This window comes from Chloroflexia bacterium SDU3-3 (assembly GCA_009268125.1).
Lineage (GTDB): Bacteria > Chloroflexota > Chloroflexia > Chloroflexales > Roseiflexaceae > SDU3-3.
Genome location: WBOU01000025.1, coordinates 1 through 42,848 on the forward strand (window position 1 = coordinate 1; position 42,848 = coordinate 42,848).

Below are 42,848 nucleotides of genomic sequence, written 5' to 3' on the forward strand. Positions count from 1 at the left end.
GACCTTCGCCGGGCTGGACTACGGGCTGCACTGGGGGCTGATCGTGGACGGGGCGCTGGAGAAGCCCTATGTGCTGGCGGGGCTGGCGGCCTTCGGGCTGCTGGTGCCGCTGGCGGCCACCTCGACCCGCTGGGCCATGCGCCGCCTGGGCAAGCGCTGGAAGCCGCTGCATCGGCTGGTGTACGCGGCGGCGGCGCTGGCGGTGCTGCACTTCCTTTGGCTCTCGAAGGATCCGCGCCAGGCCCTGCTGTTCGGCGCGGCCCTCGCCCTGCTGCTGCTGCTGCGCCTGCCCCTGGTGCGCCGCACCGTGGTGGCCTGGCGCACTAGGGCGGGCGGCGCTACTTGACCTGACGCACCACTACCACCGGCGTCTCGCCCGAGAGGATGTTGAGCAGCGTGGTGATGACCGAGATGATCAGGCCGCCCAGCAGAGCCGACCAGAAGCCGTCGATGGTGAACTGCAGGCCAAACGATCCGGCGATCTGGGCGGTGATGATCAGGAAGACGGCGTTGAGCACCAGCCCGAACAGCCCGAAGGTGAGCAGGATGAGTGGGCATGTCAGCAGGGTCAGCAGCGGGCGGATGAGCATGTTTACCCCGCCGAACACCGCCGCGATGATGCCCAGCTGCCAGCCGGGGCCGGTGAAGTGCATTCCGGGCACCAGCAGCACCGCCGCGAAGATCGCCAGCGTGGTGATCAGCCAGCGGATGAGCGTGTGGAAGAGCTGCTTGTGCCAGGGTTTCTGCTGCGGCTCGTTGGGAAGTATTGGTTCTTGCATAGGTTATTCGTGTTGCTCGCCAACGCCGAGGCCCTGCAGCATGAACTGGGTGACCTGCTCGGCGATCGACTCGGCATCCCAGCCGGTGATCTGGCGCAGGTGGTGGAAGGTGCGCGGGGTCATCAGCTCGGCGCAGAGCGCGGCGCGGATGGTCAGGTCGCCGGGGGCGAACATGCCCTGCTGCTGGCCTTCGGCGATGGTGATGGTGAGCATATGGTGCAGGTCGGCGTAGAGCGCGCTGGCCGAGCACGGGGCCGACTCGGATGCGGCTGGGTCGAGCAGCGCCGACTGGCATTCTATTTTGACATAAAATGTGTAGACCAGCGCGTGGAGCTTGGTGATGCTGTCGGGGGCGGTGGCGGTGGCCTGCTGCAGCTTGCTGCGGGTGTCGTGACAGACCGCATCGCTGACGGCGGCGAAGAGGTGCTCTTTGCTCGGGAAGCGGCGGTAGACCGTGCCGACGCCCACCCCGGCGCGCCGCGCGACCTCTTCCATGGTGACGCCGCTGCCGCGCTCGGCGAAGAGTTCGTTTGCGGCCTCAAGCACCCGCTCAAGGTTGCGCAGCATGTCCTTGCGCTCGCGTCGCCCGCTTTCCAGTTTCTCCATGGCGATTGTGTGCTCCACATCTGCATTCGTTCGCCGTGTAGTATAGCACGGGCGTCAAGAAAACGGAAGATGTGTTCCACATCAAACGGGCCATCGCCAGCATCGCTAGCGATGGCCCGTTTGATGATTGCGGCGCGCTTCCCTACTTGAGCCGCAGGCCAAACTGGCCCAGCAGCACCGGCAGCGCTGCGTCGATCCCCGCGAGGTGCTGGTCGTCGATGGCGACTAGATGGAGCTTGTGGCGGGCGTAGATCGCCTGCTTGCTGGCCTTGCGGTCGAGCAGGGCGGCCTCGCGCTCGCAGCCCCAGTACTCGATGTAGATGCGGCCGGTGGGCAGGTAGAAGTCGCAGTAGGCCTCCTCCTCGGTGGGCAGCGGGCGCTCATAGGCGTGCACCAGCCCGGCGTTGTAGAGCCAGTTGTCGATGCGCAGCTCGGCCTGGGTGCGCACTAGGTGGCCGTCGGTGGTGCGCAGCCGCGCGGGGGCGCGCTCGCGCAGCGCCCGCTCGCTGTTCGGCTTGGCCTCGCCCGCCGACTGGATGTGGCGGATGGCGCGCGGCAGCGCCGGGTTGTCGAGTGTCGCCAGCGGCCAGTGGACAAAAGGCACATTGGTCTGCGGGTGGCGCTGCTGGGTGGCCCCCAGCGCCTGCCCCGCCGGTGTGAGCAGCCAGCCACGGTCGGCCCGCTCGATCCAGCCCAGCTCGGCGCAGATCGCCAGCAGCGCGTGGGTCTGCACGCCCAGCTTCTCGGCCAGGGCGCTGGCCGACAGGTAGCTGGGCGGCTGCTCTGGCTCGGCGGGCGGCGGGGCGGCGGGGCTGATGGCCGGGCGGTAGATCGCCATCCAGTGGGCCAGGCAGTAGGGCGAGCTGGCCCGCCGCCCGCTGGCGCAGCCGGGGAAGGCGCACGACTGCTCGCTGTGCTGCTGGGCGGGTGGCTGCGGCTCGGTGGCGGCGGGCAGCATCTTGACGCCATGTCGGGCGGACACGTGGCCGGGGTTGATCTGCAGTACGCGGTTGAGGCAGAATAGCCGCTCGCTGTCGGTGGCGACCAAGCCCGAGAGCCAGAGCCAGGCGTGTTCGTTTCTGGCATCCCGCGCGATCGCTTTGGCCAGCAGATCAAGCGCCGTGGGGATGCTGCCCTGGCGGCACGCCTGGATGGCCTGCTCGACGATGTCGGGCACGGGGTGAAGGGTTGTGGTGGGTGTGGTCATAGCCGGTTCGCGTACCATCTGGATAAGCTGGGTTTGTTACTTGATAGGCACCAATAGTACTACATCTTCATGCGATTGGCGTTGCAATCGAGGCAGTATTTGGTAGCATTTGTATAATAGCCTGCCTGATCATCATTCACAAGGGCTATTCTAGCCTAGTGTTGATCGTATTTGGGGCTGTGCGCTGCGATGCTGCTGCTCTTGTGTGGCGATCTCCTCCTTCCCTTTTTGAAAAGATGGCCATGTTGGTCTGAAAAATACGGTATCGTGTGCTGATTACGCTCCCAACGAGCAGGAAAGTGCAGTCACTTCCTGCGTTCTGGCTGCCGCTCTGCCCATGGCCATACGCCGCTTTTTCTCATTGACAGCCCTGAGGGCTGATGCTAGAATAGCACTATCCTGAAACGGTTTAGTGCTGGAGAGATGGCGCTTGCGGCCCGGGCACCCCGCCCAGCGACGCGGCCTACTTGATAGCAGATGTTCATTGGTGAACGAAGGCCAAGGAGAGGTCACTATGTTGCCTAGCTTTCGCTGGTGGAATCCGGCGCTGCGGCGGCTTTCTGCTGCTGTGCTCGCGATGACCCTGGTTGCCCCCACGCCATTCTCCGCCCCACCCGCCCGTGCCGCCGACCCGACTGTCACGCTGGCTGGCTCGCTCCAGAGCGAGGCGGGCTGCTCTGCCGACTGGCAGGCCGACTGCGTCGACACCCACCTTGTGCTTGGCGCAGATGGTATCTATCGGCTGAGCCTGGCCCTGCCCGCTGGCAGCTATGAGTACAAGGTGGCCCTGAACGACAGCTGGACCGAGAACTACGGTGCGGGCGGCGTGGCGGGCGGCGACAATATCGCGCTCAACCTCAGCGCTCTCACCACCGTTATCTTCTACTACGACCCGACTAGCCACTGGATCACCAGCAATAAGAACGCCGTAATCGCCACGGCCGTCGGCGATTTCCAGAGCGAGGCGGGCTGCGCAGGCGACTGGCAGCCGGGCTGCCTGACGACTTGGCTGGAGGATCTGGATGGCGACGGCACCTACACCTGGGTCACCACCGCGCTGCCCGCTGGCACCTACCAGGGCAAGGTGGCGATCAACGAGGGCTGGGATGAGAACTACGGCGCGGGCGGCGCGCCGGGCGGTGACAACATCACCTTCACCGTCCCGATCAGCGGCACCCGCGTGCGCTTCAGCTACAACAGCGCCACCCACCTGCTCTCGATCAGCGCTGGGCACGCCCAGGATGGCAATGTGGAGTACGACGGCCTGGCGCACAACTCGCAGAGCGACGTGTACCGCGTGCCGTTCGGTGCGGTGAACCCGGGCACGGCGGTGACGCTGCGCTTCCGCACCTACCATAACGATGCGACCGGCGTGCGCCTGCGGCTCTACAGTACCGCCACCAGCAGCGAGACCTTCACCCCCATGGAGAAGGTGGCCGACGGCGTGAGCTGCTACGATGCCGCGCTAGCCAGCGAGTCGTGCGACTTCTGGGCCACCACGGTGACGCCCAGTCAGCTTGCTACGCTCTACTACCGCTTTGTGGTGAGCGACGGCAGCGCCACGGCCTACTACGCCGACGACTCCTACAAGGATGGCGGCGCTGGCGTGGCGACCGCATCCATGGAAGACAACAGCTATGTGATCACGGTCTTCGACCCGGCGTTCCAGCCCATCCCCTGGATGCAGAACGCGGTGATCTACCAGATCTTCCCCGACCGCTTCCGCAACGGCGATACGTCTAATGACCCCACACCTAGCGATGTGCGCTACGACTCGGCGACCAACCCGCTGGCGGCCATCCTGAAGAAGGGCTGGGGCGACCTGCCCGAAGGCGCGTGCAGCAAATATGTGAACCCCTCAAGCGCGTGCGACGAGTCGCCGCGCGGGCGCGACTACTTCGGCGGCGACCTGAAGGGCATCACCGCCAAGCTCGACTATCTGCAGGCGCTGGGCGTCAACGCCATCTACATGAACCCAATCTTTGAGTCGGGGTCGAACCATGGCTACGACACCCAGGACTACAAGCAGATCGATAGCTTTTTCGGCAGCCAGCAGGACTGGGATGACCTGGCGGCGGCGGCTGACGCGCGCGGCATGCGCCTGATCCTCGACGGCGTGTTCAACCACGTGGCCTCGGATAGCGCCTACTTCGACCGCTACCACAACTACGACACGCTGGGCGCGTGCGAGAGCGTCAGCTCGCCCTACCGCTCGTGGTTCACCTTCACCGAGCAGGCGGGCGGCCCCTGCGCTGGCCCGAATGGCCCGAACACCATGAACTACACCGGCTGGTACGGTTTTGACTCGCTGCCGGTGCTGACCAAGGAGAACGCGGCGGTTCGCAACTTGGTGTACGGCGGCCCCGACAATGTGGCGGCCTACTGGCTGAACCAGGGCGCTGCTGCCTGGCGGCTGGATGTGATGGGCGACGGCTCGTTCCCGGCCTCGTTCTGGAAGGAGTTCCGCAGCACGGTCAAGACCACCGACGCGGATGCCCCGATCATCGGCGAGCTGTGGAAGAAGGACGAGGCCCTGCCCAAGATCCAGGGCGACCAGGCCGATACGGTGATGAACTACCGCTTCCGCAACGCCATCCTGGGCTACTTCGGCAAGGTCGATAACAAGGGCTTCGCCGATGATGGCCAGTCGAACCTGCCGCCGTCGCTGTTCGCCCGCAAGATCATGTCGACCCGCGAGGACTACCCCGATGCGGTGTTCTTCACATCCATGAACCTGATGGACTCGCACGATACCCAGCGTATCCTGTGGAGCCTGACCCCCGGCGAGGAGAACCCTGAGCAGAAGGAGCAGAACGCGGCGAATCTGGCCCAGGGCAAGCAGAATCTGCTGCTGGCCGCGCTGGTGCAGATGACTATGCCGGGCGCTCCGACTATCTACTACGGCGACGAGGTCGCGCTTAACGGTGCGGATGACCCCGACGACCGCCGCACCTTCCCGTGGACTGACCTGACTGAGACGCCCACGGTCACGCCGACCACACCCACGGTCACGCCGACCACGCCCACGGCCACGCCGACCACGCCCACGGCCACGCCGACCACGCCCACGGTCACGCCGACCACGCCCACGGTCACGCCGACGCCTGGCTCGGGCGGCGAGACAAACGTGATCTATCTGCCGCTGGTGCAGACCGGCGCGACGCTGCGGCAGAGCGCCGCACGCGCGACCGACCCAGCCTATGGTGCGGGCGGCGACCCGAGTGTGCTGGCGGGCTACCGCAGCTTCACAGCGCTGCGCAACGCCAACCCAGTGCTGCGCGACGGTGATCTGCACTTCCTGCTGACCGACGATACCAGCCGCACTATGGCCTATGTGCGGCGCAATGCCGACACCGTGGCGATCGTGGCGGTGAACCCCGGCGACACCGCGCAGACGCTCAGCATCCCCACGGCGGGCTACGTGCGCGACGGCCTGACCCTGAACGACGCGCTCTCCAGCGGCGCGGCGCTGACCACAGCGGATGGCAAGCTGACCGTGAGCCTGGGCGCGCGCAGCGCGGCGGTCTATATCAGCGCGGCGGGCCAGGATCTGGTGGCCCCGGCGGCACCCGTGTCGCTGAGCGCCACCTCCGATGTGGGCAAGGTCGACCTGAGCTGGTCCAGCGTGGCTGGTGCATCCAGCTATGTGATCTTCCGCTCGTCGTTGAGCCAGGGCGGCTATGCGCAGGTGGCCGAGGTGGCTGGCACCAGCTACGCGGACACCGGCGTCACCAATGGCAAGCGCTACTACTATGTGGTGAAGGCTGCCGACGCGGCTGGCAACCTGTCTGCCTCCTCGAATGAGGATGAGGCGGTTCCGGCCCTCCCCGTGGGCTACGCCAATCTGGACACCACCACGCTGACCTTCGAGCGCACGGCCACGCCGCATACGGTCGATGGCCAAGTGTATGTGGCCGGCCTCACCGATGTCGACGCTAGCCCCGCGCTCATCCTGGCCGAGGTGGGCTATGGCGCCCAGGGCAGCGACCCAGCGGCCTGGACCACATGGCAGCCGATGGCCTACGCCGCCAAGGTGGGCAACAACTACCGCTACACCGGCAGCATCCGCCCCGAGCAGATCGGCAGCTTCGACCTGCTGGTGCGCTTCTCGACCAACCTTGGCGACACATGGGCCTACGGCGATGCAGATGGTGAGATCTCCCCTGCGCCAGCTCCAGCGCCGCTGAACCCAGGATCGCTCACCGTTCAGCAGCCGTTGGACGCCACCGCGCCCGCCGCCCCCGCGAACGTGCGCGTGGCCGACTGGAGCGCGGGCTTCATCACTGTGGCCTGGGATGCGGTGGCCGACGCCTCGCTCTACCGCGTGTACCGCGCCACCGCCAGCGGCGGCCCCTTCAGCGCAGTTGGCGAGGTGGACAGCAGCGCCACCAGCTACACCGACAGCACCGTGGGCAACGGCACCACCTACTGGTACAAGCTGGTGGCGCTCGATGCGGCCCTGAACGCCTCGGCGGACTCGGCGGTGGTCTCGCAGACCGCCGCGCCCAAGCTGGTGGCCGTCACCTTCCGCGTGCGCGTGCCCGACGAGACCCCGGCGGGTGATACAGTCAGCCTGGTGGGCGACCACAGCACGCTGGGCGCGTGGAGCGCCACAGGCCTAGCCATGACCAACCTGGGCGGCGGCATCTGGGAGGCCACGGTCTCCATCGCCGATGGCACGCTGGTGCAGTACAAGTACAACCGTGGCGCGTGGGAGCGCGTCGAGTGGTGGGGCGGCATCACCAGCACCGCCAACCGCTCGATGACGGTGGCCTACGGCAGCAACGGCACGCAGCTGGTGGACAACACCGCCACCGACTGGGGCACTGGCAGCGACAGCACCAAGGCTGTGCAGTACTGGCGCGACCCGCTGGTGGCATCCACCTCGCCCGCCGACGGCGCGAGCGTGCCAGCCCCCGCCAGCATCACGGTGACGTGGCGGCGCGAGGTGCAGGCCCCGACTAGCGGCGATCTGTCGGGCATCATCGTGGTGAAGCGGGGTGGCGTGGCGGTAGCGGGCACGGTGGCAAGCACCGGGGCCGACCAGTACACCTTCACACCTGCTGCGCCGCTGGCGGCGGGCAGCTACACCGTGGTGGTCGATCAGGCGCGCTCGGCGCTGGGCGGCGACTCGGTGGCGATGCAGCGGCCCTATACTTGGGGCTTCACCGTGACCGAGTAGCGGCTGTAGGCGTTTGGTAATTGAAAGGAAGATGCTTGTCTTATGTAATAAGACAAGCATCTTTTGATTTGATATATCCAGTTTATTCTAAATATGCAAGTTTAATTAGTAAGATATTAAATAACCCACCCCCTACGATATTATTTGATCAGTAGTAAATTTGGAATATGAAGTGAGCTTAATGTTTGCAATTTTGATCATATAATGAATAAAATGAGTAATGAGATTTTAGATTATTACAAATATTATAGAAAGAGATTCATTAGAAGGAGTATATTGATATGCTGATAAAAATCTTGCAGTCTGTGTTACGCTTCCTAGCTCATATGTTTCAAGAATGGGGAAACTTGATTCGTAGCCAGAAGGGTTTTGTTGGAACCACATTGGCAGTATTGATGGGCTTGATACCATTATGTTGTATTTGTTCTTTTGGCCTTGCTGTGGTACGGAACACAGGTGAAGCTGTTGGTGTAATACCAACGCGCACAGCTACACCCATCCCGACAGCTACACCCATCCCGACAGCTACACCCACCCCGACAGCTACACCCATCCCGACAGACACACCCATCCCGACAAAAACGCTTTTACCAGAAGAAGCTACAGCTCAAGCAGAAGCTGAAATAAAAGCTACTTCAGTTGCTTTAGAACAGGATTATCCTAAAATTGACATTCGTGAGCTTGTGAAAGCTCCTGAACGTTATCGCAAGAAAAATCTTCAACTAGAAGGAACTGTCTTTAATATTCGCGAAGAAACAGGCTTTATTGAAGGAATGCTTAATGAGGGGCCAACTACATATATGCAGATATGGGTGAATCTACCAGGGGGTAACGATTTTGATCGGGAAGCTATTTCTATTCGATTTCAAGGTACACTTGAGGAGGTTTTTAACGACAGTTATGTAAGAGTTTATGGCGTTGGTGATGGTGTACTAGAAGGTGAGAATCGGATGGGAGGATCGATACGCCAGCCTCTTATCCGTGGTGAGTGGATAAAGTGGTCTTCTCAGTGATTAAATATACAGCTTAAGCGATCTCATGTACCTCATGATATGGTAAGTGGTGTGATGCGTGTACCTTTTAACCTTCCAACGTATTATGCTAGAGATGTGTTAGAACTGCCCTGCGGGCCTGCCGGTTCTATTGACAAACCGGAATGCGCGTTCCATAATACCCCCAACGGAATTTTCATTCCGCTTTATCAGGTCGATCGGCAGCGGGCAGACTGCCACAGCTTCACCGATGTGGGCCTAGAAAGAGGAGTTCATGAGCGACGCGACATTCTCTCACGCAGACTCACCCGCAGATTCACGCCAAGCGCTGCCGCTGATCGTCAGCGATAGCGTCGTGCTCTTCCCATATACCGTCATGCGCCTACCGCTCGACGACCATAGCGCCAAGGCCGTAGACGCCGCGATCGCCAACAACCGCCTGGTGGTGGTGATGAACCGCCGCAGCGATGCCGACGAGGATGCGCCGCTGGCCATGCAGCTGCATCGTGTGGGCGTGGTGGCGCGGGTCGAGCAGTCGGGCATGCTGCCAAATGGCATCACCGGCGTGGTGCTGCGCGGGATCGTCCGCGCCGAGCTGGGCGAGATCACCGAGGGCCACGACTTCGCTAGGGCCACATTCAATGAGCGCCCCGATGTGGTGGAGCGCAGCCCCGAGCTGGAGCACCTGATGGCCGAGGTGCGCGCTGCCATCGACGCGGTGCTGGAGGCCCAGGGCGATGTGCCGCAGGAGATCCGCAGCTTCGTGCGCGGCCTGACCGAGCCGGGCCAGCTGGCCGACAACACCGGCTACTCGGGCGACTACTCGTACGAGGAGCGGCAGGATCTGATCGAGACCTTCGATGTGTTCCGCCGCCTGGAGAAGGTGCGCGACTTCTACCAGAAGCAGCTTACCATCAAGGAGCTGCAGGCCAAGCTGCGCCAAGAGGTGCAGGATGGCGCGGCCAAGCAGCAGCGCGAGTTCTACCTGCGCCAGCAGATGAAGGCCATCCAGAAGGAGTTGGGCGAGGACGACGCCGAGTCGGATGAGCTGGATGAGCTGCGCACCAAGCTGGCCGCTGCCGAGATGCCCGCCGAGGCCCGCAAGGAGTCCGACCGCGAGCTGAATCGGCTGGGCCGCATGAACAGCGCCTCGCCTGAGTACCAGATGGTGCGCACCTACCTAGAGTGGATGGCCGAGCTGCCCTGGAATAAGGTCACCGGCAATGCCATCGACGTGAGCTACGCCCGCGAGGTGCTGGACGCCGACCACTACGGCCTGGAGAAGATCAAGGAGCGCATCCTGGAGTACCTGGCGGTGCGCCAGCGCCGCGCCCTGATCGCCGCCGATGGCGAGCGTGGCCGCGAGCCGATCCTGCTGTTCGTCGGCCCTCCCGGCGTGGGCAAGACCAGCCTGGGCCAGAGCATCGCCCGCTCGCTGGGCCGCTCGTTCGTGCGCATGTCGTTGGGTGGTGTGCGCGACGAGGCCGAGCTGCGTGGCTTCCGCCGCACCTACATCGGCTCGCAGCCTGGGCGGATCATCCAGGAGCTGCGGCGCGCTGGGTCTTCCGACCCGGTGATCCTGCTGGATGAGGTGGACAAGATCGGCCAGGACTACCGGGGCGATCCCTCGTCGGCGCTGCTGGAGGTGCTGGACCCCGAGCAGAACAACACGTTCACCGACCACTACCTGAATGTGCCGTACGACCTGTCGAAGGTGCTGTTCATCGCCACCGCCAACGACCTGAGCACCATCCCTGGCCCGCTGCGCGACCGCATGGAGGTGATCGAGCTTTCGGGCTACATCGAGGATGAGAAGGTGCATATCGCCCGCCAGCACCTCATCCCCAAGCAGGTGAAGTCGAGCGGCCTGCGCCCCGAGGAGGTGGAGGTCGAGGAGACCGCGCTGCGCGAGATCATCGGCGGCTACACCCGCGAGGCCGGTGTGCGCAGCCTGGAGCGCCAGATCGGCACGGTGCTGCGCAAGGTCACACGCAGGCTGGCCGAGCAGCCCGCCGACCAGCCCGCCGAGCCGGTGGCGGTGACGCCCGAGCTGGTGCGCACCGCGCTGGGCCGCCCGCGCTTCTTCAACGAGGCCCGCGAGCGGATCGACCAGCCGGGCATCGCCACGGGCATGGTGTGGACGCCGGTGGGCGGCGACATCGTGTTCGTGGAGGCGACCTCGCTGGAGGGCAACCCTGGCCTGAAGATCACGGGCCAGCTGGGCGACGTGATGCGCGAGAGCGCCGAGGCCGCGCTGACCTATGTGCGCTCGCGCTCGAAGTCGCTGGGCATCGACCCCAAGTTCTTCGATACGCACGCCATCCACATCCACGTCCCGGCGGGCGCGGTGCCGAAGGATGGCCCCTCGGCGGGCATCACCATGGCCACAGCGCTGGCCTCGGCGGCCACCGGGCGCTTCGTGCGCGATGACGTGGCGATGACCGGCGAGATCTCGCTGCGCGGGCGGGTGCTGCCGATCGGTGGCATCAAGGAGAAGGCGCTGGGCGCGCACCGCGCTGGTATCCGCACCATCGTCCTGCCGCGCCGCAACATGGACGACCTGGACGACCTGCCGCGCGAGGTCTTCGACGAGCTGACCTTTGTGCCGGTGGATACGCTGGATGAGGTGCTGGCCACGGCGCTTCAGCAGTCGACTAACCCCTTTGAGGGCAAGGTGACGGGTATGCTGGAGCTTCCCCGCGATGTCCAGTATGTCCAGAGCTAGTCGCTAGCGATCGAGCGTAGAGAGGCCGCGTGTGGGCAACCCCCACGCGCGGCCTTTTTGTGCGTTCTGCTGGGGTATAATGGCGCGTGTGCCGCTGGGATGCCGAGAGTCGCCCCAGCCTATGATAGAGGAGCTTCCCCATGGGTTACGACCTGCTGCTGCTGAGCAACTCGCGCATGCATGGCCAGCCGCCGCTGGCGCACCTTGGCCCCGCGCTGGATGCGTTTCTGCAGGGCCGCGCCACCATTCACTTTGCGCCCTTCGCCCTGCGCGATCACGAGGGCTACACGGCCAGCATCCGGGCGGCGCTGGCCCCGCGCGGCATCCGTGTGGTGGGCCTGCACGCCGTGGCCGACCCGCTGGCCGAGCTGGCCCATGCCGAGGTGCTGTTTGTGGGCGGCGGCAACAGCTTCCGTTTGCTCAAGCAGCTGTATGCGCTGGGGCTGCTGGATGTGGTGCGGCGGCGTGTGGCCTCGGGCGAGCTGCGCTACATGGGGGCCAGCGCGGGCAGCAACATGGCCTGCCCAAGTCTGCGCACCACCAACGATATGCCAATCGTTCAGCCCCCGTCATTTGAGGCCTTTGGCCTCATCCCCTTCCAAATCAATCCGCACTATATCGATGCCGACCCATCCTCGACCCACATGGGCGAGACCCGCGCCCAGCGCATCGCCGAGTTTCTGGAGGAGAACGCGGTGCCGGTGCTGGGCCTGCGCGAGGGCGCGTGGCTGCGCCGCCAGGATGATCGGCTGACGCTGCACGGCCCGACCGGCGCGGTGCTGTTCGAGCGCGGGGCCGAGCCGCAGCCCTATGCCGAGGGCGCGGATCTGTCGTTCCTGCTGGGCCGCTCGCCCGCATTTGATACGGTCTCCTAAAGCGAAAAAGGAGGAGCGCGCGATGGATATCTACCAGGAGAAGGCGGCCCAGGTGGCGGGCTTGCTGGATGCGTTCGACATGGACATGTGGTTGATCTTCGTGCGCGAGACCGCCGAGAGCGCCGACCCGGCCCTGAAGATGCTGGGCCACTATGGCGTGGTGTGGACCACGGCCTTTGTGTTCACCCGCTCGGGCGCGCGGGTGGCGCTGTGCGGGCGCGGCGACGACGAGGCCATCCGCATGCAGGGGGTGTTCGACGAGGTGCGCACCTACACCCAGGGCATCGGCGACGAGCTGGTTCGGCTGCTGGCCGAGCACGACCCGCAGCGCATCGGCATCAACTACAGCCAGAGCGATGTGAGCGCCGATGGCCTGACCTTCGGCATGTACCTGAACCTCTGCGAATACCTGAAGGACACGCCCTACCGCGAGCGCCTGGTCTCCGCCGAGCCGTTTGTCGAGGCGCTGCGTGGCCACAAGACCGCGCAGGAGCTGGCCCGCATGCGCGAGGCGATCGCGCTGGGTCTGCAGATCTTCGAGGAGACCAGCGCCTTCCTGCGGCCCGGCCTCTCCGAGAAGCAGATCTACGCCTATGTGCACGATCTGGTGCGCCAGCACGGTGTGGACACCTCGTGGGATGCCGCGCACTGCCCCACGCTGAACGCTGGCCCCGGCTCGCCCTGGGGCCACGTGGGCGTCTCCGACGAGGTTATCCGCCCCGGCGAGACGCTGAACATGGACTTCGGCATCATCCTGAACGGCTACTGCTCGGACAACCAGCGGGTGTGGTACTGCCTGCGCCCCGGCGAGAGCGCGCCGCCCGCCGAGGTGCAGCACGTGTTCGATGTGGTGATCGGCGCGATCCAGGCTGCCGCCGATGTGGTGCGCCCCGGCGTGCGCGGCTGGGAGGTGGATGCGGTGGCCCGCAGCTTCATCGTGGGTGCGGGCTACGAGGAGTTTCCGCACGCGCTGGGCCACGCCGTGGGCCGCTACTGCCACGATGGCGGCGTGGGCTTCTACCCGCGCTGGGAGCGCTACGGCACCAAGCCGTATGGCACCATCAGCGCCGGGCAGATTTTTACGCTGGAGCTGGGCGTGCGTTCGCCGTTTGGCTACATCAGCGTGGAGGAGGAGATCTTGGTGACGGAGGACGGCTACGAGTGGTTGGCCCCGCCCCAGAAACAGCTGTGGCTCATCCGCCCCTAGCGCCCTGGCTCAGGCAACAAAAGTGGGCGGCGACCGATTGGTCGCCGCCCACTTTGTGTTAGGGGAGCTTTACGCCTGCGCCGTCTGCTCGCGCAGCTTCACCACCAGATCGTTGGTGGCGCTGTGGATGCGCACGCCCTGGAAGCCCTCCGGCCCGGGCACGGTCTCCTTCACCTCGATCCGCGAGAGCACCTGCTGCACCGGGCCGCTGGGCGGGGTGGCCAGGAAGGTGTAGTCGTAGATGCCGTCCGCAGGCGGCTGGATGTAGACGTGGGCCACGAGGACTGGGTTGTCCCAGCCCCGCGTGGGCACCTGACCGGTGGCGATCACCAGATACTCGCCCCTGGCGGTCTGCTCAAGCGAGGCGTCGATGATCTGCGTTACTGGCTCGCGGTCCTTGCTATTCGTCATGGCTGTGTTCCTTTTGGCTACAAACGGTTCGCTTCACCTGGGTGAATATGGGTTTCAGGGAGATGTTAGGGGCGCGCGCATGACCCCGGGCCATCGCTCTGTTTGGCTCGAATGTGTGCAGGTGATGTTGCCTAGTATGCCTCAGAACGGTGCCAGGGCCATCGTGCCTTGGCCGGATCCGCCGTGGCGAGAAAATACGCGGATGGGCGGATGTTGCCATGCCCGAATCGCCGTCAGGAAGACGTTAGGAGAGCCACGATGTGTAGGTGCGCGGGTACCACACGATCGACAGCGAGTGGATCTGGGCCAGCAGCGCATCGGCCTTGGCATAGTAGCCCTTCAGGCCGGGGGCTAGCACGGGGTAGATCCGCTTCAGCTGGTAGATCACCATCTGGCTCTCGCCGATGATACGGAGCGGGCCACGCTGCCCCGAGTCGATGTAGGCGTGCAGCCCGGCCAGCAGCCCGCAGTATTCGGCCACATGAAGGGTGTTGCTGGGGCTGGCCGGGAAGATATCGCTGCCCTGGATGGGGCTGCCGCTGGCAAGGGTGATGGCGTAGCGCCATGTCATCATGCCGCAGGGGTTTGGCTCGCACGCTCCCTCAAAGGTGAGGCTGTCGATGGGGTCCATTGTGGCTCCTTCACAAGATGGCAACCTGAAACACAGCACCCAAGGCTATGGTAGGCCGGGGGCGGTAGGAAGGCTATGGGTGAGAAGAGAACGGTGCTGCTGGCGCACCTGAGCTGCTGGCTGCATCGCGAAAGGCTGCCAGGTTGAGATAACCTGTTAGACTTCGACATTCCATCTTCATCGATAGATGTGCTACGTTCTATTATCCTCAGGATTGCCTGAAGAATCAAGTAGATGTTTGGCAATCGATACGCCGCTATCTTGATCAGAGATAAATAGCAGGATAGCGATCTCGTTTTGTGTATAGAATGTACGATTTGTTTATTGTTTAATAAGAAATTGCTTTTCTGAAAACATGATTCAACATGATGCACTGCCGGGATATCGTATATTTTTGCCAAAAAAGACTAGCTCTCGATGGTTCTAGATGCAAAATAAGAAGCGTTTTTTCGCCTAATCCCTTCTGGGTGTATGTGGCTCGTGATATCTTTCGGTTGTGACGGCTCCCACGGCTAAGGCGCGTGGGCTTCAAGGGAGTGCCGCCCCACTCCACCATGTCAGGTACGAAGGGTAGCGAGGCCGCGTTGGAGGATGTTGATCGCCGCATTCACATCACGATCCATCACCAGCCCACACGTTGGGCACGTATGCACGCGGTCAGACAAGGTCTTATCGACCAATGTGCCGCAGCGGGAACACCGCTTGGACGTATTGCGGGGGTCGACCAGCATGACCCGCCTGCCAGCTTCTGCCGCTTTGCTGACGGTCATCGCGATAAACTGCGACCACGCCACGTCCATAATGCTCTTGCGCATCCCGCTGCTCGTGCCCATGGCTTGTGGGGCAAGGGCTTCAAACACGATGACCTGAAAGCGATTGACGAGCTTACGGCTTGCCTGATGCGCAAAATCGCTGCGTCGGTTGGCAATGCGCTCGTGGATCTTGGCAAGAATCAGCTTTTGTTTGGCGTGCTCGGCCCAGTTTGCTGCTTGCTTGGCGGCGTCCTTCCGCCGCTGGACGCGCCCCAGGTCTGCTTCATCGCGGCGGTAGAAACACGGGTTAGCGATCTGCTCCCCATCGGAGAACGTCGCGAACGATGCCAGCCCCATATCCACGCCCACCACCTCGCCCGTGGGGCGTTGTTCATGCGTTTCCATCTCGCAGGAAAACGAGACAAACCACTTGCCACTCCGAGAACGGCGTATCGTCACGGTTTTGGGCGTTCCCTCAACGGGACGATGCAAGACCACCTGGACCGCGCCGACGTTCGAGAGGAGCAACCGGTTGCCCTCCAGCCGCACGCCGTTCCCGTACTGCGGGTAGGTGATACTGTCGTATCGTCCTTTGCCTTTGAACCGGGGAAAGCCTGCTAGTTCAGCGCCACGTTTGAGGCGTTGGAAGAAGGCGTGATACGCCAAATCAACCCGCACCGAGACGTTTTGCAGGACTTGTGAGTGAACGCCTTTCAATGCAGGTTTTGCTCTCTTCCAAATCGGAAGCAGCGCCTGGGTATCGTACAACCGCAACCGCTTGCCGCGTTCTTCATACGCGCGTTTGCGTTCGGCAAGCGTCTCGTTCTAGACCCAACGGCACAGTTCCAAGTGCTGCTCAAGCAAGCGGCGCTGCCCTTTGGTGAGATAGATGCGGTATTTGTAGGTTTTCTGCATACGTTAAGCATAGCACACCACGCTATAAAATGCACCATATGTGCTATACCGACCGTGGGCGAAAGCCGCTCAAGCGGAGCGTTTCATCCCACCGCTGAAGCTGGTGGGCGTTCACGCCTAAAGGCAAGCATCCGTAAACTCGTATCACAGCGCTTACAAGCCAGCGGGCCAAAAGAAGGATGCCCGCTCATCCGTATGGATGTGCTTGTTCTCACACCAATGGCAGCCCTACAATCAGCGGTATTGATCATACCCGTTTGCCACTTCTGCGCTACGCTAGGGGCAGCGTAATACTCAGAATGTGTGCAGGCTGTCAATGCCGTCGGCTGTTCCGCACGATCGCGCCCTATCGCGCGATCGTGTGGGGCAGCTTTTTTATGCGCGCGGTCGGCTGACGCAGCCTGGCAGAAGTCGTGGTGTAGAGGCAGGTATGCGAATTGAATTTCCACGGGCGCACTCCCGTGCTATCCCCTGGCTGCGCGAGGATGTGGCCGCGCTGCTGCTGCGGCTGGTGGTGCTGATCACGGCGCTGCTGCCGCGCATCATCCAGCTGGGCATGTTTGTAACGGTGGATGAGGCCGACCACTGGATCGAGCGCTCGACCACGTTTCTGGCCGCGCTGCGCAGCGGCGATCTGGCGGCCACCGCCATCACCTCGCACCCCGGCGTGATCACCATGTGGCTGGGCAGCGCGGGCATCGTGCTGCACGAGCTGGCTCTGCAGGCCCACCTGGCGCAGGACACCTTCGCGGCGCGGCTGGCGCTGATGCAGCTGCCGGTGGCGCTAGCCAACGCCCTGGGCGTGATGGTGGGCTACGCGCTGCTGCGTCGGCTGCTACCCGCGCACACCGCCTTCCTGGCCGCGCTGCTGTGGGCCGCCGACCCCTTCCTGATCGCCTACAGCCGCGTGCTGCATGTGGATGCGCTCACATCCACCTTTGTGACGCTCAGCTTCCTGGCGGCCTGTGTCTACTGGAACCATACCCCGCAGCGGCGCACGCTGGTGCTCTCGGGGGTGTTCGCGGGCATGGGGCTGCTGTGCAAGTCGCCCGCGCTGGTGCTGTTCCCCGCGGTCGGCCTGCTGGCGCTTTCCGCGCGCACGCCACGCCGCGCCGTGGGCGCGCTGGCTGTATGGGGGCTGGCCGCCGCCGCCACCGCCGCGCTGCTCTGGCCCGCCCTGCTGGTCGAGCCGATGCGCGTGGTCGAGCTGGTGGCCAGCGGCGTCACCGACAATGGTGCGGTGCCGCACGCCAATGGCAACTTCTTCCTCGGCCAGGCCACCGATGCGCCAGGGCTGCTGTTCTACCCGGTGGTGCTGGCCATGCGCACCACGCCGATCACGCTGGTGGGCCTGCTGCTGCTGCCCTGGGCCTGGCGCGATCTGGCCCACCACCGCCGCCGCGACATGGCCGCGCTGGCGCTGCTGGTGCTGCTGGTGCTGCTGGCGCTCAGCATCTTTGCCAAGAAGCACAACCGCTATCTGGTGCCTGCCTTCCCGGCGGTGGATGTGCTGGCTGCTGTGGGCCTGGCCGGGGCCTTGGCGCGCATCTCGCTGCGGCGGGTGCGCCAGGCCGCCGCTGCCGCGCTGGTGGCCGCTGCCGCGCTAAACCTAGCCTTCTGGCACCCCTACAGTATCGCCTCATTCAACCAGCTGCTGGGCGGCGCGCAGGCTGGCGCAGATGATTTTCTGGTGGGCTGGGGCGAGGGCCTGGAGCAGGTGGCTGCCTGGCTGAATGAGCAGCCCGATAGCCAGGGCGCCTGGGTGGCCACCACGCTCAAGTCGCCGCTGGCCGCCTACCTGCGCCCCGGCATGCACGTGATGCAGCCCAACCTCGACATGCCCGAGAAGATCCGCTATGTGGTGGTGTATGTGCGCAACGCCCAGGGCGGGCCGCCCGCGCCGCCGTTTGACCGCTACTATCAGTACGGCACGCCCGCCCATACAGTCAGCATCCACGGCGTGCCCTACGCGTGGATCTACCAGGTGCAGCCGCAGATCACCACCGCCAGCGGCGCATCGTTTGGCGATGCGCTAGCGCTGCGCGGCTTCAGCCTGGATGTGGGGGACGCCGGTGCGGTGGCGCTGAAGCTGGCCTGGCAGACCACGCGGGCAGGCCAGAGCGACTACGCCGCCTTTGTGCATGTGCTTGGCCCTGATGGCCAGCGCTATGCCCAGCTCGACCCGCAGCTGGCCACCGGCGGGCTGGGCGTTGGCCGCTTCCTCACCAGCGAGCTGCCCTTCAGCCTGCCCGCCGACGCACCCGCAGGCACCTACCGCGTGCTGCTGGGCACCTACGACCCTGCCACCGGCCAGCGCCTGGCCCTGGGCGGCGCGCAGGCCGCCGACCCCGCGCTGGATGGCGGCGAGACGCTGCTGCTGACCACCTTCACCAAGAGTGGTGGCTAGGGGCTAGCCCCGCTCGCAGACCCGGCGGACGGCGCGCCCATACTGGGCATCTAGCGCTCCCCGGCTGGCGACGCGCATATCCAGGTCGTGCAGGATGCCGTCCTTCAGGCCGTAGATCCAGGCGTGGATGGTCAGATCTTGGCCGCGCTCCCAGGCCCGCTGTACGATCGTGGTCTGGCAGATGTTGGTGGCCTGCTCGATCGCGTTTAGCTCGCACAGCAGGTCGAGCTGCTGCTCGGGGCTGGCGCAGCGCTCGATCGCGGCGTGGTGCTTGTGGTGCACATCCTGCACGTGGCGTAGCCAGTTGTCGATCAGGCCGAAGCTGAGGTTTTGCAGCGCCGCCTGCACGCCGCCGCAGCCGTAGTGCCCGCATACGATGATGTGCCGCACCTTCAGCACCTCCACCGCGTAGTGCAGCACCGAGAGGCAGTTGAGATCGCTGTGCACCACCACGTTGGCCACGTTGCGGTGCACAAACATCTCGCCCGGCAGCAGGTTGACCAGCTGGGTGGATGGCACACGGCTGTCGGCGCAGCCAATCCACAGGTACTCGGGGGCCTGCTGCTTGGCTAGCCGCTCGAAAAAAGACGGGTCGGCCTCGGTCATCGAATTGGCCCAGGCGCGGTTGTTCTCGAAGAGCTGCTCGATGTTGATCGGGTGCTCGGATGGGTAATTTTCCACAGTCGCTCCTTTCTTTCTTCTCCACCCCTATTGTACGCATGTGTGGGCAGTTTGTGTTTTTTGCATGGCTTGACTCTTGAGTGCTCTTTTGATATGATAGATGAGTGATTAGTCAGTCATTATGGGGTGGACATGGCACGTCCGAAGAGCGAAGATAAACGTAAGGCGATCCTGGATGCAGCCGCCATGGTGTTTGCCGAGCGCGGGGTGTGGTCAACCCCCACGTCGGCCATCTCCAGAGCTGCTGGCGTTGCGGATGGCACGCTGTTCACCTATTTCGCCACAAAAGAGGTGTTGGTAAATGCGCTCTATCGTGCGATCAAAGAAGATCTGGCCAAGGTGATGATGGACACGTGCCCTATGTCTGCCAGCTTCCAGGCGATCTTTTTCCATGTCTGGGAAAGCTATGTGCAGTGGGGAATTGCGAATCCGGCGCGCTACAAGGTGCTGGTCCAGCTCCAGGTCTCCAACCAGATCTCGACGGAGAGCAGGCTGATCGGGGCCGCCCCATTTGTCCAAATTGAGCAATTTGCCAACCTGAGCCGAGAGCGTGATGGGATGCGGCAGTACCCGGTTGCGTTTGTGGGTGCGCTGTTCAGCAGTATCGCTGATACAACGATAGCCGCGATGGTGCGCGACCCTGGGGGGGATGTGGACTACTGTCGTCTCGGGTTCGATGCGTTCTGGCGCGGCGTGATGGTGGCGGAGTAGTTTTTTTTGAAGTATAAATGAGTGATTAGACACTCATTTAAGAAGAAGGAGCAAGCGATGAAGACCATGGATATCCCTAACCAGCGCGGCATACTGGCGGTAGTGACGGGCGCAAACAGCGGCATTGGGCTGGGCATCACGCGGCGGCTGGCGGCGGCGGGGGCCGAGGTCATCCTGGCCGTGCGCAACCAGCAGAAGGGCGAGCAGGCCATCCGCCAGCTTCAGAGCGAGCTTCCCACCGCCAAGCTGGGGCTAGAGCTGATCGACCTGGCTAGCCTCGACTCGGTGCGGGCCTTTTCTGCCCGCCTGAACGCCGCCGGACGGCCCATCCACATGCTGATCAACAACGCGGGGATCATGGCCCCGCCTACGCGCCACACCACCGCCGATGGCTTCGAGCTACAGTTCGGCGCCAACTACCTCGGCCACTTTGCCATGACCGCAGGGTTGCTGCCCCTGCTGCGGGCGGGCACGGCGCGCGTGGTGACACTCAGCAGCCTGGTGAACCGCATCGGCCATATCAACTTCGACGACCTCCAGTGGGAGAAGCGCTACTCGCCGGGGCGAGCCTACGGCCAGTCGAAGCTGGCCGATCTGCTCTTCGCTATCGAGCTGAACCGCCGCAGCCAGGCCCACAGCTGGGGTATCCGCAGTAATGCCGCCCACCCCGGCGCGACGCACACCAACCTGCAGACCACTGGCCCTACGCTGGGCACCGCGCGCACCACCGCCAGCCCATTTATGCGCCTCACCACCATAATTCCGGGCTTCTGGCAGGAGGTAGAGCAGGGCTGCCTGCCTGCGCTGTTCGCGGCCACCAGCCCCGCTGCGGTGGGCGGCGGCTACTACGGCCCCGATGGCTTTGCCGAGCTGAGCGGCATGCCCAAGCCAGCCCGCATCCCCCGCGAGGCGCTGGATGCCCAGGTGGCCAGGCGGCTCTGGCAGGTCTCCGAGCAGCTGACCGGCAGCCAGTTTGCTGCCTAGGGGAGCTGCAAAAAAGCCTGGGGCATTGCGGCCCCAGGCTTGAAGAGTCTCTCATGCTCGATCAGTAGTATGGGCACGGGCTGCCGCCGAGCTGTAAATAGAGCGGCTGCGCTGTGGTGCTGCCGCTGATGGTGAGCGGCACGCGCTCGGCCCCGCTGGCCTCGGGGGCCAGCCCCACCGACTGATACACACGCGAGATGCCATCCTCGGACTTGTAGCCCACGCTTGCCCTAACTAAGTAATCACCATCGGGGATGTTACTGAAGCTGTAGCGCAGCTGGCCCGTCTGCGGGTCGGCAGTGATAGCGGATTCTCCCATATAGGTATTGTCGCTGGCGCGGAAGAGGTGAACCTTGTTCCATCGCGCTGGATCGAGAGCAGGTGTATGTGCGGCGTCGATGCTGCTAACCCATTCGCTCGACACATGCTCGATGCATACGTCAGAAGGCGCTCGACGGTCGCTCATGATTGTGCTGATAATTTGTGGCGTATTGTAGAAGTATGTGTTGGAGAACGTGCTGGCAATATTTTCCATCCCAAGTTCTTGGTAGGTGAGCAGCGGGATGGTATATATCTGGACACTAGGGATGGCGACCTTGATGTTATTAGCCTCGATGAGGCTGGCGGTGATTGGGCGATACTGCTGATGCTCGTTGCTATAGCCAATCTGGCATTCGGTGTTGTCCAGTGCGGCCTGCCGTGTGAGATCGGGGCACACATCGCGGGCATAGTTGGTCGTGCCATCCAAGAATACGTTGGCCGGACCATCGGCGATGAACATAACCACAGGTCGATAGGTTTCGCCGTTGGGCGCGGTGGTGGGGGCCACCTGCAGCACCTGCAGCGCTTTGCTGATGGCCTGCGCGTGGGCCGAGCCGCCCTGGGTGCGGTAGGGGTCGTTGGCGTACATGCCCGCCTGAAGCACGATACTGCGCAGCGTGGCGGCGTCGCTGGTCCAGCCGCTGGCGGGCAGCACCTGGGTGTTGCCGCTGTAGCCGCGGCCCGAGCTGAAGGCGATGATCCGCATGCTATCGTTGGGGTGCAGTTGGTCGATCAGCTCGTTCACCAGCTGCTTGGCCTTGTAGATGCGGCGCTCAGTCGGCTCGTGCCAGGCCGCGTTGGCCCCGCCTGTGCACTGGGTGCTGTAGGGCAGCGCGCTGGGCGAGAGCGACTCGCAGCGTACATTTGCGCCGGACAGCGTGCCTTCGCCGTCGGGCGTGTAGCTCATCGAGCCGCTGACATCCAGCACCACCAGAAACTGGTATGGCGTCTCGGGCGTGGTGACGATCTCGTGGTAGGCAGGCCGCAGCGCCACCGCGCCGCTGAGCGTGCGGGGTGGTACGGGGGTGGCTGGCTCGCCAATGTCGGGCGTGATGGTTGGGATGGCGGTTGGGTCGACACTTTCGGGCGGCGGAAGAAAGATCTCGGGCGTGGGTGTGGGGTCGGTCGGCTCCTGGGCGAAGGCGGAGGGCACCGCGCCGCCATTCCCCAGCCCAACGAGGGCCAGGGTGCTGATCAGCGCAGCTACCCCAAGGATGCCGGAACTTCTTCTTTTCATGTTTTTACCGTGTTCTAATACATTCCCAACGGAGAAGGGAGCGTAGTTTGGCGGACGATAGGCTGTGTGGGAATAGTCTCATTATAGCGTCATAGCACCGCAGGCGCAAACAGCAGTTCTATGTGCCAAGATTTCTAGGCATTAAGGCAACAACAAGGCAACGAATACCACGAGCATTTGAATATCTGTTTGTTGTGTGGGGCGACATAGGGGGCAATGCCTGCCCCCTACGTGGTTCCGAAGCCCCTATGGGTAGCTGGCTGCGATCTGGGCCAGCATATCGGGCGAGGTGTAGCGGTAGGCCATGGCGGGCGTGGAGGCCACATCCACCATTCCCATGTCTTCGGTCTTGTTGGTCATCGTCACCGTGTACAGATCGACCGCGTAGGTCTGTTTCAGCTGGGCGGCGGCGCTGATCAGCTGGGTGATTGGGCGGTCCATCTTGTATGTTTCCGAGTACCCGATCTGGCAGGTGGCGGTATTCTGCGCTTGGCTCGCGGTAAGGCTGGGGCAGATATCTCTGGCTGTGTTTGCCGTCCCATTGGCGAAGATATTGGCGGGGCCGTCGGCCACCAGCATCACCACGGTGCGGTAGGTGGCCCCTTCGGGTGTGGTGGTGGGCGCTACGGCCAGCGCATCCTGTGCCTTGCTGATGCCAAAGGTGTTGGCCGAGCCGCCGTTGGTGATATAGGGGTTGGCGTTATAGCTGCCGACGGTGAGTAGGCTAGCCTTGAGCGCGTCGTGGTCGGATTCCCAGCCGCTGGCAGGAGCGATAGTGGTGTTGCCGCTGTAGCCGCGCCCCGAGCTGAAGGCGATGATCTCCATTCGATCTTCTGGCCGCATCACATCGATCAGATTGCTGACCATCTGCTTCGCGAGGTAGATGCGGCGCTCGTTCTCCACACGCCAGAACGAGTTGGGTCCAGAACAACCGTCTTTATACCTTAGATCTCTTGGTGCATCCCACTCGCATTGGTAATCAATGTTAGAGACTGTGCCTTCGCCATCAACATTCCAGCTCATCGAGCCGCTGACATCAAGGATGATCAGGTACTGTTTGGGCTGGCTGTCGGGCGGCGCGTCGGTGGAGGTGCGGGCGGTGGCGCTGGTGTCGAGCGCGCCGAGGCCGAGGGTGGTGCAGATGCCGCAGGCGATGAGCGCGGTGCGCAGGGCGGATGTGGGGCGCATAGAATCCTCCTGTTTGCTAGAGAAGTGGGTGAGGGGGTTGTTCCCTTGCCGATAGTATACCGTTAGGAGATTGAATGCACTGATAGTGAGAAAAGATGAAGCTGATAGTTAGGTCAATGCTACTCCTCGCGAGATGATACTACGCTTATATCTTTATGGATAAGTGGATAAGGAGATGCGGTCGAAGATCGACCGCATCATCTGCTACCCGCAGGCCACGAGACGCAGATCTCATAGGTGCCAGAAGGTAAATTAGCGAGATCGGTCTGCCGTAGCGCTGCTACCTGGCTGTATGCCGTACGAGGTCTGAAGTCTGATCTGCTCGATGGTATATGTCGGCTGCTCGGATGTGTAGACCATGGATGGCGATGATGCCACGCGCACCAAACTTTCGGTGTTGTGATCGCTTGCGTCGATGGCGAAGATCTGGATGTTAGGATGGCTCTGCTGGAACGCCTGCGCCGCCTGGATCATGGCGGTGATTGGCCTTGGTGTGCCATCCTCGGTCACGCCAAGGTGGCAGTAGCTGGTGGTTTCGGCCTGGCCTGGGGTGAGGTAGGGGCAGCTATCCTCGGCGGTGTTGGGCGTGCCGTCGAGGAATATGCTGGCCGGGCCATCGGCGATGATAATCACCACGGTGCGCGCGTTGACCTCGGCGGGCGCGGCGTCGGCCACGGCGGCGAGCGCGGCGATGCCCTGGGCGTTGGCCGAGCTGCCCTGGGTGCGGTAGGGGTTGCCGCCCACCTTGCCCGCGTGCAGCACGGCGTCCCGGAGCGTGGCGGTGTCGCTGCTCCACCCGTTGGCGGGCAGCACGGCCACGTTGCCGCTGTAGCCGATGTCGCCCGAGAAGGCCACGATGCGCATGCTGTCCTCTGGCGCTTTCAGTTCGATGAGGGTATTGAGCATCTGCTTGGCGGTGTAGATGCGCCGCTCGGTCGGCTCGCGCCAGGCGCTGGACACGCCGCCGCTGCATGTGTCCACCAGCGGCAGATTGGTGAAGTGACCCTCCTGCTCGCAGCGCACATCGACGCCGTCCAGCGTGCCATCGCCGTGGATGTTGTAGCTCATCGAGCCGCTGACGTCGAGCGCGATCAGGTAGTTGATCGGCACGTGTGTGACGATAGGGGGCGCGGCAGCGCGGCTGTGGGCGGTTGCGCTGCCGCCAAACCCAACGATCGTGGCGGTGCAGATGCTAGCTACGGCGGGAAGATGATGACGGATCATAGGAGTGCTCCTTTTGCGTTATGTTTGGCACAGTCAGCACTATAGAAAGCTCTTCCTGCCTCGTACACCCATCTTCCTGCCGTTCGCTGTATGCTTTCTGGTGGCTCTATTTCACTTGGAGAAGCGTATCAGCGATTGTTTACGCTCATCCCGATTATGCGCCGCACACATCGTCGGTGCTGGCCTTTTGGATGAAGAGCGGCGGCACGGTCTGGCCGTCAAAGGCGAGCGTGATTGCGCTGGCCCCCGCTCCGTTATCCAGCCCAACAGCGGTGTACTCGCGGGTCTCGCCATCAAGGCCAGTGTAGGTGATTGCGGCGCTCAGCTGGTAGGTGCCCGCCGCGACGCCCGCGAGGCTGTAGTTTATGCCACCCTGCTCATCCACTACAATAGGCATCTGGGCCACGGTCGAGATGCCATCCTCGCTGCGCAGTGTGACGCTGCCCTGTATAAGCCGCTCGGGGATGATTGAGCCAGTCCAGTAGCTACCATCTGTGCATATTTCTTCAAGCGCGATGCGGACGAGCTGGTTAGGATCGCTATAGTGGGCGTAGAGATCTGGGGTGGATGCCATATCGGCGAATCCCATAGTGTCTGATGTATGCGCCATGTGTATGATGGAGATATCTCCCCAGTCGAGATATAGGTATTGTTTCATGAGATTTGTCTGATTCAGCATCTCGGTGATAGGCCGATTTCGGCTATACATTGGTGAGTACCCGATCTGACAGGTGCTGCTGTTGATCGCCTGCCTCAGCGATAAGTTCGGGCAGATGTCGCGAGCGAAATTTTGGCTCCCGTCTAAGAATGTATTGGCTGGCCCATCAGAGAGCATAATAATCTTGGGGAGATATGGGCGACCATCGGGAGTATAGTAAGGGCTATACCCAAGGAGCGTTCTTGCAGCATAGATTGCCTGCGCGTGGTTTGCATTGCCCTGGGTCAGATAGGGATCGTTTGCGTAGGCCCCGATGGCCTGAAGAGAATCTTTGAGCGTCGTCTTATCGCTTGTCCAGCCAGATGCGGGCTGGGCAACAACATTGCCAGTGTACCCTCTGCCCGATGCGAAGGCGATGATCCGCATCGTATCATCTGGCGGCATCGCGTCGATGAGATTTCGGATAGCTTCTTTTGCAAGATATATTCGCCGCTCGCTCTCAACATGCCATGGGGCGTTGGGGATGGTGACGCTTGAGCCGCTTTGGCAGCGATCATAGTAGGCGAGGCTGCTGGTCCCTTCCCACTCGCAGTTGACGTTTTCTCCGGTGGCGCTGAGCGTGCCTTCTCCATCCATGTTGTAGCTCATCGAGCTGCTCACATCGAGCAAGATGGTGTATTGGTATGGTTCGTGGTCTAGATACCGGGCCTGAGATGTGTAGAGGTGAATCTGGCCGCTGCTGGCGGTCGATGTGGCGCTTGGGGCATTTGTGCGGGCGAGGCGGTCTTGAATGGCGCTTGATGGCGGCAGTATCATCAGCATCGAGCAGAAGCTGATGTGGGCTAGGGCCATCGGGATGGGGATCTGTTGGTGCATCTGCTATTTCCTTTTGTAGAGAGGGGTGAACAGCTGCGTATCTGCCGAATGCTACGATTGCCTAGGCCATGGCGCACCTCCTTTTTGCAAAATGCTGGTTGCGCCGCCTTTCGATGAAGCCGCGCACAATCATGACGTTGGGATCTGAGAAAGGTTCCCCTAAAGATGCAGATGTAGCTATCAAAGATTTGAGCAACCTTTAGCGCCTTAATATAGACCTATTGGTGATAGAAACTTTTATCGATGCGCTCACAGTGCTGGTAAAGAGAATGTTGCCGATGCCTTGGGGGGATGCGGGGATGCCTTCGGGGAACGCGTCGTCGAGTGCACCTCCCCCGGCGAGGCTGTAGCTCATTGAGCTGCGACTGCTCTGCCGCGATCCTAGGGCTTTGAGTGGGGCGTACCCGCCATGAGACCAGCAATTTTGGGAGGATGCCTTGCTACGAGGGCTTGCGCAGGCCCCCCTACCCGCGCTGCATGCGCAGGGCGCGGTACTCGCTGGGGGCCAGCCCCACCACGGCCCGGAACTGCCGCGTGAACGAGCTGTGGTCGGCGTAGCCGCATGTCTGCGCCACCTCGGCGATGCTGCGCGGGCTGGCCAGCAGCTGCGCCGCCGCATCCACCCGTGTCTTGATGATCAGCTGCTTGGGGCTGAGGCCAAAGATCCGCTCGATCTGGCGCTCGAACTGGGCGGGCGAGAGCTGGCTCATGGCGGCGAGCGCGGGCAGTCGCAGTGGCTCGGCGTAGTGCTGCTGGATGTGGGCCACGGCGGCGGCGATGCGGGCGTACACCGGGTCGCTGCGGTCGGGGCCGCGCAGGTCGCGCGAGATTCCGGCCAGGCCCACCACCGCGCCACCCGGCCCCAGCAGCGGCAGCTTGTAGGTGAGGCACCAGCCCGGGCTGCGGCTGGGGTAGAGGTGCAGCTCCAGCCGGTCGGCCAGGGGCCGCCCGCTGGCCAGCACCTCGCGGTCCTGGGCGGCGTAGCTCGCGCCCAGCTCGGCGGGGAACAGGGCCAGCGGGTCGCGCCCGATCAGCTCCTGCTTGCTGGCGCAGCCGCAGCGCCGCATCAGCGTGGTGTTGACCACCTGGTAGCGGCCCTCGGTGTCCTTGATGAAGAAGACCACGTCGGCCAGCCGGTCGAACAGGGCCTCGGTGACGGCGGGCGCGGCGGCGGCCTGGAGAAGCGTGCTGAGCATTGTGCAAAAATCCGCATGTGTTTCGCGCTGATTGTACAAGACTTTTGCCCGCCGCGATAGTACGATGCCCGTATGAAATACGTCTCCATTGTTGACTCTCACACCGCTGGCGAGCCGACCCGCGTGGTGGTCGATGGCGGGCCGGATCTCGGCCCCGGCACGCTCGCCGAGCGCCTGGCCGTGTTCCGCGAGCGCTTCGACCGCTTCCGCTCGGCGGTGGTGAACGAGCCGCGCGGGTCGGATGTGGTGGTGGGCGCGCTGCTCTGCGAGCCGAGCGACCCCACCTGCGCCGCTGGCGTGATCTTCTTCAACAACGTGTCGTACCTGGGCATGTGCGGCCACGGCACCATCGGCCTGGTGGCCACGCTGGCCCACCTGGGCCAGATCGGCCCCGGCGCGCACCGCATCGAGACGCCGGTGGGCGTGGTGACGGCCACCCTGCACGAGGATGGCAGCGTGACGGTGCAGAACGTGCCCAGCTACCGCCACGCCCACCGCGTGCGGGTGGCGCTGGATGACGGCAGCGCTGTGACCGGCGACGTGGCCTGGGGTGGCAACTGGTTTTTCCTGTGCGAGGACCACGGCGCAGATGTCGAGCTGCCGCAGGTGGCCGCGCTCACCGATCTCGCGTGGCGCATCCGCGCGGCGCTGGAGCGCGCGGGCGTCACCGGCGCGGGCGGCGCGCCGATCGACCACATCGAGCTGTTCGCGCCAGGGCAGGGCGGGGCCAGCAGCCGTAGCTTCGTGCTCTGCCCCGGCGGCGCGTACGACCGCTCGCCCTGCGGCACCGGCACCAGCGCCAAGCTGGCCTGCCTGGCCGCCGCTGGCAAGCTGGCCCCCGGCGAGCTGTGGGTGCAGGAGAGCGTGATCGGCAGCCGCTTTGTGGCCCGCTACACCGCGCTGGGTGATGGCCGCGTGCTGCCCAAGATCACCGGCTCGGCCTTCGTGACGCTTGAGGGGCGGCTGCTGCTCGATGAGCGCGACCCGTTCCAGTGGGGGATCCGCGCCGATGCCTAGCGCCGATGTGCTGATCGTGGGGGCGGGGATCGTGGGCGCGGCCTGCGCCGCCGAGCTGGCCGCGCGCGGCGCGGATGTGGCCGTGCTGGAGCGCGATGTGGTGGGCAGCGGCGCGACGGCGGCGGGCATGGGCCACCTAGTGGTGATCGACGATAGCCCGGCCCAGCTGGCCCTGACGCGCTACTCGCAGCGGCTGTGGGACGCCATGGTGGATGCCGACCCCAGCCAGCACGACCACCTGCGCTGCGGCACCATCTGGGTCGCATCCGACGACGAGGAGCTGGCGGCCATCGGCCCCAAGCAGGCGCTCTACGCCGCCAACGGCATCGCCAGCCAGCCGCTCGATGCGCACACGCTCTACGAGCTAGAGCCGAAGCTGCGCCCCGGCCTCGCGGGCGGCCTGCTGGTGCCGGGCGACAGCGTGGTCTACCCGCCGCGCACCGCCCTGGCGCTGATGGAGCGGGCCGCCGCCGCTGGCGCGCGCCTGCTGCACGGCGAGGCCGCCGCGCTGCTGCCCGACGGCGTGCGGCTGGCCGACGGCAGCGCCATCCGCGCGGGCGCGGTGGTGGTGGCCACCGGCGCGCGCTGCCCCGCGCTGCTGCCCGAGCTGCCCATCCGCCCCAAGAAGGGCCACCTGGCGATCACCGACCGCTACCCCGGCATGGTGCGCCACCAGCTGGTGGAGCTGGGCTACATCAAGAACGCCCACGCCGCCGACGGCGACACCGTCTCGTTCAACGTGCAGCCCCGGCCATCCGGCCAGATCCTGATCGGCTCCTCGCGCCAGCCCGGCGTGGCCACCCGCCCGATCGACTTCCCCATGCTGGCGCGCATGGTCGCGCGGGCGGTGGCGTTTATGCCCGCGCTGGCGAGCTGCACCATGGTGCGCACGTGGACAGGGCTGCGCGCCGCCACGCCCGATGGACTGCCGCTGATCGGCCCGCACCCCGCGCGCCCCGGCGTGTGGCTGGCCACCGGCCACGAGGGCCTGGGCATCACCACTGCGCTGGGCACCGCGCAGCTGCTGGCTGCGCAGCTGCTGGCCCAGCCCGCGCCCATCCCGCCCGAGCCGTACCTACCCCAGCGCCTGCCCGAGCTTGCGGCGGTGGCCTAGCTTGGTTCGTGCCCAGAAGCATGCATCTAAATGTGCGGCGCTGCGTAGAGTCTACATCCATCCCGCCCCTGCATCCTCACACCTGGCGACGCATGCCAGCCAAGCGCCGCCGCTGCGAGTTTTCTCCCTGTAGCGATCTGGAGTTTTTCCATGCCGAATGTGACGGTCTTTGTTAACGGAGCGCGCATCCAGATGCCCACCGGAAGCGTGGTGGCCGCCGCGCTGGCCGCCGCCCGCGCGCCTGCCCGCATCTCGCTGGGCGGCGAGCCGCGCGGCCCGCTGTGCGGGATGGGCATCTGCTGCGAGTGCCGGGTGACAATTGATGGACAGCCGCACCGCCTGAGCTGCCAGGTGGTGTGCGCCGAAGGGATGCAGGTGAGCACCGATGAAGCAGGAATCCTTTGATGTGCTGATCGTGGGCGCTGGCCCCGCCGGGGTGGCCGCCGCGCTGGCCGCCGCCCGCTCGGGGGCGCGGGTGGGCGTGGTGGATGCCAGCCCGACCCCCGGCGGCCAGATCTGGCGCGGTGGCGCGGCCCACAGCCACGACCCCCAGTCCCGCCGCTGGCTGCCCCGGCTGGATGCCGCCCCCGGCGTGCGCGTGCTCTGCCAGACCAAGGTGGTGGCCCCGCTCGACCCCTACGCGCTGCTGGCCGAGACCCCGGCGGGCGCGGTGGAGCTGCGCTACGCCGCCGCCGTGCTGGCCACCGGCGCGCGCGAGCGCTTCCTGCCCTTCCCCGGCTGGACGCTGCCGGGCGTGCTGGGCGCGGGCGGCCTGCAGGCCCTGGTGAAGGGCGGCCTTTCGGTGGCGGGCAAGCGCGTGGTGGTGGCGGGCAGCGGCCCGCTGCTGCTGGCCGTGGCCAGCTTCCTGCGCGAGCGCGGGGCGCAGGTGCCCGTGGTGGCCGAGCAGGCCCCGCTGCGCAAGCTGCTGCCTTTCGGCGCGCTGCTGGCCGGGCTGGCCCCCGCCAAGCTGGCCCAGGCCGCCGCCTACGCCCCGGCTGGCGCGGCCTTGCGCCCCGGCTGCTGGCCGCTGGCCGCCGCCGGCCAGGTCTGGGTCGAGCAGGTGACGCTGGCCCAGGGCGAGAAGACCTGGGATGTGCCCTGCGACTACCTGGCCTGCGGCTTCGGGCTGGTGCCCAACCTAGAGCTGGCCAGCGCGCTGGGCTGCGCGCTGGCGGATGGCGTGGCCCAGGTGGATGTGTGGCAGCGCACCAGCATCGCGCATATCTACGCGGCGGGCGAGATCACCGGCGTGGGTGGCGTCGACCAGGCCCTGGCCGAGGGCCAGATCGCGGGCTACGCCGCCACCGGCAACCGCGCCGCCGCCCAGGCCCACTTCGCCCAGCGCGCGCAGGCCCACCGCTTCCGCCAGGCCCTGGAGTTCACCTACGCCCTGCGCCCCGAGCTGGCCGCGCTGGCCCAGCCCGACACGGTGGTGTGCCGCTGCGAGGATGTGGCCTACCGCGATCTGGCCCGCCACACCAGCTGGCGCAGCGCCAAGCTGCACACCCGCTGCGGCATGGGGCCGTGCCAGGGCCGCGTGTGCGGCGCGGCCACCGGCTACCTGTTCGGCTGGGGGCAAGATTCGGTTCGCCCGCCGATCGCCACCGCCCAGGTGGCCACCTTCGCATCGCTTTCCACCCTCGAATCGCATACCCAGGAGCTACACCCATGACCATCAACTGGCACGGCGTTATCCCCGCCATCACCACCCCGTTCAACGCCGACCTCAGCATCGACCACGGCTTCTTCGCCGAGCACTGCCGCTGGCAGATCGACTCGGGCTGCGTGGGCCTGGTGCCGCTCGGATCGCTGGGCGAGGGTGCGACCCTCAGCTTCGACGAGAAGCTGGTGCTGCTGGCCACTGCCGCCAAGGCCGTGGGCGACCGCGCCCCGATCATCCCCGGCATCGCCGCGCTCTCCACCGCCGAGGCCGTGCGGCTGGCCCAGGCCGCCCAGGCCGCTGGCTGCGCGGGCCTGATGGTGCTGCCGCCCTACGTCTACGCCTCCGACTGGCGCGAGATGAAGGCCCACGTCGCCGCCGTCATCCGCGCCACCGAGCTGCCGGTGATGCTCTACAACAACCCGGTGGCCTACAAGACCGATTTTACCCCCGAGCAGATCGCCGAGCTGGCCGCCGAGCTGCCCAACATGGTTGCGGTGAAGGAGTCGAGCACCGATGTGCGCCGCGTGACCGCCATCCGCGCGCTGCTGGGCGACCGCCTGAACATTTTGGTGGGCGTGGATGACGCCATCGTCGAGGGCGTGCAGGCCGGAGCCATCGGCTGGATCGCCGGGCTGGTGAACGCCTTCCCGGTCGAGTCGGTGGCCGTGCACCGGCTGGCCATCCAGGCCAAGGCTGGCGGCGACCGCGCCCAGCTGGATGCGCTCTACCGCTGGTTCCTGCCTATGCTGCGCATGGACACCGTGCTCAAGTTCGTGCAGCTGATCAAGCTGGCCCAGGAGCTGGCGGGCGTGGGCAGCGCCCGCGTGCGCCCGCCCCGCCTAGAGGTGGTCGGGGCCGAGCTGGAGGAGGCCCGCGCTGTCATTCTGCACGCGCTGGAGACGCGGCCCGCGCTGTAGCCTGCGCTGTTGAAAACGAGCATTGCGATCAATGGCGCATAGGTGACATGATTGCAGCTCCACTCTACCCACCTGGCCCATAGAGAAACCAACATTATGGAGGCCCCACCAGTTGGCCCGACCTACGGGGAACCGTTTACCACCAAGACACCAAGGCACCAAGGGAACCGATTCACCACGAAGACGCGAAGGCGCGAAGGGCACAAGAAGCGTAAAAAAATGGCGCGAAGCCAGCCCTACCCACCTGGCCCATGCGGCGAAGGTGCAGCTCATGTGTTGATGGCCATATGTACGAACAGGAGCCGCCAGGGAACGACATAGGAACGCTCAACATTGGGGGTTCGAAGGGGGCGTAGCCCCATCGCGGGGTTCACAGGGGCTGGCCCCTGTGCGCCGCCCGCGCAGGGCACACACCCAGCGCAAAAGAGGAACCCTCATCATCGAAGCCGCAACCAGTCGGCCTGACCGGGCAACGCTGCACGCATTGCCTACGGTCGGGCCGACGCGGAACCACCCCCAAAAGTGATATCGACTGAGTCGCGCGCCCCCATCGGTGAAAGTCGGCGGGGGCGCGCTGCTGTTGTTTTCCCATTGAGAAGGCGTGGGCAAGTGCTGGGGAGCTGTGGGGAATCACTCGGGAGGCGTGGGCAAGTGCTGGGGAGCTGTGGGCAAGTGCTGAGGAGCTGTGGGGAATCACTCGGGAGGCATGGGGAATTGCTCGGGAGCTGTGGGCAATGACTCGGGAGGCATGGGGAATTGCTCGGGAGCTGTGGGGAATCGCTCGGGGGCACTGCTCTGTCATTCCCCAGGCCAACAAACGGGCGGCGATGCTCTACAGCACCGCCGCCCCAAGATAAAACATGATCTACCCCGCCTGCTAGATCCAGCGGCGCACCTCGCGGGTGTAGGCGCGGTAGTCCTCGCCGAACTTCGCGGCGAGCGCCCGCTCCTCCGGCACGATCTGGAAGCGAGTCATATACAGGATGAACAGCGGCAGCACCAGCAGCGCCAGCGCGTTGCCGAAGAACACCGCCCAGGCCAGCAGCGCCAGCGCCAGCCCAAGGTACATCGGGTTGCGGGTGTGGCGGTAGATGCCCTGGCGCACCACCGTGGCGGCCTTGTCGGGGTGCAGCGGGTCCACCGTGGTGGCCGCGCGGCGGAAGGTGCGCACGCCCAGCAGCCCGATGGCCGCGCCAGCCAGCGCGATCGGCAGCGCGACGAGGCTGCGGTGCGGCACCGGCAGCGTCAGCGCCGCGCCCAGCGCGCTGAGCAGCCACATCAGCGCCGCCGCGATCAGGAACACCACCACCGGCGGAATCTTCAGCTCCATGGCACCTTTCCTTTCTGCGTTTGCCAGAGCATACCACAGCTGCGCCCGATCACTGCAGGGCATCGCCCTCACAGGGTGTCACTTTTGGCATTCCTCTCCTTTTTTTGCAACCATACGCGGGCGGGCACCAGACCCGCCCTACGGCGATGATTCCATCGCGCTTGCCCAATCGCTGTCGGTGGCAGCCATCGGGCGTGTTTCGGCGCGTAGGAGCGCGTGTACTGCCGCATCGGAATGCCCGGCCCAAAAAGTGGTACCTGCTGAGCTCCATCGCCCGTAGCGCCCGCTGGAAACATGCGCATGGCTGCGAGCTTCTGAAGCATGGGAAACATGGGTTCTGCGCTCTTTATTTTCGCAGGCGACATAATCACTGGGAATAGACGTTATCGGCAAATAATGAGCGCAAAATGAGAAAACAAAGCGAGTCGCGCATATTTCTCGCTAAGCTCAGCAAATTTTCATCTATAGCTCATTCTTATTGCAACAAGCGAATAGCAATAACCGTCCTATAATAAGGCTGGAGATCGCTGCTTATGGCCCTCTATCTGCTATCTAGGCTATAAGCATATACTGTATGGTCGTGTTCGCCCATCTTCGAGCCAGCGCATTGCCTTGCAATCTGGCTTGGATAGAGAAAGGGACTGATACTCATGAAGCGCTTTTTCGCGGCATGCGCCGCACTGCTGCTGCTCGCCCCCCTGGTCGCGCTCTCAACCCCCGCCGCCTTCGCCAAGGATGCGGGCGTGGCCACGGTCTCGCCCGCCGAGGGGCCGGTAGGCACCACGTTCAGCTTCCACTTCAGCGGCTTCGACAAGACCGAGCGCGCTGGCTACTGGCTGAATATGCCCAACGGCACCATGCTGGAGATCAACCGTGGCAAGGGCATCACCACCGTCAACGGCACGGTGGATGTGCAGTGGACGCCGCGCGCTGGCAACCCCGCGGGCTGGTGGACGATGGTGGTGCAGGGCACCCAGAGCGATGTGGTGAAAACCGTCTCGTTCCAAGTGCTGCCCTCGGATACCGCCGCCGCCCCCGGCGATGTGAATGTGGCCCCGACCACCGGCGCTGCGGGCACCACGTTTGCCTTCATGGCCACCGGCTTCGATGGCGATGAGCGCGTGGCCTACTGGCTGAACTCGCCCAATGGCACGCTGGTGTCGATCGACGACTACGAGACCTACACCAACGACGATGGCCGCGTGGACATTACCTGGCTGGCCCCGGCTGGCTCGGCCACCGGTGGCTGGCAGCTGGTGCTCCAGGGTGCCGAGAGCGGCATCGTGAAGATTATCCCCTTCGCCATCCAGTAGCACCGATCTCGCAGGACGGGCCGCGCCAGCACTGGCGCGGCCCATTTTGTTTTGCGCCTACCAGCGCGCCGCCAGGCGCGCCATAGCCCGCAGCGCGCCCGCCGCCATGGCGCTGCGCGGCCTGCCCTCGTCGAGGATGCGCAGCGTGCACACGGCCCAGCGCAGCGCGCGCTGGTCGGGCGTGTGCGCCATGGCCCACGCTAGCGTAGCGCTGCGCTGGGGAGCCAGCAGCTCGGCCCATGCGGCGTACTCGGTGCTGGCCTGGCCCAGCAGCCACAGCAGGAAGGGGATGCGGCTGCCCGCGTAGAGCTGGGGGAAGGCCTGCCGCACATCGGGCCTGCGCCGGTAGATGTGGGCGGCCACGGCGGTGATCGGCGGCAGGCTGGCCGAGGTGGCCGGGTCTTCGGCGGCGGGCTGGGCGGCCCAGGTCAGCAGCGCCTGCCATGTGGGCGCGGTGAACGTAGCATCGAGGCCATACTCGGCCTGGGCGTGCTGCGCCACCCACAGCAGCACGTCGATGCGGTGCTCGCCGTCGATGTCGGGGTAGGCCCGCCGCAGATCGCCGCGCGTGCGGTGCAGGAAGCGGGCTAGGCTGGTGATTGGCGGCGCACCAATGTCGGCTGGGTCGCTGTGGGTGGCCCAGGCCTGCAGCGCTCGCCGTGTGGGCGCGGTCAGCAGCTTGTCGAAATGTGGCGGGCTGCTCGTATACCCGCACAGCCACATGGCCAGCGAGATGCGGTCGCGCCCACGCGGGTCGGGGAAGGCGGCCTGCAGATCGCCCCGGCTGCGGTAGATGTGGGCGACCCAGTTGCTGATCGGAGGCATAGGAGTCTCTGCCGTGCCATCATTTGGAGCTGGGGCGTGCATCCAGGCGATGAAGCTTGAAAGGCAGGCGGCCTGCGCCAGCTCCGGCCAGCGCCGCTCGGCCTGGGATGATTCGACCGAGAGGTAGATCTCCTTCATCAGCGAGACGACGGCGGGCGGCAGATCATGGCGCTCGAAGAAGGTGGCGCGGCGTGGTGTGGCCTTGGGGCGTATGTCGCGCCACACATCATCCTCGCCCAGGCTGTAGCCCAGCTCGGCGAAGAAGACGGGGTACGGCTGCTCCTCGCGCAGCAGCTGCACGATCTGCGCGGGCAGCGCGCTGCGCCACTCGCCGTAGCCGCCCCTGCGGAAAAAGATGCTGCCATCCTGCGAGAGCGCCCGCATCGTGCCGATGTCGCAGCGCTCCACCGCCCGCTCGATCGCCTCAAGCGGCACGGGCTGGATGCGGTCGGTCAGGTGCTTGAGTGTGCCCACGGGGTCGTTGTAGAGCGCCTCGTAGGGCACGATATGCGATGCACCGCTGCGCACCCAGGCCGCCGAGACGCCCACGACATCCTTGAAGGTGCTCTGGATCACGCGGCGCACCGGCTCGCCGAAGCTGCCGTCGTCGAGGGCGAGGTCGGCCAGCTGGTAGAAGTTGTGGCGGCGGCGGTAGGCCCGGATGTAGTGGTAGAGCGAGAGCAGCACATCGCCGGGGTGTCGGATGGTGGTTATCAGGGTGGCCTGGGTAGCCTGCGCCCAGCGCAGCAGCTCTGGCTCGGGCCAGTAGTGCTGGTGGCTGATCCAGCGCTGGCCCTGGCGGCTGGCTATGCTGGGGTCGAAGGGGAAGTCGAGCTTGGTGGTGGGCAGATCGTAGATGGCCGCGAGCAGCTGTCGGAGCCATGTGTTGCCAGTTTTTGCGGTGCTGGCGATCAGTATTCGCTGTGGAGCTGGGGCATTCAACCGAGATCCTTTCCGTGTGTGGTGATGCCCCTAGATGTAGCAGGTATTTGTGAATTTTTGGTTTAGAAGCTGTGGAGATTTGGTGGGTTTCCTTTGGGGTGAGAAATACCCTGTTCTTTATTGTACAAATAATACAAAGAAATGCTGTGGATAGTGCTCTATTTACGCATATAAAGTAGTTTAAAGTGGATAAAGAGGCAGGATAATGCAAGAAATACCATGAAAAAATGCATGAAAGCATTTGTAAGTCTGTTTATAATCGGGCTTCATTGTGCATATTGTACAAATGTACGCGAAGGCTTGTGTGAGATTATTGCATAGACATAAAGATTCTTCTTTGCTATTATGGCATTAAATCATGTTGATGAGATCTATTACCTATTTCCCAATCAATAGGAAGTATATACGCCTTCTTTCTGCCTCATAGGACTGCAGCCTGATTGTCAGCGCCGACTTTCCCCATTGCGATGCCGCATTTGAACATGGCTTTCCTTGACTTCGCTCTATAGACACCTCGACTTTGCAGACGAGATAAATACTTATTCTATGAGTGGTTGATGGTATGCCTTTATATCATGAACTAATCTACTTATTTGATGAGTATGAGGCCATAAGAATTGCCCAACGATAATAAGGGTTCTCTCTTCATATCGTAGTGTTTGGACATATAGAGATATACGCTAGATTTATCGCAGTATAGTAGATATTTATTTATTTAGTAACTATAGGCATATGATCATACAATCGTAGCAAATGCTACAATTGTATGATCATATGCCTATTTTTTTTGTAGTTTGCACATAAAATATTTTGGTTAAATCTAGTAAACCTAAAGTTGAGGAAAATAGATTGATCATGGAGAAAATCATGATACATTCATGATCATTCAGCAGGCCACTCGCAAAATATCTAACAAGCGGCAGAATCGATAGCGATAATCGATTCTGCCGCACTCAAGGAGGCTCCCAATGCGACAGATAGCATTCTACGGCAAGGGCGGTATCGGGAAGTCCACCACGCAGCAGAACACCGCAGCAGCTCTGGCGTCCATGGGCAACAAGCTGATGGTTGTGGGCTGCGACCCCAAGGCCGACTGCACCCGCCTGCTGCTACGTGGCATTCGCCAGGCCTCGGTGCTGGACACCATCCGCGATGGCGGCAGCGAGAGCGTCACGCTGGACAAGGTGGTCTCGCCCGGCTACCGCAACGTGAAATGCGTCGAGTCGGGCGGCCCCGAGCCGGGCGTGGGCTGCGGCGGTCGCGGCGTGATCACGGCCATTCAGACGCTGGAGACGCTGGGCGCGTACCAGGACGAGCTGGACTACGTGTTCTACGACGTGCTGGGCGACGTGGTGTGCGGCGGCTTCGCCATGCCCATCCGCGAGGGCTACGCCGAGGAGATCTACATCGTCTGCTCGGGCGAGTACATGGCGCTCTTCGCCGCCAACAACATCTCCAAGGGCATCAAGAAGTTTGCCGAGCGCGGCTACGCCCGCCTGGGCGGCCTGATCTGCAACTCGCGCCTTGTGGAGAACGAGTACGAGCTGGTGAGCGAGTTCGCCAAGCGCCTGAACACCAAGCTGATCCACTTCGTGCCGCGCAGCAAGGACGTGCAGCGCGCCGAGATCAACAAGCGCACCGTGCTCGACTTCGACTCCGAGCTGCCGCAGGCCAAAGAGTATCTGACCCTGGCCGACAAGATCGAGCACAACGAGGATTTCACCATCCCCACGCCGATCTCGCAGGACGAGCTGGAGGATCTGATGCGCGAGTACGGCATCGTCGACTAGACTAGCGGGCCGCCGGATGCCCGAAGGAGGCGCGCAATGGAACCCACCGAACCCCGACCGAACAGCGAGTGCCAAGGCAGCTGTATCCCGAAGGTTGATCTCTCGAACCACCCGTGCTACAGCCGCGCCGCGCACTTTCGCTTTGGGCGCATCCATGTCCCGGTCGCGCCGCGATGCAATATCCAGTGTAACTACTGTATTCGCAAGTACGCCTGCCCGAATGAGAACCGCCCTGGCGTCACCATGCGCGTGATCTCGCCCGACGAGGCCATGAACACCATCCGCGACGCGGTGGCCAAGGAGCCGCGCATCCGGGTGCTAGGCGTGGCTGGCCCGGGCGACGCGCTGGCCAACGACCCGACCATCGAGACCTTCGCCCGCGCCAAGGAGGAGTTCCCGCAGCTGACCCGCTGCATGTCCACCAACGGCCTGCTGCTGCCCGACCGGATCGACGACATCGACCGCGCTGGTGTGACGGCCCTGACCATCACGATCAACGCGGTGGACCCCGCGATCGGCGAGCAGATCTACGCGCACGTGCGCTACAAGGGCGTGACCTACCGCGGGCGCGAGGCCTTCGCACTGCTGCACAGGCAGCAGATGGAGGGCCTGCGCGAGGCGGCGATGCGCGGCATGGTGGTGAAGGTGAACTCGGTGCTCATCCCCGGCGTGAACGATAGGCACCTGGTGGAGGTGGCGCGCAAGGTGCGCGACCTGGGCGCGTACATCATGAATATCATCCCCATGCTGCCGCTGGCGAAGTTCAAGGACATCCCCGAGCCTTCGCTGGCCGATGTGAACCGCGTGCGCAATGAGTGCGGCCAGATAATCCAGCAGTTCCGCAACTGCACGCGCTGTCGCGCCGATGCGATCGGCGTGCCCGGCGAGGAGGGCAGCGGCTGTGGCGCGGGCGCGGGTGCGGCCAAGGAGAAGACCTGCACGCCCAAGTTTATGGGCGGCAAGGCTATCGTGCGGCTGAAGCCGACCGACCCGATCTAGGCTGTGTGCTGGCTGGGACCGCCAGGGCACTGCCCGCTCTGGCGCTCGATGGCGAGCACCCACATCCTACGAGCACGTTGACCGATCAGATAGAACCTCATCTGCGCGAGAGCAAAAAGACGACGACGAGCACACATTTATGCAGTGTCGCAGCGCAAAAACAATGACGTATTGCTGTTTTTTTCTCTTGCTGTTGCGGAAGCGAAGGAAGATCATGAAATTTAAATGTAACATTGCGCTGACTGAGCGCGAAGGCCATATCGCGATCAAGGGCCAGGATGGCTGCCAGCGCAGCGATGGCTCGAACTGCTTTATCAAGAGCAATGTGCCCACCACCCCGGGCGACATGACCGAGCGCGGCTGCACCTACGCCGGATGTCGTGGCGTGGTCGGCGGGCCGGTGAAGGATGTCATCCAGCTCACCCACGGCCCGATCGGCTGCGCCTTCTTCTCGTGGGGCTACCGCCCGCACCTGGCCGAGACCGACTTCCACATGAAGTACACCTTCGTGAGCGACATGAACGAGTCGAACATCGTGTTCGGCGGCGAGAAGAAGCTGCTGCAGTGCATCGTGGAGGCCGCGCAGGAGTTCCCCGAGGCCAAGGGCGTGTTTGTCTACAACACCTGCTCCACCGCGCTGATTGGCGACGACGGCAAGGATGTGGCCAAGCAGGCGACGGAGATCATCGGCAAGCCCGTGGTATTTTTTGAGTGCGAGGGCTTCCGCGGCGTTAGCCAGTCGGCGGGCCACCACGTGGGCAACGAGACGATCTTCAAGGAGCTGGTCGGCTCGGTCGAGCCGGAGGGCGACTTCAGCAACTCGATCAACATCATCGGCGACTACAACATCAAGAACGACATCCGCACCTTCGAGCCGCTGTTCGAGGCCATGGGCCTGCAGATCATCGCGCGCTTCACCGGCAACGTCTCGGTCGACGACCTGAAGATCATGCACAAGGCCCAGCTGAACGTGGTGCACTGCCAGCGCTCGGCCACCTACATCGCCGAGATGATGCGCGACAAGTATGGCACGCCCTTCATCGACGTGACGCTCTGGGGCATTAAGCACATGTCCAAGGCCCTGCGCGACACCGCCGCCTTCTTTGGGCTAGAGGACCGGGCCGAGGAGGTGATCGCCGCCGAGCTGGCCAAGATCAAGCCGAAGATCGACTACTACCGCGAGCGCTTCGCGGGCAAGACGGCCTTTGTCTACCAGGGCGGCCCGCGCTCGTGGCACTGGATCGAGCTGCTGCGCGAGATCGGCATCGAGGTGATGTACGCCGCCACCACCTTCGGCCACGAGGACGACTACCAGAAGATCTTTAGCCAGATCAGCGATGGCGCGCTGGTGGTGGACAACCCCAACGTGCCCGAGATCGAGGAGATCCTGCGCGAGTGCAAGCCCGATCTGTTTATCTCGGGCAACAAAGAGAAGTACGTGGCCTACAAGCTGGGCGTGCCGTTTGTGAACGGCCACACCTATGACACCGGCCCCTACGCGGGCTTCTCGGGCATGGTCAACTTTGCCCGCGACATCGACAAGGCGCTGCACGCGCCGATCTGGGGCCTGCTGTCGCAGCAGGGCCGACCTGTGCCGTCGTCACTTTCAGCCGCAGGAGACTAAGCCATGAGCGTGATCACCAAGCAGCAGCGCGCAGTCGCCATCAACCCCAGCCGCGCCTGCGCCCCCATGGGCGCGATGCTGGCCAACTTCGGCATCCACGGCGCGCTGACCATCAACCACGGCTCGCAGGGCTGCGCCACCTACCCGCGCCACCAGATGGCCCGCCACTTCCGCGAGCCGATCGAGGTGGGCACCACGTCGCTCACCGAGCGCACCACGGTCTACGGCGGCAAGGAGAATCTGATCGCCGCGCTCAAGAACATCTACGAGCGCTTCCACCCCACCATGATCACGATCTGCTCGACCTGCCTCTCCGAGACGATCGGCGATGACATGATGGCGATTGTGGACGATTTCCGCAGCGCCTACCCCGAGATGGATGTGCCGATCTTGGCCGTCAAGACGCCATCCTACGTGGGCACGCACATCACCGGCTTCGACAGCTACCTGAAGCAGCTGCTCACCGAGTTCCCGCAGCGCCGCGCCAGGGGCGAGACCAACGGCAAGGTCAACATCATCCCCGGCTGGGTGAACCCCGGCGACATCCGCGAGCTGAAGTCGATCGCGCACGAGATGGGCGTGGATGCCACCATCCTCACCGACTACTCCGACACGCTGGATGGCGGCTTCTACACGCCGCGCCCGCACTTCCCGCCCGGCGGCACCACGCTGGACGAGGTGCGCGACTGCTCGCGCGCGCTGGGCACGCTGGCCATTCAGCGCTACGTGGGCGGCGAGGCGGCCAAGGTGCTGCAGCGACGCCACAACGTGCCCGCGCACATCCTGCCCATGCCTATCGGCCTGTACAACACCGACATGTTTGTGCAGACGCTCACTAAGGTCTCGGGCAAGCCGGTCTCGCCCGCGCTGGAGAGCGAGCGGGCCAGGCTGCTGGACGCCCTGGTGGACACCCACATGTTCACCACCGGCACCCGCGCGGCCATCTACGGCGACCCCGATCTGGTGGAGGGCCTGACGCGGCTGGTGGCCGAGATGGGCATTCAGCCCGCCTACGTGCTCTCGCCGTCCGACTTCGAGGCCTGGGGCAAGCAGATGCAGGCCATGACCGAGGAGCTGGGCGTAGAGAGCGAGATCTTGCTCAAGGCCGACCTGCACGAGCTGCACAAGCGGATCAAGGCCAGCCCGGTCGACCTGATCATCGGCCACTCGAAGGGCAAGTTCATCGCCGATGCCGAGGACATCCCGCTCATCCGCGCGGGCTTCCCGGTAGAGGATCGGGTGGGCTACCAGCGGCGCTCGGTGGTGGGCTACAAGGGCGCGATCGCGCTGGTGGATGAGATCACTAACGCGCTGCTGGCCCGCAAGGGCACCAGCGTGATCAGTAGCACCCTGCTGACCCTGGATGTGGAAGGCCCCACCAACATTCCCCTGAGCGGTGGCGGCTGTGGCGGCGGCTGTGGCGGCCAGAACTAGCTTGCTCCTCCCCGTGTCGCTGGCAAATTGCTGCCAGCGACACGGCGTTCTTTGCAGGGAAAGCGTTCCACTGCAGGGAAGCTACCTTGGTGGTAGGTCGATCTCTTGCTTCGCC

30 protein-coding genes and 5 pseudogenes are annotated in these 42,848 nt (G+C 64.0%); 21 read left to right on the plus strand and 14 right to left on the minus strand.

All coding sequences use genetic code 11. The annotated features are described in order from the left end of the window. A partial coding sequence (locus F8S13_25985; protein KAB8139911.1) for a sulfoxide reductase heme-binding subunit YedZ occupies nt 1-346 on the plus strand: 346 nt, incomplete at its 5' end. Here F8S13_25985 and F8S13_25990 read toward each other — a convergent pair. From F8S13_25990 to F8S13_26000, 3 genes are all read right to left on the minus strand, one after another. Continuing rightward, nucleotides 339-779 carry a phage holin family protein gene (locus F8S13_25990; GenBank protein ID KAB8139912.1) on the minus strand — a complete coding sequence of 147 codons (441 nt, stop codon included), beginning with the start codon at nt 777-779 and terminating at the stop codon, nt 339-341. The genes F8S13_25985 and F8S13_25990 overlap by 8 nt on opposite strands. A 3-nt stretch (nt 780-782) precedes the next feature. Then, entirely contained in the window at nt 783-1,385 is a 603-nt protein-coding gene (locus tag F8S13_25995) for a TetR/AcrR family transcriptional regulator (GenBank protein KAB8139913.1), read from the minus strand. Nucleotides 1,386-1,527: 142 nt separating this feature from the next. Then, the gene (locus F8S13_26000) at nt 1,528-2,592 is read right to left on the minus strand and encodes a hypothetical protein (protein ID KAB8139914.1); all 1,065 of its coding nucleotides are present in this window, start codon (nt 2,590-2,592) and stop codon (nt 1,528-1,530) included. Nucleotides 2,593-3,106: 514 nt separating this feature from the next. Between F8S13_26000 and F8S13_26005 the strand changes: the two are divergent. The 7 genes and pseudogenes from F8S13_26005 (at nt 3,107) to F8S13_26035 (ending at nt 13,573) form a co-directional block, all read left to right on the plus strand. Beyond that, nucleotides 3,107-5,554: pseudogene (locus tag F8S13_26005) on the plus strand (alpha-amylase). A 17-nt stretch (nt 5,555-5,571) separates the two neighbouring features. Further along, nucleotides 5,572-5,688: pseudogene (locus F8S13_26010) on the plus strand (metal ABC transporter substrate-binding protein). Between the two features lie 229 nt (nt 5,689-5,917). After that, nucleotides 5,918-7,384 (plus strand): annotated as a pseudogene (locus F8S13_26015) (alpha-amylase). An 863-nt stretch (nt 7,385-8,247) separates the two neighbouring features. Beyond that, a pseudogene (locus F8S13_26020) lies at nt 8,248-8,358 on the plus strand (peptidoglycan-binding protein). A 682-nt stretch (nt 8,359-9,040) separates the two neighbouring features. Next, the gene (gene lon, locus F8S13_26025) at nt 9,041-11,491 is read left to right on the plus strand and encodes an endopeptidase La (protein KAB8139915.1); all 2,451 of its coding nucleotides are present in this window, start codon (nt 9,041-9,043) and stop codon (nt 11,489-11,491) included. 140 nt (nt 11,492-11,631) lie between these two features. Further along, complete coding sequence (gene pepE, locus F8S13_26030) at nt 11,632-12,366, plus strand: dipeptidase PepE (GenBank protein ID KAB8139916.1); 735 nt, start codon at nt 11,632-11,634, stop codon at nt 12,364-12,366. Between the two features lie 22 nt (nt 12,367-12,388). Further along, nucleotides 12,389-13,573 (plus strand): aminopeptidase P family protein, encoded by a 1,185-nt coding sequence (locus tag F8S13_26035; GenBank protein KAB8139917.1) that lies wholly within the window; start codon nt 12,389-12,391, stop codon nt 13,571-13,573. Nucleotides 13,574-13,642: 69 nt separating this feature from the next. Here the strand turns inward: F8S13_26035 and F8S13_26040 are convergent, their stop codons facing one another. The 3 genes and pseudogenes from F8S13_26040 to F8S13_26050 all read right to left on the minus strand — a co-directional run bounded on the left by F8S13_26040 (nt 13,643) and on the right by F8S13_26050 (nt 16,282). After that, nucleotides 13,643-13,984, minus strand: a complete 342-nt coding sequence (locus tag F8S13_26040; GenBank protein KAB8139918.1) for a hypothetical protein — start codon at nt 13,982-13,984, stop codon at nt 13,643-13,645. Between the two features lie 244 nt (nt 13,985-14,228). Beyond that, a complete protein-coding gene (locus F8S13_26045; GenBank protein ID KAB8139919.1) occupies nt 14,229-14,615 on the minus strand; it encodes a reverse transcriptase-like protein in 387 nt (128 codons plus the stop codon). Nucleotides 14,616-15,172: 557 nt separating this feature from the next. Continuing rightward, nucleotides 15,173-16,282: pseudogene (locus tag F8S13_26050) on the minus strand (IS200/IS605 family element transposase accessory protein TnpB). 316 nt (nt 16,283-16,598) lie between these two features. Here F8S13_26050 and F8S13_26055 point away from each other — a divergent pair. After that, nucleotides 16,599-18,689: a glycosyltransferase family 39 protein gene (locus F8S13_26055; protein KAB8139920.1), complete on the plus strand. Its 2,091-nt coding sequence runs from the start codon at nt 16,599-16,601 to the stop codon at nt 18,687-18,689. Between the two features lie 3 nt (nt 18,690-18,692). Here F8S13_26055 and F8S13_26060 read toward each other — a convergent pair whose 3' ends face one another. Then, nucleotides 18,693-19,295: a carbonate dehydratase gene (locus F8S13_26060; GenBank protein ID KAB8139943.1), complete on the minus strand. Its 603-nt coding sequence runs from the start codon at nt 19,293-19,295 to the stop codon at nt 18,693-18,695. Between the two features lie 207 nt (nt 19,296-19,502). On the opposite strand from F8S13_26060, the gene F8S13_26065 reads away from it, so the two are divergent. Together F8S13_26065 and F8S13_26070 are read left to right on the plus strand one after the other, a co-directional pair. Further along, nucleotides 19,503-20,081 carry a TetR/AcrR family transcriptional regulator gene (locus F8S13_26065; protein ID KAB8139921.1) on the plus strand — a complete coding sequence of 193 codons (579 nt, stop codon included), beginning with the start codon at nt 19,503-19,505 and terminating at the stop codon, nt 20,079-20,081. 57 nt (nt 20,082-20,138) lie between these two features. Further along, on the plus strand, nt 20,139-21,065 hold the full coding sequence (locus tag F8S13_26070) for an SDR family NAD(P)-dependent oxidoreductase (protein ID KAB8139922.1): 927 nt from the start codon (nt 20,139-20,141) through the stop codon (nt 21,063-21,065). A 61-nt stretch (nt 21,066-21,126) separates the two neighbouring features. Here the strand turns inward: F8S13_26070 and F8S13_26075 are convergent, their stop codons facing one another. The 5 genes from F8S13_26075 to F8S13_26095 form a co-directional block, all read right to left on the minus strand. Next, on the minus strand, nt 21,127-22,623 hold the full coding sequence (locus F8S13_26075) for a VWA domain-containing protein (GenBank protein KAB8139923.1): 1,497 nt from the start codon (nt 22,621-22,623) through the stop codon (nt 21,127-21,129). Nucleotides 22,624-22,869: 246 nt separating this feature from the next. After that, on the minus strand, nt 22,870-23,811 hold the full coding sequence (locus F8S13_26080; protein KAB8139924.1) for a hypothetical protein: 942 nt from the start codon (nt 23,809-23,811) through the stop codon (nt 22,870-22,872). Nucleotides 23,812-24,063: 252 nt separating this feature from the next. Next, entirely contained in the window at nt 24,064-25,035 is a 972-nt protein-coding gene (locus F8S13_26085; protein KAB8139925.1) for a hypothetical protein, read from the minus strand. A gap of 154 nt (nt 25,036-25,189) precedes the next feature. Next, nucleotides 25,190-26,569, minus strand: a complete 1,380-nt coding sequence (locus F8S13_26090; GenBank protein ID KAB8139926.1) for a VWA domain-containing protein — start codon at nt 26,567-26,569, stop codon at nt 25,190-25,192. Nucleotides 26,570-27,033: 464 nt separating this feature from the next. Beyond that, the gene (locus F8S13_26095; GenBank protein KAB8139927.1) at nt 27,034-27,765 is read right to left on the minus strand and encodes an AraC family transcriptional regulator; all 732 of its coding nucleotides are present in this window, start codon (nt 27,763-27,765) and stop codon (nt 27,034-27,036) included. A 72-nt stretch (nt 27,766-27,837) separates the two neighbouring features. On the opposite strand from F8S13_26095, the gene F8S13_26100 reads away from it, so the two are divergent. The 5 genes from F8S13_26100 to F8S13_26120 all read left to right on the plus strand — a co-directional run bounded on the left by F8S13_26100 (nt 27,838) and on the right by F8S13_26120 (nt 32,476). After that, complete coding sequence (locus tag F8S13_26100; GenBank protein ID KAB8139928.1) at nt 27,838-28,782, plus strand: 4-hydroxyproline epimerase; 945 nt, start codon at nt 27,838-27,840, stop codon at nt 28,780-28,782. Further along, the gene (locus tag F8S13_26105) at nt 28,775-29,896 is read left to right on the plus strand and encodes an FAD-binding oxidoreductase (protein ID KAB8139929.1); all 1,122 of its coding nucleotides are present in this window, start codon (nt 28,775-28,777) and stop codon (nt 29,894-29,896) included. Before F8S13_26100 ends, F8S13_26105 begins: the two co-directional genes overlap by 8 nt. 150 nt (nt 29,897-30,046) lie before the next feature. Next, the gene (locus F8S13_26110; protein ID KAB8139930.1) at nt 30,047-30,301 is read left to right on the plus strand and encodes a (2Fe-2S)-binding protein; all 255 of its coding nucleotides are present in this window, start codon (nt 30,047-30,049) and stop codon (nt 30,299-30,301) included. Continuing rightward, nucleotides 30,282-31,568 carry an NAD(P)/FAD-dependent oxidoreductase gene (locus F8S13_26115; protein ID KAB8139931.1) on the plus strand — a complete coding sequence of 429 codons (1,287 nt, stop codon included), beginning with the start codon at nt 30,282-30,284 and terminating at the stop codon, nt 31,566-31,568. The genes F8S13_26110 and F8S13_26115 overlap by 20 nt, the downstream gene beginning before the upstream one ends. After that, nucleotides 31,565-32,476: a dihydrodipicolinate synthase family protein gene (locus F8S13_26120; GenBank protein ID KAB8139932.1), complete on the plus strand. Its 912-nt coding sequence runs from the start codon at nt 31,565-31,567 to the stop codon at nt 32,474-32,476. The genes F8S13_26115 and F8S13_26120 overlap by 4 nt, the downstream gene beginning before the upstream one ends. 877 nt (nt 32,477-33,353) lie before the next feature. Here F8S13_26120 and F8S13_26125 read toward each other — a convergent pair. After that, on the minus strand, nt 33,354-33,806 hold the full coding sequence (locus F8S13_26125; protein KAB8139933.1) for an isoprenylcysteine carboxylmethyltransferase family protein: 453 nt from the start codon (nt 33,804-33,806) through the stop codon (nt 33,354-33,356). A 650-nt stretch (nt 33,807-34,456) separates the two neighbouring features. Between F8S13_26125 and F8S13_26130 the strand changes: the two genes are divergently transcribed. Next, entirely contained in the window at nt 34,457-35,119 is a 663-nt protein-coding gene (locus tag F8S13_26130; GenBank protein ID KAB8139934.1) for a hypothetical protein, read from the plus strand. Between the two features lie 57 nt (nt 35,120-35,176). On the opposite strand, the gene F8S13_26135 is transcribed toward F8S13_26130, so the two are convergent. Then, complete coding sequence (locus F8S13_26135) at nt 35,177-36,886, minus strand: sulfotransferase domain-containing protein (GenBank protein KAB8139935.1); 1,710 nt, start codon at nt 36,884-36,886, stop codon at nt 35,177-35,179. A 968-nt stretch (nt 36,887-37,854) separates the two neighbouring features. On the opposite strand from F8S13_26135, the gene nifH reads away from it, so the two are divergent. The 4 genes from nifH to F8S13_26155 all read left to right on the plus strand — a co-directional run bounded on the left by nifH (nt 37,855) and on the right by F8S13_26155 (nt 42,733). Then, nucleotides 37,855-38,676, plus strand: a complete 822-nt coding sequence (gene nifH / locus F8S13_26140; protein KAB8139936.1) for a nitrogenase iron protein — start codon at nt 37,855-37,857, stop codon at nt 38,674-38,676. 36 nt (nt 38,677-38,712) lie between these two features. Beyond that, nucleotides 38,713-39,675, plus strand: coding sequence for a radical SAM protein (locus F8S13_26145; protein KAB8139937.1), 963 nt, complete (start codon nt 38,713-38,715; stop codon nt 39,673-39,675). A gap of 214 nt (nt 39,676-39,889) precedes the next feature. Further along, entirely contained in the window at nt 39,890-41,299 is a 1,410-nt protein-coding gene (locus tag F8S13_26150) for a nitrogenase component I subunit alpha (protein KAB8139938.1), read from the plus strand. Between the two features lie 3 nt (nt 41,300-41,302). Then, the gene (locus F8S13_26155; protein ID KAB8139939.1) at nt 41,303-42,733 is read left to right on the plus strand and encodes a nitrogenase; all 1,431 of its coding nucleotides are present in this window, start codon (nt 41,303-41,305) and stop codon (nt 42,731-42,733) included. Nucleotides 42,734-42,848: the final 115 nt, after the last annotated feature.

Bases quoted from the DNA above. Each gene is read 5' to 3' on its own strand.
- F8S13_25990 (KAB8139912.1), bottom strand. From the start codon at position 779: ATGCAAGAACCAATACTTCCCAACGAGCCGCAGCAGAAACCCTGGCAC.
- F8S13_26095 (KAB8139927.1), bottom strand. From the start codon at position 27,765: ATGCTCAGCACGCTTCTCCAGGCCGCCGCCGCGCCCGCCGTCACCGAG.
- F8S13_26155 (KAB8139939.1), top strand. From the start codon at position 41,303: ATGAGCGTGATCACCAAGCAGCAGCGCGCAGTCGCCATCAACCCCAGC.
- F8S13_26100 (KAB8139928.1), top strand. From the start codon at position 27,838: ATGAAATACGTCTCCATTGTTGACTCTCACACCGCTGGCGAGCCGACC.
- F8S13_26090 (KAB8139926.1), bottom strand. From the start codon at position 26,569: ATGCACCAACAGATCCCCATCCCGATGGCCCTAGCCCACATCAGCTTC.
- F8S13_26130 (KAB8139934.1), top strand. From the start codon at position 34,457: ATGAAGCGCTTTTTCGCGGCATGCGCCGCACTGCTGCTGCTCGCCCCC.
- F8S13_26065 (KAB8139921.1), top strand. From the start codon at position 19,503: ATGGCACGTCCGAAGAGCGAAGATAAACGTAAGGCGATCCTGGATGCA.
- F8S13_26080 (KAB8139924.1), bottom strand. From the start codon at position 23,811: ATGCGCCCCACATCCGCCCTGCGCACCGCGCTCATCGCCTGCGGCATC.
- F8S13_26040 (KAB8139918.1), bottom strand. From the start codon at position 13,984: ATGACGAATAGCAAGGACCGCGAGCCAGTAACGCAGATCATCGACGCC.
- F8S13_26085 (KAB8139925.1), bottom strand. From the start codon at position 25,035: ATGATCCGTCATCATCTTCCCGCCGTAGCTAGCATCTGCACCGCCACG.
- F8S13_26075 (KAB8139923.1), bottom strand. From the start codon at position 22,623: ATGAAAAGAAGAAGTTCCGGCATCCTTGGGGTAGCTGCGCTGATCAGC.
- F8S13_26150 (KAB8139938.1), top strand. From the start codon at position 39,890: ATGAAATTTAAATGTAACATTGCGCTGACTGAGCGCGAAGGCCATATC.
- F8S13_26035 (KAB8139917.1), top strand. From the start codon at position 12,389: ATGGATATCTACCAGGAGAAGGCGGCCCAGGTGGCGGGCTTGCTGGAT.
- F8S13_26105 (KAB8139929.1), top strand. From the start codon at position 28,775: ATGCCTAGCGCCGATGTGCTGATCGTGGGGGCGGGGATCGTGGGCGCG.
- F8S13_26145 (KAB8139937.1), top strand. From the start codon at position 38,713: ATGGAACCCACCGAACCCCGACCGAACAGCGAGTGCCAAGGCAGCTGT.
- F8S13_26045 (KAB8139919.1), bottom strand. From the start codon at position 14,615: ATGGACCCCATCGACAGCCTCACCTTTGAGGGAGCGTGCGAGCCAAAC.
- F8S13_26110 (KAB8139930.1), top strand. From the start codon at position 30,047: ATGCCGAATGTGACGGTCTTTGTTAACGGAGCGCGCATCCAGATGCCC.
- F8S13_26055 (KAB8139920.1), top strand. From the start codon at position 16,599: ATGCCGTCGGCTGTTCCGCACGATCGCGCCCTATCGCGCGATCGTGTG.
- nifH (KAB8139936.1), top strand. From the start codon at position 37,855: ATGCGACAGATAGCATTCTACGGCAAGGGCGGTATCGGGAAGTCCACC.
- F8S13_26000 (KAB8139914.1), bottom strand. From the start codon at position 2,592: ATGACCACACCCACCACAACCCTTCACCCCGTGCCCGACATCGTCGAG.
- F8S13_26125 (KAB8139933.1), bottom strand. From the start codon at position 33,806: ATGGAGCTGAAGATTCCGCCGGTGGTGGTGTTCCTGATCGCGGCGGCG.
- F8S13_26115 (KAB8139931.1), top strand. From the start codon at position 30,282: ATGAAGCAGGAATCCTTTGATGTGCTGATCGTGGGCGCTGGCCCCGCC.
- lon (KAB8139915.1), top strand. From the start codon at position 9,041: ATGAGCGACGCGACATTCTCTCACGCAGACTCACCCGCAGATTCACGC.
- pepE (KAB8139916.1), top strand. From the start codon at position 11,632: ATGGGTTACGACCTGCTGCTGCTGAGCAACTCGCGCATGCATGGCCAG.
- F8S13_25995 (KAB8139913.1), bottom strand. From the start codon at position 1,385: ATGGAGAAACTGGAAAGCGGGCGACGCGAGCGCAAGGACATGCTGCGC.
- F8S13_26070 (KAB8139922.1), top strand. From the start codon at position 20,139: ATGAAGACCATGGATATCCCTAACCAGCGCGGCATACTGGCGGTAGTG.
- F8S13_26120 (KAB8139932.1), top strand. From the start codon at position 31,565: ATGACCATCAACTGGCACGGCGTTATCCCCGCCATCACCACCCCGTTC.
- F8S13_26060 (KAB8139943.1), bottom strand. From the start codon at position 19,295: ATGACCGAGGCCGACCCGTCTTTTTTCGAGCGGCTAGCCAAGCAGCAG.